This is a genomic window from Virgibacillus ndiopensis (assembly GCF_900187325.1).
Lineage (GTDB): Bacteria > Bacillota > Bacilli > Bacillales > Amphibacillaceae > Virgibacillus_E > Virgibacillus_E ndiopensis.
In genome coordinates this window covers 172659-230329 of record NZ_FZMZ01000003.1, presented here as the reverse complement: position 1 = coordinate 230329, position 57671 = coordinate 172659, and the positions used below count along the sequence as shown (strand labels likewise).

Annotated in this window: 60 protein-coding genes and 1 tRNA gene (2 of these 61 cut by a window edge); 34 read left to right on the top strand and 27 right to left on the bottom strand. The window is 36.5% G+C overall.

Annotation, left to right across the window (positions count from 1 at the left end; translation table 11 throughout):
* On the top strand, window positions 1-273 hold the 3' portion of the coding sequence (locus CS937_RS01290; RefSeq protein WP_176555705.1) for a GNAT family N-acetyltransferase. 222 nt of this gene lie to the left of the window's left edge; the window shows 273 of its 495 coding nt (coding positions 223-495); its start codon lies off the left edge, out of view; the stop codon is at window positions 271-273.
* A 49-nt stretch (window positions 274-322) separates the two neighbouring features.
* On the opposite strand, the gene CS937_RS01285 is transcribed toward CS937_RS01290, so the two are convergent.
* The 4 genes from CS937_RS01285 to CS937_RS01270 form a co-directional block, all read right to left on the bottom strand.
* Window positions 323-925: an alpha/beta hydrolase gene (locus CS937_RS01285; protein WP_099156679.1), complete on the bottom strand. Its 603-nt coding sequence runs from the start codon at window positions 923-925 to the stop codon at window positions 323-325.
* A complete protein-coding gene (locus CS937_RS01280; RefSeq protein ID WP_099156678.1) occupies window positions 922-1362 on the bottom strand; it encodes a MarR family winged helix-turn-helix transcriptional regulator in 441 nt (146 codons plus the stop codon). Before CS937_RS01280 ends, CS937_RS01285 begins: the two co-directional genes overlap by 4 nt.
* 567 nt (window positions 1363-1929) lie before the next feature.
* Window positions 1930-3063 carry a conserved virulence factor C family protein gene (locus CS937_RS01275; RefSeq protein WP_099156677.1) on the bottom strand — a complete coding sequence of 378 codons (1134 nt, stop codon included), beginning with the start codon at window positions 3061-3063 and terminating at the stop codon, window positions 1930-1932.
* 76 nt (window positions 3064-3139) lie between these two features.
* Window positions 3140-3724, bottom strand: coding sequence for a hypothetical protein (locus CS937_RS01270; RefSeq protein WP_099156676.1), 585 nt, complete (start codon window positions 3722-3724; stop codon window positions 3140-3142).
* A 668-nt stretch (window positions 3725-4392) separates the two neighbouring features.
* Between CS937_RS01270 and CS937_RS01265 the strand changes: the two genes are divergently transcribed.
* From CS937_RS01265 to CS937_RS01255, 3 genes are all read left to right on the top strand, one after another.
* Window positions 4393-4950 carry an isochorismatase family protein gene (locus CS937_RS01265; RefSeq protein ID WP_099156675.1) on the top strand — a complete coding sequence of 186 codons (558 nt, stop codon included), beginning with the start codon at window positions 4393-4395 and terminating at the stop codon, window positions 4948-4950.
* Between the two features lie 430 nt (window positions 4951-5380).
* Complete coding sequence (gene hflX, locus CS937_RS01260) at window positions 5381-6655, top strand: GTPase HflX (protein ID WP_099156674.1); 1275 nt, start codon at window positions 5381-5383, stop codon at window positions 6653-6655.
* A gap of 2 nt (window positions 6656-6657) precedes the next feature.
* A complete protein-coding gene (locus tag CS937_RS01255) occupies window positions 6658-7560 on the top strand; it encodes a macrolide 2'-phosphotransferase (RefSeq protein WP_099156673.1) in 903 nt (300 codons plus the stop codon).
* Window positions 7561-7871: 311 nt separating this feature from the next.
* Here CS937_RS01255 and CS937_RS01250 read toward each other — a convergent pair whose 3' ends face one another.
* The 4 genes from CS937_RS01250 to CS937_RS01235 form a co-directional block, all read right to left on the bottom strand.
* Complete coding sequence (locus tag CS937_RS01250; RefSeq protein ID WP_245835670.1) at window positions 7872-8378, bottom strand: hypothetical protein; 507 nt, start codon at window positions 8376-8378, stop codon at window positions 7872-7874.
* An 84-nt stretch (window positions 8379-8462) separates the two neighbouring features.
* Window positions 8463-8867 (bottom strand): DUF3021 domain-containing protein, encoded by a 405-nt coding sequence (locus CS937_RS01245; RefSeq protein WP_099156672.1) that lies wholly within the window; start codon window positions 8865-8867, stop codon window positions 8463-8465.
* Entirely contained in the window at window positions 8864-9325 is a 462-nt protein-coding gene (locus CS937_RS01240; RefSeq protein ID WP_099156671.1) for a LytTR family DNA-binding domain-containing protein, read from the bottom strand. Before CS937_RS01240 ends, CS937_RS01245 begins: the two co-directional genes overlap by 4 nt.
* Window positions 9326-10150: 825 nt before the next feature.
* Window positions 10151-11323 carry an MFS transporter gene (locus CS937_RS01235; protein ID WP_099156670.1) on the bottom strand — a complete coding sequence of 391 codons (1173 nt, stop codon included), beginning with the start codon at window positions 11321-11323 and terminating at the stop codon, window positions 10151-10153.
* 180 nt (window positions 11324-11503) lie between these two features.
* On the opposite strand from CS937_RS01235, the gene CS937_RS01230 reads away from it, so the two are divergent.
* The 4 genes from CS937_RS01230 (at window position 11504) to CS937_RS01210 (ending at window position 15219) form a co-directional block, all read left to right on the top strand.
* Window positions 11504-11890 carry a GntR family transcriptional regulator gene (locus CS937_RS01230; protein ID WP_099156669.1) on the top strand — a complete coding sequence of 129 codons (387 nt, stop codon included), beginning with the start codon at window positions 11504-11506 and terminating at the stop codon, window positions 11888-11890.
* Window positions 11891-13000: a DUF1648 domain-containing protein gene (locus CS937_RS01225; RefSeq protein ID WP_245835669.1), complete on the top strand. Its 1110-nt coding sequence runs from the start codon at window positions 11891-11893 to the stop codon at window positions 12998-13000. It abuts the gene before it with no gap.
* A gap of 65 nt (window positions 13001-13065) precedes the next feature.
* Complete coding sequence (locus CS937_RS01220; RefSeq protein ID WP_099156841.1) at window positions 13066-14262, top strand: class I SAM-dependent rRNA methyltransferase; 1197 nt, start codon at window positions 13066-13068, stop codon at window positions 14260-14262.
* A gap of 558 nt (window positions 14263-14820) precedes the next feature.
* Window positions 14821-15219, top strand: a complete 399-nt coding sequence (locus CS937_RS01210) for a DUF4064 domain-containing protein (protein WP_099156667.1) — start codon at window positions 14821-14823, stop codon at window positions 15217-15219.
* Window positions 15220-15237: 18 nt separating this feature from the next.
* On the opposite strand, the gene thrB is transcribed toward CS937_RS01210, so the two are convergent.
* From thrB to CS937_RS01195, 3 genes are read right to left on the bottom strand one after another with little or no spacing between them, the layout of a single operon-like run.
* The gene (gene thrB / locus CS937_RS01205; protein WP_099156666.1) at window positions 15238-16140 is read right to left on the bottom strand and encodes a homoserine kinase; all 903 of its coding nucleotides are present in this window, start codon (window positions 16138-16140) and stop codon (window positions 15238-15240) included.
* Window positions 16137-17198, bottom strand: coding sequence for a threonine synthase (gene thrC / locus CS937_RS01200; RefSeq protein WP_099156665.1), 1062 nt, complete (start codon window positions 17196-17198; stop codon window positions 16137-16139). Before thrC ends, thrB begins: the two co-directional genes overlap by 4 nt.
* Window positions 17195-18496 (bottom strand): homoserine dehydrogenase, encoded by a 1302-nt coding sequence (locus tag CS937_RS01195; RefSeq protein WP_099156664.1) that lies wholly within the window; start codon window positions 18494-18496, stop codon window positions 17195-17197. Before CS937_RS01195 ends, thrC begins: the two co-directional genes overlap by 4 nt.
* Window positions 18497-18785: 289 nt before the next feature.
* On the opposite strand from CS937_RS01195, the gene CS937_RS01190 reads away from it, so the two are divergent.
* On the top strand, window positions 18786-19292 hold the full coding sequence (locus CS937_RS01190; protein ID WP_176555704.1) for a DUF3900 domain-containing protein: 507 nt from the start codon (window positions 18786-18788) through the stop codon (window positions 19290-19292).
* Window positions 19282-20817 (top strand): methyl-accepting chemotaxis protein, encoded by a 1536-nt coding sequence (locus tag CS937_RS01185; RefSeq protein ID WP_176555703.1) that lies wholly within the window; start codon window positions 19282-19284, stop codon window positions 20815-20817. The genes CS937_RS01190 and CS937_RS01185 overlap by 11 nt, the downstream gene beginning before the upstream one ends.
* 100 nt (window positions 20818-20917) lie before the next feature.
* Here the strand turns inward: CS937_RS01185 and CS937_RS01180 are convergent, their stop codons facing one another.
* Window positions 20918-22090 (bottom strand): MFS transporter, encoded by a 1173-nt coding sequence (locus tag CS937_RS01180; RefSeq protein ID WP_099156661.1) that lies wholly within the window; start codon window positions 22088-22090, stop codon window positions 20918-20920.
* A 132-nt stretch (window positions 22091-22222) separates the two neighbouring features.
* On the opposite strand from CS937_RS01180, the gene CS937_RS01175 reads away from it, so the two are divergent.
* Window positions 22223-22981 (top strand): TrmB family transcriptional regulator, encoded by a 759-nt coding sequence (locus CS937_RS01175; protein WP_099156660.1) that lies wholly within the window; start codon window positions 22223-22225, stop codon window positions 22979-22981.
* A 95-nt stretch (window positions 22982-23076) separates the two neighbouring features.
* Here CS937_RS01175 and CS937_RS01170 read toward each other — a convergent pair whose 3' ends face one another.
* Window positions 23077-24222: an AI-2E family transporter gene (locus CS937_RS01170; protein WP_099156659.1), complete on the bottom strand. Its 1146-nt coding sequence runs from the start codon at window positions 24220-24222 to the stop codon at window positions 23077-23079.
* Between the two features lie 178 nt (window positions 24223-24400).
* On the opposite strand from CS937_RS01170, the gene CS937_RS01165 reads away from it, so the two are divergent.
* The 6 genes from CS937_RS01165 (at window position 24401) to CS937_RS01140 (ending at window position 28655) form a co-directional block, all read left to right on the top strand.
* Complete coding sequence (locus CS937_RS01165) at window positions 24401-25219, top strand: squalene/phytoene synthase family protein (RefSeq protein WP_099156658.1); 819 nt, start codon at window positions 24401-24403, stop codon at window positions 25217-25219.
* Between the two features lie 101 nt (window positions 25220-25320).
* Window positions 25321-25791 carry a DinB family protein gene (locus tag CS937_RS01160; RefSeq protein WP_099156657.1) on the top strand — a complete coding sequence of 157 codons (471 nt, stop codon included), beginning with the start codon at window positions 25321-25323 and terminating at the stop codon, window positions 25789-25791.
* A gap of 159 nt (window positions 25792-25950) precedes the next feature.
* The gene (locus CS937_RS01155) at window positions 25951-27051 is read left to right on the top strand and encodes a sensor histidine kinase (RefSeq protein WP_099156656.1); all 1101 of its coding nucleotides are present in this window, start codon (window positions 25951-25953) and stop codon (window positions 27049-27051) included.
* Window positions 27051-27737, top strand: a complete 687-nt coding sequence (locus CS937_RS01150) for a response regulator transcription factor (RefSeq protein WP_099156655.1) — start codon at window positions 27051-27053, stop codon at window positions 27735-27737. Before CS937_RS01155 ends, CS937_RS01150 begins: the two co-directional genes overlap by 1 nt.
* A 316-nt stretch (window positions 27738-28053) precedes the next feature.
* On the top strand, window positions 28054-28461 hold the full coding sequence (locus CS937_RS01145) for a DUF6220 domain-containing protein (RefSeq protein WP_099156654.1): 408 nt from the start codon (window positions 28054-28056) through the stop codon (window positions 28459-28461).
* A complete protein-coding gene (locus CS937_RS01140) occupies window positions 28461-28655 on the top strand; it encodes a DUF5957 family protein (RefSeq protein WP_099156653.1) in 195 nt (64 codons plus the stop codon). The genes CS937_RS01145 and CS937_RS01140 overlap by 1 nt, the downstream gene beginning before the upstream one ends.
* A gap of 56 nt (window positions 28656-28711) precedes the next feature.
* On the opposite strand, the gene CS937_RS01135 is transcribed toward CS937_RS01140, so the two are convergent.
* The gene (locus CS937_RS01135) at window positions 28712-28897 is read right to left on the bottom strand and encodes a hypothetical protein (RefSeq protein ID WP_099156652.1); all 186 of its coding nucleotides are present in this window, start codon (window positions 28895-28897) and stop codon (window positions 28712-28714) included.
* 171 nt (window positions 28898-29068) lie between these two features.
* Here CS937_RS01135 and CS937_RS01130 point away from each other — a divergent pair, with 171 nt between their 5' ends.
* The 4 genes from CS937_RS01130 to CS937_RS01115 are packed head-to-tail and all read left to right on the top strand — an operon-like array spanning window position 29069 to window position 31042.
* Window positions 29069-29398, top strand: coding sequence for a PadR family transcriptional regulator (locus tag CS937_RS01130; protein WP_099156651.1), 330 nt, complete (start codon window positions 29069-29071; stop codon window positions 29396-29398).
* Window positions 29395-29793: a permease prefix domain 1-containing protein gene (locus tag CS937_RS01125; RefSeq protein ID WP_099156650.1), complete on the top strand. Its 399-nt coding sequence runs from the start codon at window positions 29395-29397 to the stop codon at window positions 29791-29793. The genes CS937_RS01130 and CS937_RS01125 overlap by 4 nt, the downstream gene beginning before the upstream one ends.
* Window positions 29794-29805: 12 nt before the next feature.
* On the top strand, window positions 29806-30444 hold the full coding sequence (locus tag CS937_RS01120; protein WP_099156649.1) for a hypothetical protein: 639 nt from the start codon (window positions 29806-29808) through the stop codon (window positions 30442-30444).
* A gap of 22 nt (window positions 30445-30466) precedes the next feature.
* Window positions 30467-31042: a hypothetical protein gene (locus CS937_RS01115; RefSeq protein WP_099156648.1), complete on the top strand. Its 576-nt coding sequence runs from the start codon at window positions 30467-30469 to the stop codon at window positions 31040-31042.
* A gap of 69 nt (window positions 31043-31111) precedes the next feature.
* On the opposite strand, the gene CS937_RS01110 is transcribed toward CS937_RS01115, so the two are convergent.
* Window positions 31112-31555, bottom strand: coding sequence for a hypothetical protein (locus tag CS937_RS01110; RefSeq protein WP_099156647.1), 444 nt, complete (start codon window positions 31553-31555; stop codon window positions 31112-31114).
* Between the two features lie 142 nt (window positions 31556-31697).
* On the opposite strand from CS937_RS01110, the gene CS937_RS01105 reads away from it, so the two are divergent.
* The 3 genes from CS937_RS01105 (at window position 31698) to CS937_RS01090 (ending at window position 35143) form a co-directional block, all read left to right on the top strand.
* Window positions 31698-32120 carry a hypothetical protein gene (locus CS937_RS01105; protein WP_245835668.1) on the top strand — a complete coding sequence of 141 codons (423 nt, stop codon included), beginning with the start codon at window positions 31698-31700 and terminating at the stop codon, window positions 32118-32120.
* A 375-nt stretch (window positions 32121-32495) separates the two neighbouring features.
* On the top strand, window positions 32496-33974 hold the full coding sequence (locus CS937_RS01100) for an MDR family MFS transporter (RefSeq protein ID WP_099156645.1): 1479 nt from the start codon (window positions 32496-32498) through the stop codon (window positions 33972-33974).
* Between the two features lie 431 nt (window positions 33975-34405).
* Window positions 34406-35143, top strand: a complete 738-nt coding sequence (locus CS937_RS01090; protein ID WP_099156643.1) for a MerR family transcriptional regulator — start codon at window positions 34406-34408, stop codon at window positions 35141-35143.
* A 56-nt stretch (window positions 35144-35199) separates the two neighbouring features.
* Here the strand turns inward: CS937_RS01090 and CS937_RS01085 are convergent, their stop codons facing one another.
* The 4 genes from CS937_RS01085 to CS937_RS01070 all read right to left on the bottom strand — a co-directional run bounded on the left by CS937_RS01085 (window position 35200) and on the right by CS937_RS01070 (window position 38867).
* Window positions 35200-36687: a peptide MFS transporter gene (locus CS937_RS01085; RefSeq protein ID WP_099156642.1), complete on the bottom strand. Its 1488-nt coding sequence runs from the start codon at window positions 36685-36687 to the stop codon at window positions 35200-35202.
* 277 nt (window positions 36688-36964) lie between these two features.
* Complete coding sequence (locus CS937_RS01080) at window positions 36965-37966, bottom strand: DUF3137 domain-containing protein (RefSeq protein ID WP_099156641.1); 1002 nt, start codon at window positions 37964-37966, stop codon at window positions 36965-36967.
* Window positions 37967-37969: 3 nt separating this feature from the next.
* Window positions 37970-38536 (bottom strand): LemA family protein, encoded by a 567-nt coding sequence (locus tag CS937_RS01075; RefSeq protein ID WP_099156640.1) that lies wholly within the window; start codon window positions 38534-38536, stop codon window positions 37970-37972.
* 258 nt (window positions 38537-38794) lie between these two features.
* A tRNA-Ala gene (locus CS937_RS01070) sits at window positions 38795-38867 on the bottom strand.
* Between the two features lie 227 nt (window positions 38868-39094).
* Here CS937_RS01070 and CS937_RS19295 point away from each other — a divergent pair.
* The 4 genes from CS937_RS19295 to CS937_RS01055 all read left to right on the top strand — a co-directional run bounded on the left by CS937_RS19295 (window position 39095) and on the right by CS937_RS01055 (window position 45775).
* Entirely contained in the window at window positions 39095-39898 is an 804-nt protein-coding gene (locus CS937_RS19295; RefSeq protein WP_176555702.1) for an N-acetylmuramoyl-L-alanine amidase, read from the top strand.
* Between the two features lie 27 nt (window positions 39899-39925).
* Window positions 39926-40435: a glucosaminidase domain-containing protein gene (locus tag CS937_RS19290; protein ID WP_176555701.1), complete on the top strand. Its 510-nt coding sequence runs from the start codon at window positions 39926-39928 to the stop codon at window positions 40433-40435.
* Window positions 40436-40553: 118 nt separating this feature from the next.
* The gene (locus tag CS937_RS01060; RefSeq protein WP_099156639.1) at window positions 40554-41837 is read left to right on the top strand and encodes a S8 family peptidase; all 1284 of its coding nucleotides are present in this window, start codon (window positions 40554-40556) and stop codon (window positions 41835-41837) included.
* 251 nt (window positions 41838-42088) lie between these two features.
* The gene (locus CS937_RS01055; RefSeq protein WP_099156638.1) at window positions 42089-45775 is read left to right on the top strand and encodes a 5'-nucleotidase C-terminal domain-containing protein; all 3687 of its coding nucleotides are present in this window, start codon (window positions 42089-42091) and stop codon (window positions 45773-45775) included.
* 148 nt (window positions 45776-45923) lie between these two features.
* Here the strand turns inward: CS937_RS01055 and CS937_RS01050 are convergent, their stop codons facing one another.
* Window positions 45924-46871, bottom strand: coding sequence for a DMT family transporter (locus CS937_RS01050; protein ID WP_099156637.1), 948 nt, complete (start codon window positions 46869-46871; stop codon window positions 45924-45926).
* Window positions 46872-47167: 296 nt separating this feature from the next.
* Between CS937_RS01050 and CS937_RS19285 the strand changes: the two genes are divergently transcribed.
* Both CS937_RS19285 and CS937_RS01045 read left to right on the top strand, forming a co-directional pair.
* A complete protein-coding gene (locus tag CS937_RS19285) occupies window positions 47168-47317 on the top strand; it encodes a hypothetical protein (protein WP_176555700.1) in 150 nt (49 codons plus the stop codon).
* Window positions 47318-47360: 43 nt separating this feature from the next.
* Window positions 47361-48014: a reverse transcriptase-like protein gene (locus CS937_RS01045; RefSeq protein WP_245835667.1), complete on the top strand. Its 654-nt coding sequence runs from the start codon at window positions 47361-47363 to the stop codon at window positions 48012-48014.
* 176 nt (window positions 48015-48190) lie between these two features.
* Here CS937_RS01045 and CS937_RS01040 read toward each other — a convergent pair whose 3' ends face one another.
* Window positions 48191-49225: a YeiH family protein gene (locus CS937_RS01040; protein WP_099156635.1), complete on the bottom strand. Its 1035-nt coding sequence runs from the start codon at window positions 49223-49225 to the stop codon at window positions 48191-48193.
* A 144-nt stretch (window positions 49226-49369) separates the two neighbouring features.
* Between CS937_RS01040 and CS937_RS01035 the strand changes: the two genes are divergently transcribed.
* Window positions 49370-50278, top strand: coding sequence for a LysR family transcriptional regulator (locus CS937_RS01035; protein ID WP_099156634.1), 909 nt, complete (start codon window positions 49370-49372; stop codon window positions 50276-50278).
* Between the two features lie 45 nt (window positions 50279-50323).
* Here the strand turns inward: CS937_RS01035 and CS937_RS01030 are convergent, their stop codons facing one another.
* From CS937_RS01030 to CS937_RS01015, 4 genes are all read right to left on the bottom strand, one after another.
* Window positions 50324-52315 (bottom strand): acetoacetate--CoA ligase, encoded by a 1992-nt coding sequence (locus tag CS937_RS01030; protein WP_099156633.1) that lies wholly within the window; start codon window positions 52313-52315, stop codon window positions 50324-50326.
* A gap of 129 nt (window positions 52316-52444) precedes the next feature.
* Window positions 52445-52969, bottom strand: coding sequence for a type 1 glutamine amidotransferase domain-containing protein (locus CS937_RS01025; RefSeq protein ID WP_099156632.1), 525 nt, complete (start codon window positions 52967-52969; stop codon window positions 52445-52447).
* Window positions 52970-53039: 70 nt separating this feature from the next.
* Window positions 53040-53288: a DNA alkylation repair protein gene (locus CS937_RS01020; protein WP_099156631.1), complete on the bottom strand. Its 249-nt coding sequence runs from the start codon at window positions 53286-53288 to the stop codon at window positions 53040-53042.
* A gap of 254 nt (window positions 53289-53542) precedes the next feature.
* A complete protein-coding gene (locus CS937_RS01015; protein WP_099156630.1) occupies window positions 53543-53986 on the bottom strand; it encodes a YueI family protein in 444 nt (147 codons plus the stop codon).
* Window positions 53987-54115: 129 nt separating this feature from the next.
* Between CS937_RS01015 and CS937_RS01010 the strand changes: the two genes are divergently transcribed.
* A complete protein-coding gene (locus CS937_RS01010) occupies window positions 54116-54754 on the top strand; it encodes a lysoplasmalogenase (RefSeq protein ID WP_099156629.1) in 639 nt (212 codons plus the stop codon).
* Between the two features lie 52 nt (window positions 54755-54806).
* On the opposite strand, the gene CS937_RS01005 is transcribed toward CS937_RS01010, so the two are convergent.
* Window positions 54807-54986: a YfhD family protein gene (locus CS937_RS01005; RefSeq protein WP_099156628.1), complete on the bottom strand. Its 180-nt coding sequence runs from the start codon at window positions 54984-54986 to the stop codon at window positions 54807-54809.
* A 176-nt stretch (window positions 54987-55162) separates the two neighbouring features.
* On the opposite strand from CS937_RS01005, the gene CS937_RS01000 reads away from it, so the two are divergent.
* Window positions 55163-56032 carry a YitT family protein gene (locus CS937_RS01000; protein WP_099156627.1) on the top strand — a complete coding sequence of 290 codons (870 nt, stop codon included), beginning with the start codon at window positions 55163-55165 and terminating at the stop codon, window positions 56030-56032.
* Window positions 56033-56378: 346 nt separating this feature from the next.
* Here the strand turns inward: CS937_RS01000 and CS937_RS00995 are convergent, their stop codons facing one another.
* A complete protein-coding gene (locus CS937_RS00995; RefSeq protein WP_099156626.1) occupies window positions 56379-57287 on the bottom strand; it encodes a LysR family transcriptional regulator in 909 nt (302 codons plus the stop codon).
* 144 nt (window positions 57288-57431) lie between these two features.
* Here CS937_RS00995 and CS937_RS00990 point away from each other — a divergent pair, with 144 nt between their 5' ends.
* A protein-coding gene (locus CS937_RS00990) for an alpha/beta fold hydrolase (protein WP_099156625.1) crosses the window boundary here: on the top strand, window positions 57432-57671 show its beginning. It continues 780 nt past the right edge of the window; only the first 240 of its 1020 coding nucleotides appear in the window; the start codon lies at window positions 57432-57434; its stop codon lies off the right edge, out of view.

Sequence of the window (57671 nt, the reverse complement as noted above, 5' to 3'; positions counted from 1 at the left end):
GGTGTGGCAGAGGTAAGTATTTATATTAGTCAAAATAGTACTGGTAAAGGAATTGGAAGTAAATTACTCGAAGCATTAATCGAATCAAGTGAAGAGAACGGGTTCTGGACATTACGTTCAGGTATTTTTCCAGAAAACACCTTTAGTATTAAATTACATGAAAAATTTGGGTTTAAGCTAACTGGTCATCAAGAGCGGATTGGAAAATTGAATGGAGTTTGGCGTGATGTAGCAATCTTGGAAAGAAGAAGCGAAATTGTTGGTGTTGACTAAAAAGGAATCGTGAAGCAGGCATTAGTCACAGCTTCACGATTTTAAATAACTAGATATTTTGGTACCACTTTGAAGCGGCTTCTACTTCATTATAAGTTAACTGATGGCCCCTGTTTTCCCAGCGAAGTTCTACATTTGCATTTGCTTGTTCCAACAAAGAATAAAGGTCTTTAGACTCTTCAGGGGCACAAATTGGATCATTCGTACCTGCTGAAATAAATACATGCTTACCTGATAAATCTGGTAACGTAATGCCTCTTCTTGGAACCATTGGATGATGCAGAATTGCCCCCTTTAAAGCGTTTTGATAATGAAATAATAAACTTGCCGCGATGTTAGCACCATTTGAATATCCAATCGCTATAATGTTGTTACGGTCAAATCCATTCTCTTTGGCTGCCTGATTAAGAAATTCATTTAATTCTTTCGTACGGAAAATTAAATCATCTTCATCGAAGACACCTTCAGCTAATCGCTTGAAAAAGCGTGGCATGCCATTTTCAAGGACATTACCACGTACACTTAAAATAGTTGCATCTTTATCAATTTCACCAGCAAGTGGTAAGAGGTCGCGTTCAGTACCACCTGTACCGTGGAGCAATAGTAACGTTGGTTTCGATGGGTCATTTCCTTTCTGGAATAGGTGCTTCAATATTTATCCTCCTTCCCTTTTTTCAGACCAATTCTTTTTAATGTGTTGATTATTGCCTGCTTTTCATCAGTGTTTATATCTTCAAATATTTTTTCAATTACTTCTTGATGTTTTGGAAAAATTTCATCCATCAATTTCTTTCCCAGATCAGTTATTTGAACATAAACAACTCTTCTATCATTGCTACAAGCAGTACGTGCCAGTAAGTCTCTCTTTTGTAGCTTATCGATAACGTAGGTAATGGATCCGCTATTGATGAGAACTGCGTTGCATATCTGTTGAACAGTTAGGTTTCCTTTATGGTATAATGCCTCTAAAATGGCAAATTCTGTTGTACTCACACCGTAACTTTTAATATCCTTTTTAATTCTTTCTTCAACAGATTTAGCAGATTTCATTAAAATAACAAAAGCTTTTAACGATAAATTTTCACTCATATCATCATCTCCGTGAATTTATTATGAATTAAGGTATTTTGAATTAAAAACAATTTTAATGGTTATTTGATTAGTTGTCAACTTGTGGATTTTAATGAGGTTTGGGAATGCTTTTATAACGGCTCTTTTTGTATAGTTTGTTGCTGTTTATAGAAAATGTGCCATAACAAAAATCATATTGATACGCTGTGACTGCTACGGGAAAATACTACGCTTTCCACGGGCTCGCGCTGAGCCTCATCGCTCGTAAAGACCGCTCCCTGTGGGGTCTTTGCGTCTTCGCTTTCCCGTAGGAGTCACCGTGTTTTCCCTTCGCTTGGATTGAGCTTCTATAATTCCGTAACCTTCATCACTTAAGTTCAGCCACCCCCCCCTGGAAAGCGGAGTGTATACGGGTTGCGGTCAGAAAGTAATAAAGGGTGTTAAATCAACACAGCGTTATTACGTCGCATTTGATATCAACTATTAAGTAAGATAAGATTCAGCATGTGAAAAAGCTACAATCTTCCAAAAAACAGCCTTTATAAAAAACTACCATTTGATTTCTATATCAAATGGTAGTTCATTCTACTTTTGTTTAGTGGCCTCGGTCATTTGATGCCAAATAGATCCCTTTGCGCTTTCTCCGCCTTCAATTCGAGCTAATGCCATCTTCACCTGCATACGTACTTCAAATTCTGGATCTTCTATTGCTTGTTGCAATGCAGGGATAGCTGATTCATCGCCAACTTCATATAGATACATTGCAGCACGCCAGCGTACAAGCCGGTTTGAATCTGATAATGCATTTATCATTTCTGGTATCGCTTCTTTAAAACCAAGATCTGATAAACAATCGCCAGCAGTACGTCGTACATTTACTGCTTTATCTTTTAATGCCTTATATAGAAATGGGAGTACTTCAGGTTCTTCAATCATTCCAAGATAGGCAGTAGCGAGTCTCCGGATTGAAGCTTTTCCATCATCTAGTGCTATATCTAAAACTGGTAAGTCGTCTAACGTAGGGTCCATCCGATCTAAAACCGCATAGCGATCCTTCCAGTTTGGGTTATCAAGCATTTCGAGTGTAACCTTTTTCCCTGACTTTTGTTCTGTAGTAGATTCACCTGCAGAAGCAAGCTTCATTAGTTCGGTCAGTCGTTCTGAATCGTAACTTGCAGCTAACTCGTCAACTACCTCTTGACCTATTTCATCTACATCTCCATAACGCGGGTTTTGTTCCACCCATTTTCTTTCCATTAACATATTATCAGAAGCCTCAGACGCTTCCATTGTTGCATGCATGAATCTATCAGGTAGTCCGAAACGGTGTTCTTTTTCACCATCTTCCAACTTCACCTGTATGGGTATATTTCGAAACTTTTGGATGAAAACCTTAATTTCCCCAAAATGTTCGTCAGTTACTGTAGAGTTATCTATAAATTCATTCGAAACATCCTCTACAGAACCTAATACGTTACGAACTTCTGGAAGAATTTCCTCCCAAGTGATACGCGGATTGCGTTCAAGTGCGATAAAATCTATAACACGATAAATGCCTTTAACTCCATTTATATTAAATAACTCTTGTATATAATTAGGTGCGTTACTAAGATCATCGTTTACCTTATAATTTTCTGTTTTACCATCAGCTAATTGTTCGTCCAAATTGATTTTCATAGAATACGGACTTGGTGTTGGTTCGATTGAGACAATTTTCATTCTATCACCTCTTCATTAATGCTATGACCGATTTTATCAAAGTTAAGGATGATTATCCATTTTACAGTACCCTTATTTACACAGGAATTGCCTTTGAACCAGAACATGTAATGTCTGATGAACCTCTCCTCGTTTTTGCATGAATGTAATCTTCAAGTTTCCCATTATAAACTAATTGAAAGTCAGGTGATTTTTGCAAATCATGGGGGGTCATAAGTGATGGAGGTTTTGAGAACTTAATGGTTTCCGATTCTGTTAAAACTGTTGCAACAAATTGGGAACAAAAGAAGGCATTCTCTCTTATCAGTTGTTTGTTTAGGATGATGGCAAATAACCCCATTAAATTATAACGATAGAGATGAGCATTTTCCTCGACCTTTTGTATGAACTCATTCATTTTCTGTTTTTGGTGCTTTGTAACAGTACAACAAAAAACTGCACATGTCGCATCTTTAAATAGTTCTTCCTGAATATTTTCTTTAACGAATCCACCGATAAATGGGTTTTTAACATTTTTTCTTCCAAAACTGTAAACTTCATCTAAATTCGAATCAAAAGATATAGAGGCATGATTATATGGCCTTTTTGTATAGAATTTTATCATTCTAGTAAAAATCGTTCCTGTGTCAGTCAGGAGTATATATACTTTTTCATTTTCCATTTTAACCCACTCCCGAGTGTTGAATTTTCCTTATGTACCTAGTATATATTGTGAAACATAAGAAATGGTTAAGGGAATCTTAAGAAAACCTAAATTCTTCTTTAATAATAACGAGAGAACTTTAGCTAAATAAGCCCCCTTAGCAATATTTATCAGTAAGTCTTAAGTCTTATCTTTGGGTGCAAGTGACGGGATTTTTAAAATGGAGAAGTGAGAAAATAAAAAATAATCAACAAAATACTCTGTTATTGTGATAGTATCAAACTATAACTGAGGCGATTTTATATGACAATTAAAATAGATACGGTGCGAGTCGAATAGATCTAATTTAAAATTAAGGCTCTTTTCTGCTTGTGTGTTGCTATTTATAGAAACTATGATATAACTTAAAATCTTGTTTGGCGCCCTACCGACCCTACGGAAAAACACTACGCGCACCAAAGGCTCGCGATAAACTTTCCCGCAGGAGTTTTTGTGTTTTTCCTTCGCTAGACCCCAGAGTATGACAGCATGAGGAGGCTCACCAGCCAGCTCAAGTTGCGCGATTGCCCGGAGCGGAAATCACGTTGCTGTTATGTCGCGGTTTTATCAACTATTAGATAAGATTTAATGTGTGAAAAAGCAACAATCTTTATAGAAAGTAGCCAAAATTAAAGGAGTGTATTTTATTGAAACATGCTTTACTTGTTATTGATGCTCAGGCAGAGCTAATTACCGGGAACCAAGAAGAAAAAGGTGTTTTTAATCAACAGCAGCTACTTACGAATATTAACGAAGTCATAAAAAAAGCTTTACGTGATCAAGTTTTGCTTATTTTTGTTCGGGATCTTGACGTAAGTGAAGGGAAGGGAAAAGGATTTCAAATTCACGAGGATATCTATGTTCCTGACCATGCAAAACTATTTAATAAAGAAGCAACGAATTCTTTCCACGGTACAGGTTTGAAGAATTATTTAGAAGAAAATCAAATTGAACATCTTGTTATAATGGGATGCAAGACAGAACACTGTATAGATACGGCAGTAAGAACTGCCACTGTGAATGGATTTGACGTTACATTAGTTGGTGATGGTCATTCCACAGCAGACAACTCTATTTTAGATGCTAAACAAATTATTGACCATCATAATAAAACCCTTCATGGTCATTATAATGTTGAACATTTTTCTATTGTTAGAAATGCTGATGAGGATTTATTTAATCCAACCCATGATATGTATAGATAACAAAATTTTCAGTTGTTTTTCCAATTTTTTTGTGTTATGCTTTCGTTAATCTAAAGAGAACGGAGGGTTTCCAAGTGGCATCTATAAGACTTCGATTCCAAGCTTTGAACCGTTAATTAAATACGTTCAAACGCTCTGCCTGATGTTGCGGAGTAAACGGGATTGGTCTGCCCTTTTAAGGAAACCTTTTTATATTACGAAGCTATAAAAAGAGGGAGAGAAATCTACCCTTTTTTTGTTGTCTAAAAATACAAATGAAAAATTGGTAACATTACACTCCTTAACAAAGAGCTATTTCTTAAAAGGTCTTTTCTTGTAGTAGGCTTATTTGCTTATGAAAAAGCTCTTAATATAATTCTTTCTCATTTACTCGAACACAGGCAGGCAACCTGTGTTTTTTTATTATGTAAGATTACGGAGGGAAACAAATATGAGAAGAAGAGTAATATTAGTAGGAGTAAATCTTAGAAATCAAGAGGAATTCGAGTACTCCATGCAAGAATTAGAAAATTTAGCCGATGCATGTAATGTTGTAATTGAAGATTGGTTAACCCAGAATTTACAGCATATTAATCAAACACACTATATTGGAACAGGGAAAACAGGTGAACTTTTAGAGATGATTAATGTAACAGGGGCAGATACTATTATTTGTGACGACGAATTAACAGCATCACAAATAAGGAATTTAGAAACATTATTAGATTGTGAAGTTATGGACCGAACGATGCTGATACTAGAAATTTTTGCAAGACGTGCGAGAACGAGAGAATCTCAATTGCAAGTAGAAGTTGCTAGATTAAAATATATGCTTCCAAGACTGGTCGGCAGTCGTGAGTCCTTAGGCCGTCAAGGTGGGGGTTCTGGACTCAAGAATAGGGGGGCAGGTGAAACGAAATTAGAGCTTGATCGTCGAAAAATCGAGGAAAAGATAGCGCAGATGAATAAGGAACTTGAGAATTTAATTGATCAACGAAAGACGCAAAGAAAAAAGCGTAACAAGAACGGTTTACCTGTTGTTTCTCTAGTGGGCTATACAAACGCAGGGAAGTCAACCATTATGAATAGGGTGCTAGAATCTTCCCAAATGCAAACCGATAAGAAGGTGTTCGAAAAGGATATGGTATTTGCAACGTTGGAAACGTCGGTGAGAAAGGTACATCTAGAAACAAACCAAACTTTTTTGCTGACGGATACGGTAGGGTTTATCAATAAACTTCCACATCATTTAGTAAAAGCATTTCGTTCGACTCTTGAAGAAGTGGTGGAAGCAGACGTTCTAATTCATGTGGTTGACTTTTCAAACCCAAATCATGAAGAACAGATAAAGCTTACAAATGAAATTTTGCAGCGTATTGGGGTGACTAATATTCCTATTATTTATGCATACAACAAAGTGGATTTAACTAGCCACAAGTTTCCAAAGGTTAAGCAAAATAAAGTTTATTTATCTGCTAGAAACAGATTGGGGTTGGCTGAATTAATGCAAGAAATAAGTAAGGAAATTTTCCACGATTTTATTCAATGTGAATTGTTTATTCCTTTTACAGATGGGCAAATTGTTTCGTATTTTAATGAAAATGCACATGTTCTAGCAGAGGAATATGAGGCTGATGGAACAAAATTGACAGTTGAATGTAAAAAATCTGATGCTGAAAGATTTGAACAATTTTTAACAACCGAAATTAAACAAAAGGAAGTGTAATTATGACACTGACTAACGAACAAGTGATAAATATAGCTAAGCAACAGGGGATATTAGTTCAGGAAGACTCCTTGAAACGTAATGAATCAGGGCTTGACTTTCAAGTAGTATTTGCTCTAGGCATAAAAGGGGAACAGTGGGTGCTACGTTTTCCTAGGCGTGAAGACGTAATTCCTACAGCTAAGAAAGAAAAAGATATTTTGGATTTAATAGAGGGGAAACTTCCAGTACAAACACCAAATTGGACGACATTCTCTGATGAGTTGATTGCATATAAGCTTCTAAAAGGTATTCCTGCTGGAACAATCGATGTAGAAGCCAAAGCGTATGTATGGGAGATTGATGAAAAGAATGTTCCTAAAATATTTCATGAAACACTAGGAAGTACATTGGTTGCTCTACATCGTATTGACCATGATGCAGCAAAAAATACAGGGCTTTCTGTGCAAACACCTAGAGAAGCTAAAGCAGCTATGAAGGAAAGAATGGATAAAGTGAAGTCAGTGTTTGGTGTTAGTGAAAAATTGTGGGAACGCTGGCAAAAATGGATTGCTAATGATTCGCTTTGGCCAAGACAAACAGCACTAGTTCATGGTGATTTACACGCTGGTCATATTTTAATTGATGAAAGATCAAATGTCACAGGTTTAATTGATTGGACAGAAGCTTGTGTGACTGATCCAGCGAATGATTTTGTTGGACACTTAAATACTTTCGGTGAGGATGCCCTAAGGGAACTAATTAAGGAGTATCATCGGGCAGGAGGACGTGTTTGGTCAACTATGTTTGAGCATATTGTAGAATTAGCTGCTGCATATCCAGTGGGTATTGCAGAATTTGCGATAAAATCTGGTTTGAAAGATTATGAAGAAATGGCAAAGCAAACACTTGGTGTAGGAGAGTAAATAAAAAAAGCGGATGGCTGGCTATGTAAAAGTGTCTATTGCTTACGTCATTATTTAAAAAATGAGGTTGGGACATAAGTGTTTTATCAAAGAAAAATCCGATCAACTAGAAATTATAGTTGGTGCAACTAACTCGATTCGGAAATATACTTCGCTTTCCGCGGGCGGCTGGTGAGCCTCCTTGTACTAACGCACTTCGGGGTCTCACCGAAGCCTTCCTCCCGCTGGAGTCTACGTATATTTCCTCTGCTAAATTGTACATTGTTCGTATTTAGTATTGATTATTTTACTTTTGTCCCTGCCTCATTAATTTATGCTATTAAAAATCGAATTAACCCTATTATGGCAAAGCAAAACAGAACGGAACCAGCGCCAATGCCAGTTATAGCACTAGTAGCAACGTTTAATTTTTTGGAAAAAAATAATGAGATAAGGGAGATTCCAACCAATAGTGTTGCTAATACATATAAACTGAAGTCTTGATAGATAGTTTTTAACCAGATAAAATGAACACCTACTATAAAAGCAACCCAAGGGGAAATATAATCTTTTTGTTTATATTTTATTAATAAGATAGCTCCGATACCTGCTATAAGGAATTCAAGATAAACAAAAGTTAAGTAATTGTTGAATACACTTGAATCTGATAAGACGGTAGGTTTATTCCAATTAATCACACTTAGGTAGATTACTAGTACCCCCACTAATAGTGAAAGTCCCGAAGCAATCCCAATGTATTTCCTCCAGCTTTTTCGAGGGTTTTCTTGAGCCCAACCAAACCAGCTAAAACTAAATATACCAAAAATCGCCATGTACATAACATAATCTCTAATATATTCTATACTAATCCCTCCTAACATATTTAGGAAATGTGATAACTTAACGTAAGAATAGGTGTAGATTTATTTCAACTCTGCATTTAGTTTTTTTGCTTCATTTTTAAAATAAAGGTAAAAACATAACCACATAATTACATAACCCACGATAAACAATATGGCTGTAATCAGTATGCTTTTTATATGGAATGGTATCCATCCAATTCCTACAGATAAAATAAAAAATAGTATCGTAACAGTGATGAAGTGAAGTATTGTCTGTTGATGTAGTTTAAGAAAAGGTAGTTCAAAATAAAGAGGTGAAGTTGAAAAAAACCATCCACAAAATATAGAACCTAGTGAATTTCTGAAAAACATTCCACTGTCAATCGTTTCATACCTGCCAAAATAAATGAAAGCATATGTTATCACAACTGATACGAAAGCACCGAAAAAGATTCCAATCATACTCCTGAATAAAAATGTTTTCATTTACTAGTCCTCCTGTTGTTCATTTTTAAGGCTTCTTTAATTTGACGCACAAAATGCCTTGATACATACTCTTTTACGCCTGATTTGAAATATACGCAGAGTGTTCCATTAAATGAAGCTTCGAAACGACTTAGTTCATAAAGATTGTCGATAACTGACTTTGAAATTCGAATGAACTGTTTGGAAGGTAAAATGTTTTCAAGTTCATACAGTTTGTTTGTTAGTTTGAATTGTCCTTCTGAGGTGACTGCGAATACGATGTCTTCCCTGGAATAAATATAGTGAATGTCATTTGGTTGTAAAATGTGCTGCATGTCACCATTTCGCCCAACAATAAATTCCGTTTCTCTCCCTTTAAGGAAATCAAGAATTTCTTTAATAAAGTCATCCATTTCTTTACATTGAATCGTTACATGAGTTTGCTCATGATTATTGTCGATATCGAGTGATACTTTCATATATAACCTCCTCCATCTCCTTGTATTTGTATTGTATTTCTTTTTAAGCCCCTTGTCTTTATGAATTCGTTAAAACGTCGTTGAGGAAAAGTAACTTGCATTTTTCATTAGGTCAAATTCAATGATGAATGGATAGGAGCAATGGATGAGAGAACAAGTACAAATTTGTGTCAATCGTTGAATTTTACGAAACATAGTGTAATAGATGGATTTAAATTAAGGCTATTTTTCACATAGTTTGTTGCTATTTATAGTAAATGCGACATAACTAATGGAATACTTTCTATAATTACGCCCAATGCTCGACCTCCGTCCGGGATCGCTATGGGTGGATGCTTTCCATGGGCACGGCCTCAGCCTCCTCGAAAAGCACTCTGCGGGGTCTTCGGACACGCGCTATTCTGAGCAGGAGTCACCACCCTCCGCTCACCCGGACTAGTGATGTGGTATATTGCGATCTTATTTAGCAATTGTTATTTCATTGAATGGCCTGTAAACGTAAAGCGAAGTATATTTCTGGAAGTTGGCTAAGCGCAAAATTACGTCGCATTTTATATCAACTTTTTAATAAGATTCAGGATGTGAACAAGCAACATTCTTCAAGAAAATAGCCTAAATTAAAAACAGCACCCATTAGGTTTAGATTCTAATGGGCGCTTTCTGAATACATACTTTCCTTTTCATTTACAGTTGATTTACCTGAACAAAGCAACTATTTAGAAGTATATGTTTTGCTACCTGTAGTACCAATTTATCCTTTGAAAGGTTCGCGTTGGTATGTACTATGCTTGATATCAATTGATGCACAATAAAAAAGGCATTGTACTATATTCGACTTTTTCCATATCTTTTTGTAGCGGATTTAACCCTATACATTGATACAAGTGCTGTACCAAGAGAGATAATTACCAGCAATCCACCAACAGTTACATTTTGTTCGATGGAGGCTTGTTCGATAACTGCTCCACCAATTAATGAACCAATCGCTATCCCTAAATGAAGTGAAGAATTATTAAGGCTTTGCTGAATAGCGGAGGTTTCGGGGGAAGCTTCAATAAGATAGCTTTGCATTGCTGGTGATATTGCCCAGCTCATCATACCCCAAATAACCAATACAACTAAAAATACAGCTAATACGGAAGTTATGTATGGGATTGTAAAGATTGCCACAGCAAAAACAATGATAGATGTAAGAATAGTTCGCTTGGTACCAAAGAGATCTGCAAATGTACCACCAATTCCTCCGCCACTCACCGCAGCAATACCGAAAATAAGGTAGATAATGCTTACCCAATTTCCTTCAAGTCCTAATACGGTTTTTAAATAAGGTGTTAAATATGCATATAGTGTTGTATGTCCTGCTATAAATAGAAACGTTGTTGCTTGAGCGAAAAGTATTTTTCGGTCTTTTAATGTTGCCAGTTGTTTCTTGATTGGAATGGATGGTATTGGTTCGACTCTATCCATTAAAAAATACACGCCGATAATGGAGAGCATCGTTAACAATGTGATAAGTACAAAGGGAGCTCTCCAGCTGAAGGCATTACCTAATGTTAACCCAATTGGAACCCCTAATACGAGTGATGCACTAACACCCATGGAGACGATTCCGATAGCCCGTCCACGATATTTGTGATCCACAATAGTTGGGGCTATTGTCAAACATAAAATAATTAGGAGTGCGCCACTCAAGGCAGAGATGACACGTCCGGTAAACAGTATGCTGTAAGTAGGGCTGAAAACCGTTACGATGTTCCCCAGTAAAAATATGAGTAAAGAAATTAAAGTCAATCGCTTCCGTTCTACGTTAGCAGTTAGAATTAATAAAATTGGTGAAGCAATTGCAAAAATAAATGAAAAAATCGTTATTAAAAGGCCAACCTGACCAAGGCTGACATGCAAATCTTTCGCTATTAAATCTAATAATCCACCTATAATCAATTCGACCATCCCGACCACAAACGAGACAATCATTAAAAAATATACGCGTTTATCCATTCTATGACGCCTTTCATCTGAAGTTACGAATACAATAGTACTACCATATAGAAGGATATACAAGTGAACGAGCGGGTACTTAATTATTTATTGTGTATGATTTGGTTGACAATATGTAATAACTGTTATACTATAAATATAACAGTTATTACATGACTGTGCAGAAAGGATGGCGTCGATGTGTATATAAATCTAGACTTTGAATCCAAGGAACCAATTTATACACAATTAAAACATCAAGTTATTGCTGGTATTGCCAAAAGAGAGTTAAAACCTGGCGAAGGTTTGCCTTCAGTAAGATCAATGGCAGCAGATATTGGAATTAATCTTCACACTGTAAATAAGGCATATCAGCAACTAAAGCAAGAAGGATTTATTTTAATTCACAGGCAAAAGGGTGTGGTAGTTAATCCGGAAGGTGTACCTCAAGCTGACAAAAGTTATCGATTGCAGTTGAAAAATACGTTACATCCGTTAATTGCTGAATCTGTATGTCGTGGAGTTAGTGAAGAGGAATTTGTTGGGCTCTGTAGTCAATTATTTCAAGAATTCAAGGAGGAGAAATAAATGGGTTCGTTGAATATTCTTTTGTTAATTGCAATTATGGTTCCAGTCTTCATTTCATTAATGTTTATTCCTTATTTGACTAGAAGGACAGAAAGCTTTGGAGTCACCATTCCAGAGGAAGTCTACATTAGTCCGGAACTAAAAGGAATGCGTAAGCAGTATGTTTTAGTTACAGGGATTCTGAGTCTTTTAGTGATTGTGGTCTTTTTTTTACTGTCTTCATCCTTTAGGAATGATGAAGAAATGATGAGTATCCAGTTTGGGATATTGATTGGCGCATATATTATTTTTAGTTTTATTGTATATATAGTGTTTCACCGTAACATGAAAAAAATAAAACAAGAAAAGAATTGGTCTGAACAAAAATCACAGCTTGTTGTCATTAATACGAGCTTTCGTGATCAAAAATTGAATCATTCCAATCTGTGGTTTATTGTACCGTTTGTTGTTGCAATCGTGACAATGGTAATTACATTTCTAAATTATAATCAAATCCCTAAAAGAATACCGATGCAATATGATTTTGATGGTAATGTTACAAACTGGACGGATAAGTCATACCAGACCGTTTTAATGATGCCAATTATGCAAGTCTATTTAACGTTACTATTCCTGTTTATTAATACAATGATTGCAAAGGCAAAGCAACAGGTGAGCGCTGAAAACCCTAAAGAATCAATGCGTAAGAATGTGATTTTCAGAAGAAGATGGTCTGCGTATATTATTGTTACAGGCATTGCAGTTACTTTGCTTTTCTCATTCATTCAACTGTCCTATATTTATCCGATAAATCAACAATTATTAACGACTTTTCCACTAATCCTTAGTATCGGATTAACAATTGGAGCTATTATTCTTTCCTTCACAACTGGGCAAGGGGGAAGCAGGTTAAAGACAAGTGCGGGGGAAAACGGAACTATCATTGACCGTGACGATGATCGCTATTGGAAGCTAGGGCAGTTTTATTTTAATAAAAATGATCCTGCGTTATTTTTGGAAAAACGTTTTGGGATTGGTTGGACAATTAATTTAGCCCGACCGTTAGCGTGGATTATGTTTCTAGTCATTATTGGATTGGCGGTTGGAATTCCACTATTGTTAGGGGCATGACCATAACCTTTCACTTTTTCCATAAGCATGCGATAATGGGGAAAATGGTAGATAAGGATGAAATTATGACGAACGTAATCGGCTTACATGTAAACACGAATGAGATAAAAAACTATAAGCATGGGTATCCATTGATCAATAAGGATTCAATTAAAAACACGAATGTGTTAATAAATGAGGGCGCTATCGTTCATTTAATGGACAATAACCTTCAATTTATTGCAAAAGGATACTACGGAAAGCAAAATAAAGGAATTGGCTGGGTGTTGACACACAAGAAAGACGAACCAATTGATTTTGGGTTTTTTAAAGAGAAGATTGAAGTGGCTTTGAAGAAGAGAAAATCTTTCTATACAGATCCAAATACGAATGCCTTTCGCATTTTTAATGGTGAAGGGGATGGAATCGGTGGTCTTACGATTGATTACTTCGACGGTTTTTATTTAATTAACTGGTATAGTGAAGGTATTTATTCATTCAAAGAACATATCATTCGTGCCTTGGATGAGCTAGGTGAATATAAGGGGATTTATCAAAAGAAGCGTTTTAATATAAAAGGCAAGTACATTGATGACGATGATTTTGTAAAAGGTGGGCGTGGTGAATTCCCTATTATCGTAAAGGAAAATGGAATGAAGTATGCTGTTTACTTAAATGATGGAGCAATGGTGGGGATTTTTCTTGATCAACGTGATGTAAGAAAGGCGATTCGGGACAAATATGCGAATGGGAAAAACGTATTAAATACTTTTTCTTATACTGGTGCATTTTCAATAGCTGCAGCTGTTGGTGGTGCAACAAAAACGACAAGTGTTGACCTTGCCAAACGAAGTAAGGCTAAGACAATCGAACAGTTTAGTGTAAATGGTATTGATTTTGAACAACAGGATATTATTGTGATGGATGTTTTTGACTACTTCAAATATGCCAAACGTAAGAACTTAAAGTTTGATTTGGTTGTTCTTGACCCACCAAGCTTCGCACGTTCGAAAAAGCATATATTTAGTACGGCTAAAGATTATCCGGCACTGTTAAAAAATACAATTGAAATCACAGAGAAGAATGGTGTTATTGTTGCCTCTACAAATAATGCAACTTTTGGAATGAAGAAGTTTAAGGGGTTTGTTAACAAGGCATTTCGCGAGATGAATGTACCATATAAAGTGCTAGAGGAATACACGTTGCCAGTAGATTTTCGCACGCAACCTAACTTTCCTCAAGGTGACTATCTGAAGGTTGTAATTGTGAAGAAATTTAAATAACTCTAGGATGTTTTTAAGAAGATTGTTGCTTTTTGTTATTAAAAAGTTGATATAAATGAGACGTAAATGCTGTGTTGATTTAGCATTCTTTATTACTTTCTGACTCGTAGCCCGTATACACTCCCGCTTTCCGGGGGACGACTGGAGAGCCTCCTCGTGCTATGCACTCGGGGGTCTCACCGATGCCACTCATCCTCCAAGAGTCTAGGTGTATACGGGCTACTTGTAAGAAAATATATGGTATTCTATTTCTCATCAATGCAATTGTATTAAAAAAGCACAACACCAGCGATGGAAATATACAACAGAGACACCTACGGGAAAGCTCAGTGCAATTCCGTGGAAAGCGTAGTATTTTTCCCGTAGCGGTCGCAGCGTATCAAATATGATTTTGTGCTACGTCGCAGTTCCTATAATAAACAGCAACAAACTATGTAATAAGAGCTTAAATGTAGAAAGAGAGTTTCCGTTTTTTGGTGCTTACCTAAAGTGGATTTTTTCAATATTGTATGTGATAAATCATATAATAGAAATAAATAAAATATAGGAGGATAAGGAATGAACCGTACCGTTGAAAGGGTCTTAGGTATTATCGGAATAGCCATGGATGCATTAATAGCAATATTTGCATTAGTTTTATTGGTAATCGTTACGAGCAGTATTGATTGGATTATAGATCCTATCTCGACACAATTCGAATTTATAAATAATTTCTTATTTGTATTTGCACAATTACTGTGGATTCCGATTATTAGTTCCTTGGTTACATTTATTTTCGGTTTAATTGCTGTTGTTAAAGTTAAAAAGAATGCAAAATTAGCTGGATTCTTATTCATTGCTGCTGGGGTAATAAGTAGTTGGTTCTTATTTACGATAGGCGCGTTTCAATCTTTGCTATATTTGGTTGCTGGCATTATGTGTTTTGTGAAAAAGACGGAAAGGGATGTCCAGTTTTGAAAAGAACATAGCTGCCGTTCATTCGGCAGCTAATTTAACCTGAATACCTTTAAAATCAATCAATAATGCTTCGACCTGATAAGCAGGGAGCAGTGTTTTCATTTGGTTAGCAATATTTTCCCCATCTCCTTTAGGTACAAAGGAAATCATTGTTGGTCCAGCTCCACTAATCACCGTACCATATGCTCCGGATTTTTTTGCTGTTTGTTTAATGAGATGGTAATTCGGTATAAGCTCTGCCCTATAAGGCTCATGAAATAAATCTCGTTCCATCATCTTTCCTGCTAAATCAAAATCTCCTGAAATAAGGGAAGCCATGACAAGATTACTTATCCCGCTGGCAGTGGCTGCATCTTTACGCGGGAAACTTTTTGGAAGTACTTTTCGAGCATCCTCTGTCTTTAGTTCAAACGTAGGTATGTACACGACAACATCTAGATTTAATGCGGGTAATCGAAAATAGTCAATATCCTCATCAAGTGTTTTAACAGTGATGACAAATCCCCCGAATAGAACGGCTGCTACATTATCAGGATGCCCCTCGATATCGGTACCGTAGTTAAGTTTTTCTTCGGGAGATAAAGAAAGATTACATAACTGATTTGCTAGTTCAATTCCAGCCATAACTGCTGAAGCACTACTGCCAAGTCCCCGTGCTAACGGAATCTCGCTATCAATTTTCACCTTACATGTTGGGAGTGACTTATTGTGCTTTTTTGCAACACGCCTAGCAATTTGATAAATAAAATGGTCTTTAAAATCGGAGAAAGATGGTAGTAAATAGGAGTGGTGCTCAAACTCCCATTTATTATTCTTAGTTACTTCCAATGTTAAATAACGATTCAAGGCTATTCCTACCGAATCAAAGCCTGGCCCAATGTTTGCGGAGCTAGCTGGAAGGGATAGGCTAAAAGCTTTCATGCCCTCACCACATCTTCAATATAGGTAGTTACTGCATCAATGTCATTTGGCAGGGAGACAGGGTCAATATTTAGTTGTTCAATTGCTGTCTGCGGATCTTTTAAGCCATTACCGGTTAACACGGCCACAACCTTACTGCCAGGTTTAATAGTTCCGTTCTTACATTGCTGTAGAACACCTGCGATCGAGGCGCATGACCCAGGTTCAGCAAAAATACCTTCTTTTCGTGCTAAAAGTTTAAAGGCATAGATGATCTTATCGTCTGTTACAGCATCAATTTTTCCATTAGATTCATCTCTTGCGTTAATGGCAAGTTTCCAGCTTGCTGGATTTCCGATACGAATAGCAGTAGCAATTGTTTCAGGATCAGAAATTACTTTATTTTGTACTATGGCTGACGCTCCTTCAGCTTCAAATCCGAACATTTTCGGAAGTCCTGTTTGTCTATTGGTATGATATTCTTTGAAACCCTTCCAGTATGCACTAATATTTCCTGCGTTACCTACTGGGATGGCAAGGATGTCTGGAGCTTCACCTAATTGTTCACAAACCTCGAATGCTGCAGTTTTTTGTCCTTCTAATCGAAATGGATTTACTGAATTAACAAGTGTAACAGATGTATTTTCACTTACACGTTTCACCATTTTTAGCGCATCATCAAAGTTTCCATCGATTTCGACAATCTCCGCTCCATACATCATGGCTTGTGCAAGTTTTCCTAACGCCACCTTTCCTTTGGGAATGACAATTATCGCCCGCATGTTAGCTTTTGCTGCATATGCTGCAGCCGAAGCGGATGTATTACCAGTTGAAGCGCAAATAACTGAGGTACTTCCTTCTTCAGCTGCCTTAGCCACGGCCATTACCATCCCTCTGTCTTTAAACGAACCAGTTGGGTTAACACCCTCCACTTTTCCATATAGTTCAACACCTAATTGCTTTGATAAATATGGAAAAGGTATAAGCGGTGTATTCCCTTCATGAAGCGTAAGGGCAGGAGTCTTTTCAGTTACCGGTAAAAATTCCTTATATTGTTTTAATAGTCCAGGCCAATTCATTCTTCGACACCTCCTTCTACTCGATAAGAGCTATTTACACTTTCCACTACATCCAATTTTTCAAGCTTAAACATTGCCTTTTCAAAATTATCAAGTGATGTTTGATGTGTTACAAAGATTATTTCGGCTAGGTTGCTTTTACTACTTGGTATTTGTAAAACTCGTTCAAAACTTATATCCATTTCATTGAATAGATGTGATATTGCAGACAAAGCACCAGCCTCATCCCTAACATCTAAGCGTAAATAATGTTGCCCAAAACGCTGGTCAGAAGGGGTTATAACACTCTTAAAACGAGGCTTAATAAATTGTCTTCCGTTAACACCTAATCGCATATTTTTGATAACGTTGATGACATCTGACATTACAGCTGTTGCCGTTGGTAAACTGCCTGCACCAGGTCCATAGAACATTGTTTCTCCAACAGCTTCCCCGTTTACATAGACAGCATTGTATTCATTTTTGACCGCTGCCAATGGGTGTTCATTTGCGAGAAATGTTGGTTGTACACTCACTTCTACATTTTTATTATGGCAATTAGCAAAACCTATTAATTTCATCGTGTAACCAAGCTGTTTCCCATATTGCAAATCACTTAACGAAAGATTGGATATCCCATTAACTTCCACATCCTCTAGTTCTATATCTGTTGAAAAAGCTAACCGCGAAAGAATAGCCATTTTTCTTGCGGCGTCTAGCCCTTCTACATCCGCAGTAGGATCAGCTTCTGCGAATCCAAGATCTTGAGCTTCTTTTAGGGCGTCGTCGTATGTAACGCCTTCTTCATTCATTTTAGTTAGTATATAATTAGTCGTTCCGTTTACAATTCCCATTACTTGTTGGATTCGATCTGAAACAAGCCCATCTGTTAGACCACGTAAAATCGGAATTCCTCCCGCAACACTAGCCTCATAAAATAAGTCACACTGGTTCCTGCACGCTGCCTCTTGCAGTTCTGGACCATGCAGGGCAATTAAATCTTTATTCGCAGTTATGACGTGTTTTTTTGCTTTAAATGCTTCTAATATGTAATGACGTGCTTCCTCAGTTCCACCCATAACTTCAACAATAACATCAATTTCTGGATTTTTAACTACATCATCTGAATCAGTGGTGAGAAGGGTTTGATCTATTTGGACATGACGTGTTTTCTCCAAATCACGAACCAACACACGTTTTATGTCTACATCACAGCCTACCTGATGAATAAGTTCTTCTTGATTGTTCTCAATGAGCTTAATAACCCCGGAACCAACTACTCCTAATCCTAATAAACCAATTGAAACATTGTTTTTCACATTCCCACCTCATTATTGTCCATTTTAAATATACATTTGTATTGTGTTAATAGACATTATAAACACGAAAAGTGAATAATAACAATAGTTTTGTGAGGAATTTTTAGAATTATTTGATGTAAGGGTTTGCAAAAGAGATGAATTTTTCAGAAAATATTAAACAAGGCTATGGAACTTTTACCCTCTTAAATCGTATTTCACATTTATCATGTATGGAAATAAACGTTAGGGATAGAGAAATAAACCTTGATGGGGGAGGTCTTATATTTGTAGGCTTAACATACAGTATTTGTCTTTTTATCTTATTCAAGTAGATGGAAACGGACAAAGTAAAGATAAACGGTATAAACATCTTCAAACCCTTGATAATACAAGCTATGAAGATAGCCCTTTAAAAACATTTTTGGTTGGCGAATTAACGAAAATCGTAAAGAGAAACATGCGAAGTCAGAAGGTGGTCCTACGAAAATTGGCTGATTTATTGTCGGACCGGGTAATGGGCTCAAATCCTAATTACAATTTATTTCAAAAGGTACGATTTGCAGAGTCAACGCAAGATTTTCAGAAGGTAGTAGAAGAAATTGTTCAGCTGTACATGGATACAAGCGCTATACGTGGTGGAGCATTATTAGTAGCATCAACCAAGTTAACCAAATTTTTTGAAGATCTTTGCTTTTTGAAGATCTTTGCTTTTTTATTTGGGCACATATATTTAAAAATTTTGCATTTTTTGCCGATAAAAAATGATAAAAGACCCAATTTTATGTTAGGAGATGAAATGTTCGGTGAAAAGTAAAAAGAATAAAATTATGCTTTACATGGCTGGTGCAGTGATACTATTAGCTATCCTAGTCAACATATTAGGAAGACATTTTCATTTATTTAATTATTCACATGGTGGAGGGAACTTTGTTACATCCTATGAAATCGAAGCACAGTTTGGGCAAGCGCTATATATTTTATTACTAATACCCACTTTATTTTTCGTATTAAGCATGGTTTTGTATGCAAAAAATAAAACTAACAAATATATCCCCCTTCTACTTACTTTAGCATTTACTTTTGGTAGTATTGCCATCATATCTGGTGGAAGTGGTCGAATAGAATTTCATTTTAGTATTTTTATGGTTGTGGCTGCATTAGGTTTTTATCAGGAGATAAAGCTATTAATGTTAATGACGGTTATGTTTGCTGTACAACATATAGTGGGATTGCTATTCTTCCCGGAGCTAGTGTTTGGGGTAGAGAATTACATGTTCTCAATGTTTGTGTGGCACGCTATATTTTTGGTCCTTACATCAGGTGCTGTAAGCTGGCAAGTGTATAGTGGTAAAAGAATTGAAGCATATTATCAAAAAAAGCAAGAAGAACAAAGAAAGGACATTATAGAAGATATTGTAGGTCGTTTAGCTTCTACATCTGGACAGATCTTAAATGTATCAGAAACGCTTTCAACAAATGCTAAACAATCCTACGATTCTAGTGCGCAATTAGCAACGTCAATCGAGGAAGTTGCGAGTGGTACAGAGCATCAGTTAGGAATTATTCAGGAAAATAAGGAAGTTATATCAAAAATAGACGAAGGAATTCAAAATATCAATGAAACAGCCCAAACGGTGGCGAAGAACTCCACTGCATCTGCAGAGGATGCTCATCAAGGTAGTGAATTAATTGAAAGTTTGTTAACACAGATGAAGGAGATTCATAAGGATGTTGATCAATCTTATGCTGCAGTGAAAGAACTTAATCAACGTTCTCAATCTATCGAGGGAATTATTGGCGTTATTTCTGATATAGCGGATCAAACGAATTTACTAGCGTTGAATGCATCTATTGAATCGGCAAGAGCAGGAGAATATGGAAAAGGATTCGCAGTTGTGGCTAATGAAGTGAAAAAGCTAGCTGAGCAGTCCTTAGAGTCCTCAAAAAATATTTCAGAGATTATTCAGCAGATCTTAATAGAGTCAGATCAATCAGTAGCATCAATGAAAAATGTAAAAAAATCGACTACTAGTGGGTTGGAAATTGCTCAAAATTCCAATAAAGTATTCCATCATATTTCCGTAACATCTAATGAAGTAGCAGACCAAGTTAAAGGGGTTTCGTCATTAACGGAAGATTTAACTACCTCTTCAGTAAAAATTAATGAAGCAATGAAAAGCATTTCAGTATCTGTACAGAAGTCTGTTTCTGGAACGAAAGAAGGTATTGTCTCAACTGATCAGCAATATCAACTTACAGAAAAAACACTTGAGGTTTCTAAGGAATTAAATGATTTAACGAAGGAATTGGAGGGTGTAATTAATGCACTTAAAAATTAATAAGGAAGCTTGCATCTTATTATGAACGTTGAATAGGATAAAAAGTGGATGGAATAATTGTCGCAATTATCATGTAGAAGCCTTAATAGAAGACACGAGCTCATACTCGTGTCTTTCCATATTTCTTTAGCAATGTACCTTCACTAGTCATAGAGAAGAGAGCTGTTCCAAGTGCTACAATAATAAACAAACCGCCTACAGTTGGATTTAATTCAACGGTTGCATGTTCAATAACAATCCCACCTATTAAAGATCCAAATGCAATACCAAAATGAAGTGCAGAGTTATTTAGGCTTTGCTGAATATCAGATGTTTCAGGGGATGCTTCAATAAGATAGCTTTGCATGGCCGGTGTAATTGCCCAACTCATCATACTCCATACAATCATCACGAATAGGAATAAAGGAAAGATAGCTGTTGTATGCGGAATAGTAAAGATAGATAATCCAAATACAACAGTAACTGATAGTATTGTGGATTTTGAACCAAACCGGTCAGCCAACGTACCTCCGATTCCACCTCCAAATACTGCCGCAACACCAAAGATTAAATAGACAATACTTACCCAAGTCCCGTCTAACCCTAAAGTTGTTTTTAAGAAAGGTGTTAGATACCCATATAATGTTAAATGCCCTGCTAGAAAAAGAAATGCTGTTAATTGGGCAAATAATATTTTACGATTTTTCAGTGTTGCTAATTGTCTTTTAAGAGGAATAGCTGGTTTCGGATCAATTTTACCCATGAAAAAGTAGACACCGGCTATAGAAAGCACAGTTAAAAATGTAATTAGAATAAAAGGAGCACGCCAACCAAATGCGTTTCCTAACATCAATCCAATCGGTACGCCCAACACAAGTGAACCACTTACTCCCATAAAGACAATTCCGATAGCACGACCGCGATATTCTTGAGATACGATATTTGACGCCATCGTAACACATAAAACGACTAATAAGGATCCACTCGCAGCTGCGATAATACGTGCAATTAATAGAATGCTATAAGACGGACTAATTACAGCCAACACATTACCTAGTAAAAATACTAGAAGAGCTAGCAATGTTAATCGTTTACGTTCCACAGCCGAAGTTAAGACTAGTAAAATGGGTGCTGAAATGGCATACACAAGTGAAAATATTGTTATCAGTAGTCCGGCCTGCCCGATACTAACCTCTAAATCTTTTGCTACTATATCTAAAATTCCACCTATAATTAATTCCACCATCCCAACTATAAATGAGACAATTGTTAATAAGTAAACCCGTTTATCCATAATTTGAAATCCTTTCTAATAAAGTTACCACTATAATAGTAACTTTATTATTGATAGAAAACAAGGGGGAACAATAAAAGGAATGAATTATGCTATGATGGAACAAAGATTGATAAACAAGGAGTCAAGACAATGCTTCAACAATTCGGATTTACACAGTACGAAAGTCAAGTATACCAATCATTGATAACAGTAGATCAACCACTGGATGCGACTGGAATTGTTAAACGATCTGGAGTACCTCGTTCCAAAGTGTATGAAGTCCTTCATCGTATGATTGAAAAAGGTATCATTCTAGAATCTACCATTGAGAAGAAACGTCTATACACTGCGCTACCTATTGATTCGATGATTGAAAAGCTAAAAGCTGATTTTGAAATGAATGTAGAGGAATTAAGAAATACGAAAGTAAAAGAAACACCGGTAGATGATCGTGTTTGGATGTTAAAGGATGATCATTCCATCCGAGTTATCATGAAGGATTTGTTGCAACAAGCTGATGAATCCATTTTTATGTCTGGATGGTCAGATGATTTAGCGACCTATCTTCCTATATTAGAGGCAAAGCATGCGTCTGGGAAAATTGTTAACATCCATTCTGTAGGAGGAATTGAAACAAGTATACCTACTGTTTCCACGCTAGTACCAGATAGTGAACATGCAATGCTGGAGCGAAGTAGGATTCTTATTGTGGATGAGATGGAGATGTTATTTGCGGGAATAGAGGAAATGAAATGGCAGTCTATTCGAACACAGTCACGTCCATTGGTGAAATTTTTTACAGAGTTTTTCTATCATGATGTTGCCTTGACCGAAATAACACAGAAATATAGGGATACAATCATGAAAGATAAAGATATACGAGAAGTATTACTCAAATTGAGGTACTAGCGGGACAGAGGAACAGGAACCTCGTCCCCTTGTCCCGGAAAAGGTCATTGTTCCTCTGTCCTATGACTACCACTTAAAAGGACAGCCATAATACTTTAACTTTTATCATACGATCCATATTCCTCGCCATAATAGCGGTTATATCGTGATTTAAATTTGCCAAATATATATACAACGATTACTTTCAGAATAGCATATCCTGGAATACCTAGAATAACGCCGACAATTCCAAATAAATTACCTGCTGACAGTAATACGATAATAATGGTCAGTGGATGAATTTTCATCGTTCTTCCCATAATATTTGGTGAGATAAAGTGACCCTCCAAAAATTGAACAACTGCCCATACAATAGCTAGTTTTAAAAGCATAAAGGGAGAATCAACTATCGCTATAATAATAGCTGGAGATATCGCAATCATTGGTCCAAGATAAGGCACAACACTTGTCACAGCTGCAATAATCGCAAGTGTAATCGCATATTCCAATCCAATAATCAGATATCCGATATATAAAAGAACACCGATACAGGAAGCAACAATGATTTGCCCTTGAATATAGGAACCAACTTGAACGTCCATATTTTTTAGGATGTGATTAACATCGTCTCTGTATTTAGGTGGTAGTAATTTCAAACAATAGCGTTTAAATTTGTCGCCATCCTTCAGCAGGAAAAACAGTATAAATGGAAATGTAAATATGGCAACTACTACATTTGTAAGTGTACTAGCTACATTACGTAATCCTTCAACAGCACCGCCTAAATAATTGCCGATTTTGCTAGATAAATCGCTTAAATTGGTTGAGAGCCAAGTATAGCCTTGTTCATAGTAGGGGGCTAAAAAGGAATGTTGAATCCAAGATTTGATTCCGTCTCCCATTTGTTTTAAATAGTTTGGAAAATTGTTCACTAAATCTTTGACTTGAGCTTCAACTGCTGGGGCAGAAAGAAGAATGATGCCAGTCAATAATCCACTAATACCCAAGATAATGATGATAATGCCCCATACACGTTTAATATGCAATCTTTCTAAAAAATGCACAATTGGATTTAATAAATAATACGCTATAAAAGCGAGAATAACTGGTGGAACAACGGTTGAAAAAATGATTATAACAGGATTAAATATAAACGAAATTTTGTCATATATGTATATCATAATCCCAATTAGTATTAGTATAATTAATCCAAAAAGCAAATCACGACCGCCAATAAATTTCATAAATCGACTTGTTTTCATCTTTGATCCCCCTAGATTAACTAAATTATAGTCGAAATGAAGAAAAAATTCTATTTAAAAGAAAGTAATTAATTGGACTATAATTATGTTAAACCTTCTACACTTATTTCGTATTAATAAATAGAATTTTTTGTTATACTTATTAGTACCTCAGTAGTTATAAAAGGAGGAACAACCGTTGAGTCAAGGTGCTAAATTGCAAAAAGAAGCTATGCATATGCTGAAGCTTACTAGTAGAACCTTTTACATACCGATAAGTTTATTGAAACCTACATTAAAGAAAACAGTTGCCTCAGCATATTTATGTATGCGAGCGATAGATGAAATTGAAGATCATGAGGAGTTAGAATCTGAAACAAAGCAACAATTGCTCAGATCAACTAGTGAACTTTTAAAAACTAAATTTGACAATGAGGCTTATCGTAAGTTATTGAAGCCATACGAATCACTCCTGCCAGAAGTGACGTTACGACTTGGTGATTGGATTACTGTTTGTCCCATAGATATAGTTGAAAAAATAAAGGAATCAACCAGTGTTATGGCTACAGGAATGGCTGATTGGGTTGAGAAAGAATGGTATATCCAAAATAAGCAAGACCTGGATGATTACACATATTATGTTGCTGGATTAGTTGGTGTGATGCTTTCAGATATATGGGAGTGGTATGACGGTACATCAACAGATCGTGAGCTAGCAATTGCCTATGGACGAGGATTACAAGCAGTTAACATTTTGCGAAATCAACAAGAAGATAGCGAACGAGGCGTAAAATTTGTTCCGGATGGATGGACTAGGGTCGATTTGTTTGCGTATACGGAAAAGAATCTAGCCCTGGCAGATGAATACATGAATGCTATTACTACTAAAAATATTCTTTTGTTCTGTAAAATTCCGTTAGCACTAGCTAAGCGAACGCTTAAAGCATTAAAAAGCGGGAAAGAAAAGATGTCCCGTACTGAAGTGGAAGAGGTTGTTGAGCAGATTACAAACGAATAAGAATGAGGGACCACTATTCATTGGAATGGTGGTTTTTTCGTTTAGAGGAATTTTGTTATTTCCGTAGAATTAATAGTATACGAGAAAATTTTTAAAAGAAGGTGCCGAATATTACACCACAAAAGGAAATAATAATTAATCACCATAAAAATATGATTGACTGGGTTGAGTCGTTTCGAAAGCTTTCAGATGAAAGATGGTTAATGCCAATAGAGGTGAATAAATGGAGTATTGCCGAGATTGTGAGTCATTTTGTGCCGTGGGAGGAATTTGTATTAGAAAATAGGATCCCCTATCTCACAACAGATAACCCTTTACCAAAACCTCCCGATGTTGAAACGCTTAATCAACAGTCAGCAGTTGAAGGCAGAAATAATCCTAAAGAAATAACTATACAAAAGTTTATTGATTCAAGAAAGCGAATGATCGATAGTATTACATCCATTTCAGATCGATTATGGGATATGGATATAGAAATAGGCACAACGAAGCTTAGCTTGTTTAAGTACTTTGATGGATTGGTTCAACATGATGAACATCATAAGAGGCAGATTGAAAATGCTTTAAAATAACAAGTGATGACGTTTAAATTTCGGACGGTTATGTTATGAACATAACCGTTTTTTCCTCTCTGCAGCATTAGGTTTAATAAAAATTTAAGAATTTTAATAGACTCTATTAAGATTTACCGTTCATAATAAAATACAAATAGTGAGCTAGCAGGTGATAACTTGTCTATTAAGAAGCGGTTAGTTATATCAAATATTGCAATGATTATTATTCCGATCGTTTTTTTCTTTCTTATAGAAATTATTTTAGGGTATTTTATCTTTTATATATTTGACGGAGATCCGGAGGGAGAACATTTAAGTACGTTTATAATGTTCCGGTTTATTGGGTTGTTGCTTATTTTGATCATTACGAACGGGATGTTGACTTATTTTGTTTCAAAAAGCATTATCAAGCCCATTAGGGAACTTTCCAAGGCGGCAACGGAAATAAGTGAGGGAAATCTGGATTTTAGTATTGAATCGATGAAAAATGATGAACTAGGGCAGCTTTCCAACACCTTTGAAGCGATGCGTCTAAGGCTTAAAGAGGCGGAAGCACTTCAGGCACATTATGAGGAAAGCCGTAAAGAATTGATTGCTAGTATTTCACATGACCTTAAGACCCCTATGACGTCTATTAAAGGTTATGTGAAAGGGGTTCGTGATGGAGTAGCAGATACACCTGAAAAAATGGAACGCTATATGGATACTATCTATACAAAAGCAAATGATATGGACCAATTAATTGATGAACTATTTTTATATTCTAAATTGGACCTTAAGCGTATATCTTTTGAGTTTGAAGAAATTGATCTTCATATGTATTTTACAGATTTTGTTGAAGAATTAAGGTTCGATATGGAGCAAGATGGGGGTTCAGTTTTATTTACCATAAACCCTGACGATTCCTATATTGTAAAGGCAGACAGAGAAAAATTAAAACGTGTAGTAACGAATATCATTCAAAACAGCCTGAAGTATATGGATAAAGAAACGAAAAAAATTCAAGTTAGCTTACAATCTGAAACAGACCAGGTTGTTGTTAAGATAAAAGATAATGGAAGCGGAATGGATGAGCAGGCAATTCCATTCATCTTTGATAGTTTTTATCGGATAGATTCATCGAGAAACTCCACAACTGGTGGTAGTGGTCTTGGATTAGCCATTGTAAAAAGAATTGTGGAAGAACATGGCGGAGCTATATGGGCGGAAAGTGAACTAGGAGAAGGCACAAGCATTTACTTTACCCTAAAAAAACCTTTTAATGAGAAGGTGAGATAATGCAGAAAGTTTTAATTATTGAAGATGAACAGAGTATTGCTGAATTGGAGAGAGATTATTTAGAAGTAAATGGGTTTTCTAGTGATATTGCAATGTCGGGTGAGGAAGGACTTAGAAAAGCATTGGCTGAATCATATGATTTAATTTTATTGGATCTAATGCTTCCGGGAATAGATGGATTTGAGCTTTGTAGAAAAATAAGAATATCAGTCGATATTCCTATTTTAATGGTAACAGCGAGAAAAGAAGATATTGACAAAATTAGAGGATTTGATCGAGGTGCTGACGACTATGTCGTAAAGCCATTTAATCCTAATGAATTGGTTGCACGGGTGAAAGCTCATATTGCGAGATATAATCGTTTGACCAATCGTGAAAATAAGCAAGAGGACATTCAGATTAAAGATTTATTTATTGACCGTAATTCGCGAAGGGTGTTGGTCAACGAAGAAGAGAAACTATTTACTGCAAAGGAGTTTGATCTATTGACCTTTCTAGCAATGAATCCAAACCAAGTGTTCAGTAAAGATCATCTGTTTGAGCGGATATGGGGTATTGATTCTATGGGTGAAATTTCAACGGTAACAGTACACATTCGGAAGATTAGAGAGAAGATTGAGGCTGATCCATCTAAACCAGAATACATTGAAACAATATGGGGCGTGGGGTATCGTTTTAAAAAATAATGCTCTTTTTCCATAGTTTGTCGCTATTCGGAAAATATGGCATAACTTAAAATCATGTTTGGCGTCCTGCGACCACCCGGGAAAATACTACATTTTCCACGGGCTCGCGCAATAAGTTAACAAACGCGGAGGTTCTATATGAACATTCGCGTTTTTTTAATGAATGCCTGAAAATCATCGATTAAAAGTTACCACCCGTTATTCTTAATAAATATTTAATAAATTACTAAGGGCTATTTTAGAAACGATTAGTAAGATGTAATTAGCGTCACAAGCAAGTTGTCATCATAATCATTTTTTAGGAGGAACAAAAATTATGAAAAAAACCGCAAGAATTCGTTTCGGAAGAATTATCTACTTTATACTAGCGGCACTGTTTACATTTTGTGTTGCTACACAGCTCTTTTTAGCAGGTGCGGCTACTTTTGTAAGTCCTGTAAACTGGATGCATCACATCACTTTTGTTCACTTGTTCGGATTCAACCTTCCTATTTTTATGCTTTTGTTTGCATTTATAGGCGCGATGCCAAAATGGGCATATTGGCAATTAGCTGGATTATTTGTATTAATTTTTTCGATGTATTTTACTGCGAATATGACTGCTAATCTCCCATGGATAGGTGCAATTCATCCAGTTCTTGCTGCCTTATTACTCATCTTTTCTTGTGTAATGATTACAAAGACTTTTAAATTTATTTTCAACAAAGAAGAAGGTGAGAACTAATGAGATCATTTCTAACTATAATTGTTGGATTAGTTGGAGGCTTTATACTAGGAATCGCATTATCAAGTTTTATCGGCATTATTGGTTTAACCTTATTGGATTCACCAGTAGGTATTAAATTTTTGCCTTATTACACTGCAATTATTTGTGCTGTTTTAGTACCAGTTATTGATAAGAAAAACAGAAGAAATTAGCGTACATCAGTAAAAGAGACCGAGGGAATAAATTCTCAGTCTCTTTTTACGTTGGCTTACTGTTTAAACAGTATCTTTATCCCGAGTAATAATAGGGCGGCGGCAAAGACAACCATTGCAAGTCCGCCTATTAATCCAAGAAAAGTAGCAATACCTGGAGTTATAACAGCTGAAGTTGGAACATTGGCTAGTGCAAATCCTGCTACAATACATGCTAAATAGATTAAAGCCAATTGAGACATAACAATCCCTCCTTCTCTCTATAATTTATGAGCAGACTTAATTTTGTGTTTGTGTTCTCCTATTTCAGCCTTCAGCGATCACAATTATTTTAAAATTACTTTGACAGGTAGAGTAATATAGGGTATTATTACTCTATCAGATAGAATAGTGGAGGATAAGGAAGTGTCAATATGATTAGAAGTGATATTATTCGCGGGCATTTAGATTCGATTATTTTGCGCTTGATCTTAGAAAAGGATAGATATGGCTATGAAATATCTAAAGAAATAAGTAGCCGAACTGATAATCGATTTCAAATTAAAGAAGCAACATTATATGCGGTATTTCAGAGATTGGAAAAAAAGGAATTAATTGAGTCTTATTTTGGAAAAGTTTCTAAAGGTGGAAAGCGAAAATATTACGGAATCACCTCACTTGGTAAGGCGTACTTAAAAGAAACCGTAGCAGAATGGGAAGAAACCAAAGAAATTATCGATTTATTTATGGAGGGATTAAATTGAAGAAGTTAAAGAATCATGTGAATGAGTTATTTAAAGATGTTCCAGAAAGTGAGCAAAAAAATGCAGTTATACAGGAAGTAATACAAAACCTGGAAGAAAAAGTTTGGGACTTAATGGAACAAGGAAAGGCTGAAGAGGATGCAATCAATAAAGCAATTGTTGATTTTGGTGATATTGGTGATTTGAAAAAAGAGCTTGGGATCAATCCATCTGTAAAAAAGGATAATACAAAATTAAATCTTGGTTATTCCATATGGGGAAGTCTTTTAATTATCTCGCTGTTCGTTTTTATAAATTTTTATTATACACCTGATGTTATATGGTTTGTATATCCAACTTTTGCGGTATTATGGTGGCCGTTAACAATGTATTTTAAATGGTTGCGTAACAAGTAAGGAGGGGTCTTAATGAGGAAACTTGATATAGGTTTTGCGGTTGCAGGAAGTATAATGACTATTATCTTTTTAGTGCTTGTTAATTTTTTGACAGGTTCAGATGATTGGTGGTTCATTTATCCTTCCACAGCTTTATTGCTATGGCCGATTGGAATGTATTGTGTTAAGAAGAAGAAGCAAAAGTTGCTATCCGTTTGCTATAGTGCACTGATAATTATGTATTTGATTTTCGAAAATTATACAAGTACACCTAATCATCCATGGTTCTTATATGCTGTTTATCCCATTATATGGTGGCCAATTCTTATGATTTTGGGAAAACGTGCAAAGGAGATGTCTGTTGCATTAGTAGGAAGTATAAGTATTATTCTTTACTATGTTGTCTTAAATATTAATTTGTCACCATATTATCCGTGGGCAATATATCCAACATTTGTTATATTATGGTGGCCAATTTCTTTATATCATGCTAAAAGGAGATCTGATGTTATGTTCTCCATTCATGCAACTATATTAATTAGTGTATTTTTTATTAGTGTGAATGCTGTTTCGACTCCAGATACTATTTGGGCAGTTTATCCAATATTTGGTGTGCTTTGGTGGCCTTTGAGTATGTATTATTTCGTTTATAAAAGAAAATTTAAAAGTTAATTTAGAAGAGGGAGGTTGTATAATGGCTTGTGAAAAAAAGGTTTATATAATTTTCACAGATACAGGGACATTATTTACAAGACTGATAAAATTGTACACCAAGCAATCATACAATCATGTATCGATCTCATTTGGTAATAATTTAAAAGAAATATACAGTTTTGGTCGTTTAAACCCTTCCAATCCTTTTGTTGGTGGATTTATTCGAGAAAGAATAAATGTAGGATTGTTTGAAAAAGCTAAATGTAAGATATATAGCTGTACAGTTTCAGAATTAGAATATGAAAAAATGCGAAATAAGGTTAGTCAAATAAAATCAAGAAAAGATATGTATAAATATAATTTATTCGGTCTTTTTGCTATCATTCTCAATTTAAACTTCAGCAGAAATAATGCCTTTTTTTGTTCTCAATTTGTTGCAACTATATTGAAGGAAAAGATAGGGTTACTTAACAAATCACCAAATTTAATTAAACCCGGAGACTTGATGAAATTGAAAGATCTCCGTTTAGTTTATCAAGGAAATCTTAGTTTGTACCCTATTGAATCGAATGAAGCGTTAATAGAAAATAATTTAGCATTAAATATTAAAGCATGACAGAAAATGAGTGTGTATTCAATTATAAAATACACACTCGGAATCTTTATCCATTACCATTAATAAAGATTAATAGCATTGGAATGCTTCAATTCTGTTTAAATTAATTCCAAAGAAAACCCACCTAAAACCGGTCCACCTAAAGCCTGCAATTGAGTTTCTGCCAACAAAAACAGGATAAAACCAAAATGCATCTCGTCTTAACCAAATATATGTGAAGCGAAAAAGGCATCTTCTAATCCCGCCTGGGTCGACTGCAAAGGTTTGAAATTGCGGTTGTACCGGGGTAAAGGATGGCGGTGGAGAAGTAGGAGCGTTAGTAGACTGTCCTCCGCCTGGAAAACCTCCTCCGCCTGGAAAGCTTGGAAATCCACCGGGTCCACCACCAGGAAATCCAGGCGGACCACCGGGGAATCCTGATTGTCCCCCGCCTGGAAACAAGCTATTTAGAAAACCAGGGACATTAAACTGTTGCCTTTCGTCTTCATTATATAAGTGTTGATAATAATTCATTTCAAAAACTTCCTCCCTCGAAAAGTCTTTCTCTTCACTATATGGTTATCAGTCTATTGTGGTATGGGCTCGAGACTGAATAATTTTCTAGGAACTCGGGATAGTAAATCTATGGAGGTGAGAATTCCTGAAAAAACTACTGATGTTAGTAATCATACTTTCTGCTATTTCGTTCCATATAAATGAAGTTAGTGCACAGTCATCCATTCAATGTCCAAAACCAAGTGATCTCGTAAAAGTCTCGGATAAAGCTAAAAAAGAATTTCTTAAAGCATTACAGACGCTAGTTCCCGAGACCTATGAGCAAGGTGAATATTCAGAAATGTACACCGAATGGGAAGTGAAAACAGCCATTCCTTTTCCGGAGACAATTAATAACAATAAAGACGAGGTATATTATGAAATGGCCAAGAATTTTTGTGGAAAAGAGGTTGCGGATAAATCATGGTTAGCAAGGCTGCATTTTCCTAAATGGGAAGGAAAAAGTGCAAGTGCGTCAGAAGGACAAATTTTCGTTGCTAAAAGCAAGGATAAAGGCTGGTTTGTTTGGTTTAGGTATCATTAACAAATGATCTGAATGTAGGTAAAAAAAGCACTTGCTATTATAATCAAGGCGTGTTAATATTGTGCTACAATTTTCGAACGGAGGTTTTTCAAAATGGCATTCATTAAATCTCGATTAACTACTTTGCTTGGCTAATTGAATAGCGCAAAGGCTCTGCTTGATTGCGGAGTATTCGGGATTGGTCTGCCTTTTTTTAGAAAACCATATAAAAGATATGTTGAGGGAGAGCTGAATCTTCCTCTTTTTATTGTTTAAGGTAAATGGAATATTTATCCTTCAATAATTAGTGAAAGTTATCCGGTATCCCTATACTCTCACAAGCTCGGGCCGGGGCTTGTTTTTTACTATTAAAACTTATTTAAGGGGAACGAACGTATGACGAATGATAATCAGAAGAAATATGAATATTTAGCAGAAGATCCGAATGTAAAAGTTATGCCGATTATGCTTTCATTAATGATTGGTGCATTCTTTGCGATTTTAAATGAAACGTTATTAAATATTGCCCTAACAACATTAATGGAACAATTCAGTATTTCTGTTACTACTGTTCAGTGGATGGCAACGGGTTTCATGTTAGTGATGGGGATTGTAATTCCAGCATCGGCTTTGTTATTACAATGGTTTACAACAAGACAATTATTTCTAGGAACAATGGCTGTATTTACAGTTGGAACAACAATTTGTGCTATTGCACCCACATTTTCCGTTTTACTAGCAGGTCGATTAATTCAAGCAATTGGTACGGGATTATTAATTCCAATTATCTTTAATGTGTTTTTACTTATTTTCCCACCACATAGGCGTGGTAAGGTGATGGGGCTTGTTGGTCTTGTTATTATGTTTGCCCCTGCAATTGGACCGACGCTTTCAGGTATTATTGTAGAGCATTTGGGATGGCGTTTTTTATTTATTACGGTAATCCCATTTGCTGTATTTTCAATCGCATTTGCTTATAAGTATTTAATCAATGTATCAGAGGTCACAAAACCTACAATAGACATTCTTTCACTCGTATATTCTACAATAGGATTCGGTAGCATTGTATATGGATTCAGTTCAGCAGGACAAAGTGAAGCAGGATTTCTCAATCCGAATTCGTATATACCAATAATTGTAGGGGTAATTGGAATTCTCGTATTTTCATTAAGGCAACTAAGGCTGGCAGAACCTGTGATGGATCTGAGAGTATTCAAATTTCCAATGTATACACATGCGGTGATTATGTTCTTAATTATTATCATGACCATGTTTGCATCGGAAATTATTTTACCAATTTATATGCAAGGACCACTAGCATTAACAGCTGCAGCTGCGGGATTAACTCTACTTCCTGGAAGTATTTTAAACGGACTTATGTCACCAGTAATGGGATCACTTTTTGATAAATATGGACCCAAGGTAATGATGGTTCCTGCAACAATTGTGTTAAGTGGCACCATGTTCATGATGAGTAGATTAGATATGGATACTCCTTTTTGGGTGGTCGTTATTGGTTATATTTTATTGATGCTATCTGTTTCGGCTATCATGATGCCTGCTGAGACCAATGGTTTAAATCAATTACCCAAACATCTGTATCCGCATGGAACTGCTGTTATGACAACCTTGCAGCCTGTTGCCGGGGCTATTGGCGTATCGGTATTCATTAGCATCATGAGCGCAAAACAAAAGAGCTTTTTGGATAAAGCAGCTACTCCGACTGATCCGACAACAATTAGTGAGGCACTTGTGTCAGGAGTAGAGCTAGTCTATTTTATCACTTTTGGTATATCGGTTATTGCATTTATCATGTCACTTTTTGTATATCGTGCTGTGGCTAAGGAAAAAGAGGTATCAACTGAGGATCAATAACTGTTTTGCTAAAGCCGCTATTCAGATGAATGGTGGCTTTATTTATGTTTTGTTTAGAAAATAAATCGGCTGTTTTCAAAAAGATTGTTGTTTTGTATTACATAAAATGCGACGAAGATTGAAAGCTATGCCGCCGTTCCGGAAATACATTCCGCTTTCCTCGGGCTCGCGATGAGCCTCCTCGGAAGAACCCCACTTCCTACGGGGTCTCATCGTCTTCGCTTTCCCGCAGGAGTCTCCATGTATTTCCTCCACTTGTATTTACGTTTACGGGCAATTAAGTGGAATAAGAATTGTTATATAAGTCCGCATTTTACTGAAACTACGAGGTTAGAAGACAACAGAAAAGAGCCAATAAATAAATTTGAAATTTATGTTGACTCTAACGTTACGTGATACTTTATAGTAATCATTGAAGGGAGGTTACAACAATGAAAGTAAAAGAGGTTGCGGATTTAGTTGGAATTAGTGTGCGCACACTACATCATTACGATGAAATTGGGTTGTTAATCCCGAAAAATACGACTGAATCTGGATATCGTCTATACTCTAATAGTGAACTTGAAACATTACAACAGATATTGTTTTTTAAAGAACTTGGCTTCCCTTTGAAGAAAATAAAGGAAATTATCAGTAGTCCATCATTTGACCGGGGAGAGGCATTAGCATTGCATCGAAAAATGCTAGTTGAAAAACGGATACGCCTCGATAAAATGATCTCTACAATTGATAAAACGATTCAACATGCGAAAGGAGAAATTGAAATGTCAAATAATGAAAAATTTGAAGGATTTGATTTTAGCCACAATCCGTATGAACAAGAAGCACGTGAACGTTGGGGGGATAAGGCTGTTGATGAGTCAAATGCCAAAATAAACAATATGTCAAAAGGTGAGAGGAAGGACTTTGAAGATGAGTTTAACGGTATCTATAGAAATTTGGCAGCGATTCGTCATGAGTCACCAGAATCTGATGTAGCACAAGAGGGGATTAAAGAATGGTATGACTTCCTGAACAGAATGGGTAACTATTCGCTTGATGCATTTAAAGGGCTTGGTCAAATGTACGTTGACGATAAACGCTTTACAAAAAACATCGATCAGTTCGGTGAAGGTCTGGCTGTATTTATGCGTGATGCGATGGCAGTATATGCTGATAGGAATAAATAAAGTAAAAAACCAGCTCTTGTCCGACAAGAGCTGGTTTTTAATAGAGTAAGGACTTCTTAATTAATCCCTCTCATAAATGTATGAATTTTTTTCGATGTAGCAAATAGAATTAAACCAAGTAAGATTGATATTCCACCGATAACTCCGAAATAAATGATTTCTGTATCTGGAGAATATAGTTTTACAATTTGTGCGTTAATTGCTTGTGCTGATGCATTTGATAAGAACCATAGACTCATAGTTTGAGCTGAGAATGCAGCAGGTGCTAGCTTAGTAGTTGCTGATAATCCAACTGGTGATAAGCATAATTCACCAAGTACCACTAAAAAGAAGCTAAGCACTAACCATAATGGATTAACAAGTGTGTCAGTTCCGTTAATGGCAGCAGGCAGGATCATAACGATAAAGGAAAGACCTGCGAATAACAATCCTAATGAGAACTTTTTCGGTGTTGATGGTTGGGTTTTACCTAATTTAATCCAAAGCCATGCAAAGACTGGCGCCAAAAATACAATAAACAACGGATTTAATGATTGGAACCATGAAGATCGCAGGTCAAATCCTGCAAGACTAAGCTCGGTACGTTCGTTTGCATACAGTGCTAATATAATGGAACCTTGTTCTTGGATAGCCCAGAACATAATAGCTGCGATAAACATTGGTATATAAGCAAGTAGGCGAGAACGTTCAACCTCTGTCGTCTTTTTACTACGATACATAACAATGAAGTAAGCAGTTGGAATAATAATACCAAGTATACTAATAATCATCGTAAATACATTTATTGTCATGATTCCAGTTGGTATGGTAATAGCGCCAATAATAATGATAATAATAGCGCCAATTCCAAAACGGGTGAAAACCGTTTTTCTTTCTGATTTAGTAAGTGGATTTGGAACAGTTGAACCTGCAGAACCAAGATATTTTCCCTTCGTAAACATAAATACGATTAGTCCAAGGAACATTCCAATTGCCGCTAAACTAAATCCTAAGTGGAAGTTGTATTCTTGTCCAACAGTTCCGACAATTAATGGCGCAATAAGAGCACCTAAGTTTATTCCCATATAGAAGATACTAAAACCTGAATCTCTTCGTGGATCTTCCTTACTATATAAATCTCCAACAACGTTAGATACGTTTGGTTTTAATAATCCAGTACCAAGAACAATTAAAGCCATCGATATAAATAAGCCTGTTATACTTCCAGGGAATGCTAGTACAATATGCCCGAACATGATTAATACTCCGCCATAAAAAACAGTACGAGTACCACCTAATAGTCTGTCGGAAATCCATCCGCCAATAATTCCGGACATGTATACAAGAGAACCGTATATTGCCATGATTGACATTGCTGTGCCTTTATCCATTCCAAGGCCGCCATCTGACAACTCATAATACATATAGAATAATAGAATTGCCCGCATTCCGTAGTAAGAAAAGCGCTCCCAAAATTCTGTGAAAAAGAGTGTGAATAACCCTTTAGGATGTCCAAAGAATCCCTTCTGTGGAATACTCTGAAAATTCTGATTGCTATTTTTCATGTTGTTCCCTCCTTGAGTCACAAAAAAGAGTATACTAAATTATGAGCGATTTGAAAAGTTATTTATTACTTCAAATAGCGCTAATAGAAGAAATATTTTGTTTTTTGGTTTACTAGATTAAACAGATACTTTATCATTCTATATAGGACAGGTATTATAGAGATAATTGTATTGAGATGAAAAAGGTGATAGCGTGTTGTGAGCATATGTGAAAAATGTATGTTCATAGTCAAAAAATAACCTCGCATTTAATAATCAATGTGAGGTTATTTTATATTCAAGATTTATTCCATAATCGTGTGTTTAAATCAAATTCTTCAATAATGTTGAAGAAAAAAACTAAATCATTGTATACTCTCCTTGCTTGTGAACGTTTCATTGATTCAAAGATATTTGGTTCAAAATAATCTCTTTTGTTTGGAATAGCAATACTGATTAAGCTTCGTTTGAATGAAATATCAATTGGATTTCGATGTCTTTTGCGAAAGTTTATTAATTGTTCCATAAAGTTTGGTGACAGTATGTATCTTGCCTCTATTTCATTTGATGTTCTTACTTTGAAATAGCTATTAAATTCTTTACTTTCTAGTTTAATTGCGCTTAATTTTTTCCCACTCCATATGCGTTGGAACCAATAACGAAAATACCGCCTAAGATGTCCAATACTCGTAAAATGTTTATCTCGAAGCAATGTATGTCCTTTGAAATCCTTGTTAAAATCTGCAACGAACACTACCCCATTGTATATTTTTTTAAGTCTATTGTTGCGATCTCGATTTTTTTTGTCTATAAATAGATTTAATTCCGAGAGATAAAAATCTGTTAAGCCGAGTGTACCATATATTAAGTCCTCACCGGAAAGTCTGTCATACTGAACAAACAGACCTGTTTTCCGTACAAGGAAGTCATCAATACGTCCAAGTTTACGGTATCCCCACTTCAACTCATCATCAGGATTCACTTCTGGTAATTGACATGTTTCGATTAATAGCTTTACCATATTTAACACAACTTTATTTTTGAAGGTCATCCGGTACGTTCCAAGCGTTTTGAAGAAACTAATAATACTAAAGATAACACCGAAAAAGAACGCAAAAGCTGAAAGCCAAAGAATAGCTTCGTTTCCAGTCGTTGTTCCAAAGTAGACTGGAAAAATAATACTGGAGATAAGGGCAATCCACCCTAAAACATACTTCAAAATCGTTAATAGTTTAACCCTCATCATTGCTTTTAATTCCGATTCTAAACGGTCTTTAATTTCTTCATAAGAAAGAAACATTGATTAACCCCTCAAAATGGAACGAATGTTGACGTCTTGTTTTTTTGCTTCTTCAATTTGTAGTAATTCTTTTTTCTCTAAGTTCATCATGCTAGCCATTATTTTCATAGGGAAACTTTGCGTCCAGTTATTATATTGATTCACTCTGGCGTTATAGGTTCTTCTACTTGCCGATATCTTTTCTTCAAGATCGTAAATCGTTTTTTGTAAATGGAGGTAATTTTCACTGGCCTTTAATTCAGGATAGTTCTCAACCTGGATTTGTAAGCCGCTAATAAGCCTTGAAGCTTCATTTACTGTTTTAATCTTTTCATTGTTGGATTCTGTATCATACCGTTGGCGTAATTTTGTAACCTCCATGAAAACCTCTTTTTCATGATCGGTGTATGCTGCAACAGACTCGGCTATGTTGGTTAATGCATCAAATCGTTGTGCTAGGAAAATATCAATTGCGTTGAATGTTTCTGCAACCTTATTTTTTAGAAAAATAAAGCGGTTGTATAGGAGGATAATGACGATGACAGCAAGAATGATGACAGTTGTCCATATCATCCATGGTTCTATGTCCATAGGGAACAACTCCTTTTATATAATTTTACTTATGATTTATAGAATTATCCTTTGTATTCTAATCAATTAGAATAACAAGGATAATTCCTTGAATACCTTTGCATACTATTATATAGCTTGATGCTTATATAATGCTAGAAATTTCCAAAATTCAGTGAAAAGTGAGTAGAAATACCTACTTTAGTGGGTGGTTTAAACGAATAAAATAATAAACAAGGTGTTCAAAAGCATAACTTGTTGAACACCTTGTTTAATAGATGGAGCATAGCGGGATCGAACCGCTGACCTCTTCGCTGCCAGCGAAGCGCTCTCCCAGCTGAGCTAATGCCCCTTGAAGTTGATAATTATTATATTATTTCTTACGGTTTTTTTCAAGAAATAATTGCACCAATTAATCGTTCTAAAGAAGTGATTGTGGGCGATACATTCATTTTTATATAGTAAATCAATCTATTTTTTCGCCTAAATTTCAATAAAAGAAACGTTTGTCTATTTCGATATCAATATTTTTCATACTATATTAATGTATTACCAATTTAATAGAATGGAGGGTATTGGATGAAACTATATTTAGATCCAGGTCATGGCGGTTCTGACCCAGGTGCCGGAGGATATGGGTTGCAGGAAAAAGATATTACGTTAGATATTGCACTTAGAATACGTAATATTTTAACAAACGATTATGAAAATGCAGATGTAAGGATGAGTCGTACCAGCGATGTCTATAAAAGTTTAAATCAAAGAACAAATGATGCGAATGCGTGGGGTGCAGACTATTTTTTATCTATCCATTGTAACGCTTTTAACGGCTCTGCCCAAGGATACGAGGACTATATTTATAGTGGGTTATCCGATTCGTCTACGACAGCTAATTACCAAAATATAATTCATGCGGAAGTTATTAAAGTTAACCAACTAAGTAATCGTGGAAAGAAAAAAGCAAACTTTCATGTATTACGAGAATCTACGATGCCTGCTTTACTAACTGAAAATGGGTTTATTGATAACGCACATGACAGTTCTTTGATGAAAAATTCTTCATGGCGTCAAAAAGTTGCGCAGGGTCATGTTAACGGGCTAGCAAAAGCGTTTAATTTGCAACGTAAACAGGAGGATTCTGGAACAATTTACAAAATAATAGCGGGTTCCTTTAAGTCGAAGGATAATGCCGATCAACGAGTATCCTATTTACAATCTAAGGGGATTGAAGCTTTTGTATATGCAACGACTATTTCTGGTGAACAATGGTATCGTGTTCAAGCAGGAGCCTTTTCTGACCGGGAAAATGCCGAACAACGTTTAGAAAAAGTTCAAAATGCAGGGATAGAGGATGCTTATATAGCGGCTGAAAATGGACCTTGAAATGAGGGAACAGACAGTAATTTAATAGTGGGACCGACATTTTTATCTTCAGAGCAGATGAATCAGTATGTCAAGGAAATAAACCCTAATGCTCTTGAGTTAGGAAATGATTATGTCGCTTTTGGTGAATATTATGGAGTTAGAGGAGATATTGCTTTTGCTCAAGCAATGCATGAAACAGATTTTCTCAGGTTTACAGGTGTTGTACAGCCTAATCAGAACAATTTCTGTGGGTTAGGTGCAACAGGACCAGACAATCCGGGTGCAAGCTTTGAGACACCAAGAGAAGGTATAATCGCCCACATACAGCATCTTTTTGCATATGCGTCTACTAATCCATTACCAGATGAATACCCAAAAATCGATCCTCGTTTTTATTTAGTTAGTAGAGGATCTGCTACCACATGGGTTGGTTTAAACGGAAAGTGGGCTGTTCCTGGTGATAATTACGGACAATCTATTTTGAATCTTTATGAAAGAATGCTTGAATCTACTAGGCAAAAATTAGAGCAAATCTTGCAAGATATACAAGTATAACCTACTAAATCTCTAGTTTTTCAGCCTTTTTTATCTCTATTTGCACCAATTCATTATTCCTCTTTTAGAAATTTACGTACGATATCTTGTACGTAAATTCTAAGAGAGGAAGGAAAATATGCTAGGTTTTTCTATAATTCAATTGGTACGACGAATGGGGAATAAACTAGACAAAAATGTACGTCGAGAGCTTGTTCACTTTTATCACCCTTTTCGTTCCGTACCATGCTTTTTGCATCGGCCGTTAGAGTATATAAGGAAAAAAGTAACGAGGTTACCGCTAATTATTGAATTCGAGAAGGACTCCTTTGAATATGGACTAAATGATGTAAAGAATACGAAACGACGAAACATTCAACAATATTCATCTATCGCCTCTTGTTCTGCCAAACTATCAGTTAAAAAAATAGAATATTTACTAGATAACTGTTCCCACATCAAAAAGGTTTATTTTGATAGAAAAGTTACTACGTTGCTAGACGCTGCTACTCCAGCTGTTAAATCTGATCAGTTAAAACAAGCCGGACTAACCGGTAAAGATGTAACCATTGCCGTTGTCGATACAGGGATATATCCACACAATGATGTAGCTAGTCGTATTATTGCCTTTAAAGATTTTGTTAAAAACAAGGCAGAGCCTTACGATGATAATGGACATGGTACCCATTGTGCAGGTGATGCAGCGGGTGATGGTTCCGCTTCTGGTGGAAAATATCAAGGACCAGCAAGCGAGGCTAACTTAGTAGGGGTTAAAGTACTCAATAAAATGGGGTCTGGTTCACTCTCAACAGTTATTGCTGGTGTTGACTGGTGTATTCAGAATCAGGTAAAACACAATATTAACGTCTTGTCACTATCGCTCGGGTCTGAAGCGCAGCAACCTGCTGAAGATGACCCCGTCGTAAGAGCTGTTGAAGAAGCTTGGAATAGGGGAATCGTTGTTTGTGTTGCTGCAGGGAATTCGGGACCATCCCCGTCAACGATTGCAAGCCCCGGCATAAGTCCTAAAGTTATTACAGTAGGTGCTGCCAATGATAACAATACCGCCGATCGCTCTGATGATGTTGTAGCTGATTTTTCGAGTCGAGGTCCTACAATAGATGGTTTAACAAAACCAGATCTTTTAACACCGGGTGTGAATATTATTTCGTTACGATCTCCAGGGTCTTTTCTCGACAAAACAAATGCAGGAGCACGCGTTGATACAAACTATTTCTCTTTATCCGGAACCTCAATGGCTACACCAATCTGTGCAGGTGTAGTTGCACAACTCCTTCAATATCAATCAAATTTATCTCCAGACCAAGTAAAAGAAAAGCTCATTAATGCCTGTGAGGATATAGGACAACCTCCTAATGTCCAAGGGCAGGGCTATTTAAATGCAGCCAATTTAGTAGAATAACCACTAAAAAACATCAAGCGTGTCAACCGTTTGATGTTTTTTATAATTCGACGTGTTGAGAATTCCAATTACCTAACTTTACATGAGTCTTTTTTACCGTTTTGTCATAATCACTATTACAATAGTACCAATTTACAAAATGTTTACAAAAAATCAATTGTGCCAATTATTTCAGTGTGCCATATTAATAGTGTGTCATATTTAGAATATGTCACATTACTTTTTAAAACTATAAAAAACGGAGGGTACCAATGAAAAAATCGACTGTAAAGAAAATGCTGAATCTATTTCTTATTTTCACGCTTGTGTTTATGAACTATTCTATGATTCTAGTAAATGCGGAAAGTAATGAAGTAGTTGCTGAGGATTTATTCATCTCAGAGTACGTGGAAGGTAGTTCGTACAATAAGGCAATCGAAATTTATAATGGTACTGGCGATTCGGTGGATTTATCGAATTACACATTAGAATTGTATAGTAATGATGCAACCGAATCGAGTCAATCGGTAACACTATCAGGGACATTAGAGCATAACGATTTATATGTTATTGCTCATAAAAGTGCTAGCACAGAAATATTGTCTACTGCTGATTTAGAAAACTCTGCTATAGCTAATTTTAATGGTGATGATGTAGTAGTCTTAAAAAAGAATGATAGTGCGATTGATGTATTAGGTGTAATTGGTACGGATGGTGATTTCGCTAAAGACATTACATTAGTAAGAGATGCATCTGTTACAGGCGCTAGTGGGATCTATGATGATACTGAATGGGTTAATTATGTAAAAGACACATTCGCGTATCTTGGAAGCCATACGATGGAAGGTGCAGGTGGTGAGGATCCACCAGATGAACCAGGTGATCCAGGTGAAGAATATGTAATCGGTGATGCTCGTGATTTAAGTGATGGTACAGCTGTAACTGTTGAAGGGATTGTTACTGTAAATAACAATGCAATTAGTAATGGAGCGCAATTCACGACATACATACAAGACGAGACAGGCGGCATTAATCTTTTTGCATTTGAACAAGGCGAGTTACCTGATCTTGAAAAAGGGGATAAGGTAAGGGTATCAGGTGAACTAGATTCCTATAATGGTTTAAAGGAAATTGTTCCGTCTTCAATTGAGATAGTAGAGGAAGGTCAAGCATTACCTGAAGTACAAACGATTTCGCTTCAAGACCTTCAAGACCCTGCCGTTGCGGAGTCATATGAAGGTGAATTGGTACAGGTTAATGGTTTTGTCAACGATATCCCCGGAAGCCCTTCTGGTGGTGGGTATAACGTTTCGTTAATTGATTCAGACTATAATGGCACAACATTACGAGTCATGGAAAATGCGCTTGATATTTCGTTGATTGAACCAGATAAATGGTATGATGTTACGGCTATTGTTAGTCAGTATAATTCATATCAGCTAATCCCAACAGAACAAGCCGACATTCAATTAGCTGAAGAACAGCCAGAACCACCATCTGCTGCTGGTGTCTATGAATCTACTGTTAAAAGTGTAACAGACGGAGATACGATTCATTTAGAAACCCCGGTTCTTGGTGGTACGAAGGTACGTTTTCTAAATATGGATACTGCTGAAACATATACAGCACACAATGATGATCCGGCAAGAGATGAAATAAACGCGAACCAAAAGGCTTTTGGCGAAGAAGCGAAGGCATATATGAATGAGCTTCTTCAACCAGGGGATGAAGTTTTGGTGAAAATTGGTGAAGAACCTACGGATGATTATGGCAGACTTCTAGCTGAAGTTATTCGTAAAGATGATGGGTTAAACGTAAACCTTGAAATGGTTAGGCAAGGGCTTGCCGTAACTTATTTTATTGCGCCGTTCGATGAAGAAGTTTATCCGACTTATCAGGACGCGGTAAAACGAGCGAAGGATGCAGGACTTGGAATTTGGAATCCGGAAAATCCGTTACGCGAGCTTCCATTTGAATTTCGGGCAAACGATGACCAAAAAGGATTTTCAAAATATGTAGGAAATTCCGATACGATGAAATATGTATTGCCAGATGATTGGGCTGACGTGCCAGTAGAGAAAAGAGCATTTTTCTGGGATGAACAAACAGCGCAAGATTATGGTTATACTTATGTTGGTAATGATGGTGATTCAGATAAGGGTAACTTGCAAGTCCAACTATTAAGCATGAACGATTTACATGGAAAAATCGACCAACAATACGAGCTTGATCCCGATGGTGATGGTACGTCGAGTACGTATGGAAAAATGGATTATGTTGCCGGTGCAATTGAAGCGCGTGAGCAAACAAATCCAAACACATTAATTGTGAATGCTGGTGACATGATAGGTGGAAGTTCGCCTGTGTCAGGATTACTACAAGACGAACCAACTGTTGAAATCATGGAAGAGATTGGTTTTGATGTTGGTACTGTAGGAAATCATGAATTTGATGAAGGTACGGATGAATTGTTACGCATGATAAACGGTGGAGAACATCCAGAGGGCTTAGGAACTGATGGCTATGACGGAATGGATTTCCCGGTGTTATGTGCAAATTGTGTATATAAAGACACAGGTGACACGTTCTTGCCTCCATATTATGTAGAAGAAGTAGATGGTGTGGATATTGGCTTTGTTGGTGTTATTACACAAGAAGCCGCTGGAATGGTTATGCCTGCTGGAATTCAAGATATTGAGTTCACGAATGCTGCTGATGCGGTTAATGAATCTGTTGCAGAGCTTAAGTCACAAGGTGTTGAAGCGATTGTACTATTGTCTCATATTCCAGGCGAACAGGATGCAGGTACTGTAACAGGGGAAGTAGCTAACTTGGCAAATGAAGTTGACGATGAAGTAGATGTCATCCTTTCTGCCCATAATCATGTGGTTAATGATGGAATCGTTGACAATAAGCTAATCGTCCAGGCCACCGAATATGGAAAGGCATTCGCGGATATTGATTTAGAAATTGATCGTACAAATGGAGATATTGTGAAAAAAGAAGCTGAGGTCGTGTTTGTTGATCAAGCGCAGGTCACTCCAGATCCAGCGGTAACTGCTATTTTAGATAAATATGCTGAACAAATTGCACCAATCATGAATGAAGTTATAGGCTACAATGCTACAGATTTAACTGGTGATTATTCAAACGATGGTGACCATGGACTTGGCAATTTACTTGCAGATGGCATGAAGTATGCTATGGATAGTGATTTCGCAATGATGAACGGTGGCGGAATTCGAGACGACTTACTTGCTGGAGAAGTAACATGGGGCGACTTATATAACATTCAGCCTTTTGGAAATACATTAATGATGTTTGAAATTAAAGGCGCAGACCTTTACCCGATAATCGAAGCACAACTATCCCCGATATACGGACCGGATTACAGTATTAGTGGTTTTCATTATAAGTGGGATCCGGAAACAAGTAAGGTTGTTGACGTGACATTACCGGATGGATCACCAATTGATATGGATAAAACATATACACTTACGGTGAATAACTATATGGGTACATCAACTGGTGAAAAATATGCACCGATTGGGGAACTGGGTAAAAATCCTGTAATGGGACCATCCGATTTGGATGCCACTGTAGACTTTGTGGAAAGTTTGAACAGTTCTGAAGCGAATCCAATTGAATATGGACCAGAAGGACGTATTACAGAAGGAAAAGCCGAAGAGGAGCAGCCAGTAGTTGAAGTTGAACCGAAGAAGAATAATGGTAGAGCAACGGTTCATACGAAGGATTTAGAAGCACTCGAAGATGGTGTGCGTGTTGTAATTAATATTTACAATGAGAAGAAACCGAGATCGTTGCTGCTTAATAAAAAACAGGTAGATATTTTGAAAGAGAAAGTAGTAACGTTAGTTGTTACAAATGGTGAGAATTCTAAAACGTTTGAGATGAGAGATGTTAAGGTGAAAGTGTTGAAGGTCAGTTTGGAAGATTAGCTTATTAATAAGGATTCAGTCGATGTGACTGAATCCTTTAAATTACCAAAATGAAAAAGCAGGAACGAGAAATAGTTGAAAATCTTAATATATTGCGGATTACGAGAGGGGTATAATCAATGACGGCATCATTATTACTTACATCAACCTATTTCACCGACTTTTCATGTGAGATAAAGCTATGCAAAAATATGCCTCCAACTATAAGCATTAATCCTACTAAGGAATAGCCAGACGGGATATTGATCGATAACAGGATCATTTCTCCAATCACCGTAAAAAAAACAGCTCCTGACTGTGTGGCTTCAACAGCTGCCAGTTTTTTAGGATGATCTTTTACCATGTCCGTTGCTAGAAAAAATAAAACTGTTGCAATAACACCCGCAGTTAGTGCCACGATTAATGTTTGGATGATTTGTTGGACAGCTGGTGGTTCTTCAAAGATTGCCCCATAAATACACAAAAGTAACCAAAAAGGTAAGCTTACTAGGGTCATCCCGAAAACGCGTTGGAAAGTATCCAATCTTCCACCGCAGATGACCATCATCTTTCTGTTTCCAAGAGGATAAGCAAATGTCGCGATAAGAACAGGAATAACGATTGGAATGATCGAATTTATGGAAAGGTTATTTGCATGCTGTATTTGTATGAGCGCTACACCGGTTAAAATAATACACGAGGTGAATAGTGATCTTATTGGCACTTTTTGTCTCTGTTTAATAAATCCGGTCGGTGTTTCTACCTTTTCATAAAAAAACGGGGACAACAGCAGGCCGGAAACAACAACAATTTGCCAAGTCCCAGCAATCAACCACCCGGGACCGTATGCAGCAGCATAAGTAATCGGTACATAAAAAAGGACAAAACATACAAAACTCCAAGCAACCCAACTCCATGGTTGAAGGCGGATTTCTTTAAAAAGTGGTTGTAGATTCCCTCGTACCATAACGATAACAAATAAAAAAGGAACCATAAAAATATAACGTAGTGAAGCACTCCAGACCCAGCTTCCACCAGAAAGTTCCATTGAGCGATTTAAAATGAAGGTAAAGGCAAAAAAGAAAGAAGCTACAACACCTAATAATATAGCCTTCAAGATAACTCCTCCCGTTGCAGATTTGGTGGTATTTGCGATTGCAAACATCTTCTATCCGAATTAAGAGATACCAGTAGTCTCGTTAATTAATAATCAAATCGGACTTTGACTTTATATCTTATTAAGTGGGACTTTGTAAAGTTCCTTTGTTTTGTTTAGCTTTGCAAATACATACGAAGCATTGGTTTTATTAAATGCGATGGGGACTGTTGCTGCAGCAATGATGAATCCTTGTATCGTTACAATTAGGTAAACGTTGACTCCGGGTCATCTGTGTACAAGCTACTAGCCAATTTATGACTGGTACACTGCTGCCATTAGCTGCATTCTTAGCTGGCATAACTGCTGTGGTATTTGGAACTGGTTTTACTATTTTAATTGGCGGAGTGATCGCATGTATAGCATCTTTTGGGTATTTACATATTTCCCTGACACGTGTTGAATAATATGATTCGACGATGTAGAAGTCTACGGAAGGGATCGAGTAGAGTGAAGGTTAAATTGAAATGGATTTATAAAGGTAAGAAAACAGAAGCATTGGAATTTGAGTCAGCATGGGCAGCACAGGAGTCGATGGAAATTGTGATAGCTGACATTGAAAAAACAGGCCGTGTAAAAGAGTTAGTTGTTATTGATGAAATGGGTAATGAATGGACTCAGAAGGAATTTAGTAAACTGAAGGAAACGATTGAACAAGAGCCCCATGATATTGTTGTGTATTTTGATGGTGGGTTTGACTGGCACACTGGGACTGCGGGGTTAGGTGTAGTTATCTATTATCAAAAAAGTAATAAGAAATACCGCTTAAGGGTTAATCAGCAGATTAAAGAAATGGAGACGAATAACGAAGCGGAGTACGCGGCATTACACTTTGCGGTAATAAAATTGGAGGAAATGGGTGTGCATCATCTTCCTTGTACATTTAGAGGAGACGCACAAGGGGTATTAAAACAGTTAGAAGGTGTCTGGCCGTGTTATGAAGAAAATTTAAATGCTTGGCTTGACCGTATTGAAGATAAATTAGGTGATTTAGGAATCAAACCTACATACGAAGCCATTGGTCGAAATGAGAATAAGGAAGCTGATCGGCTTGCAACTCAAGCTTTAAATCGGGTGGAAATTTTTAGTGAAAAGGAAGTGTAAGGGGGGTTATCTGTACTATCAGGACAAAAGCTGGAATATTGGTGTGAATGCTGAAATAAGGCTGGGATTACCGAAAAGACAAAACGAATGCTGAAATATCAGCATAAATACCGAAATATCAACGTGAATGCTGAATACCATACTTATTTGCCAAATGATACAGGCCCCTTCTACATCTAAATAATTAAATAAACAATAACAGAAAGACAAACGGAAGTAATTCCCATTGCTATAAGTGGTCTTAGTGCTTTTGTTCTTAAATCGCTTAGACTTACATTAAGTCCGAGTCCTACCATTGCAGCTGTTAATAGCCATGTTGTAATTACGGATACCACATTCATAACACTATCAGACACTGGAATAGAATGACCAAGTACATAGCTACCTAAAATACTTAAAGCAATAAATCCTATTAAAAACCATGGAAATTCAATTTTAGCTTCAGGTTGCTCGGAATTTTTATTTTTACGCTTCATGATGTAAATAAAGACAAAGCATAATGGAACGAGTAAGAATACACGACCTAATTTTGCTAGTAGAGCAATTGCAAGTGCATCTTCACCTCCAGGGGCTGCTGCTAAAGCCACATGGGCAACTTCGTGTAAACTGCTTCCTGACCATACACCATAATCTACTGCTGAAATTGGTAAAAATGGCCGCAAAACCGTATAACCAATGGCGAATATTGTTCCCATCATTGCAATGATTCCGACCCCGATAGCAGTATCTTCATCCTTTGATTTTACAATCGGGGCAACAGCTGCAATTGCAGCGGCACCACATACTCCTGTCCCAACTCCTAATAAGAGGGAAATCATTTTGTCTGCTTTTAAAATCTTAGCAAGCCACAGTGTCAACCCAATAGCAAATATAATGACACCGGCATCTCGAACTAGTAAGTCTAATCCATCCTGAAGAACAATATCAATATTTAACTTAAGACCGTATAAAATAATTGCTGCTCGTAATAATCTTTTGGATGAAAATGTTATCCCTGACCGAATGACCTCAGGATAGCCAAAAATTTGCCGGTAAACAATCGCTATAATAATAGCACATGCTAATTGTCCAACATGATCAAATCCTGGTACCAGTGCTAATAAGAAACCTAGTAATGCAATGAAAAAAGTAAAAGCTACTCCACCAATCCATTTTTGAAAAGAAGCGGATTGCTGAGGGAGCTTTCCTTGTTTTTTGTTCTCTAAAGCCATTGAAACACCTCCTATATATAGGATAATAGATTATTTTTCATAAGGAAAATAAATCATTATAATAGTTATAATAAGTAAAATGATATAATGGCACAGAGGGACAATGGACCTGTCCCTCTGTCCCAAAAGGTAGGTGAATAGGTATTGGATCAACATTTACAAGTGTTTATAGCCGTGGCAGAAAAGCAAAACTTTTCTCGAGCAGCTGTGGAGCTTCATATGACACAACCGGCCGTGAGCCAATATATTCGTACGTTTGAAGATAACATTGGTGTAAGATTGCTTGAGCGAACTAATAAATATGTCCGACTTAATAAAGCAGGGGAAATTGTTTATCATCATGCTAAGGAAATAGTAGGACTTTATACGAAAATGCAAAATCTTGTCGATGATTTAGCAAATAAGGCAAGTGGTCCGCTTTCTATTGGTGCCAGCTATACGTTTGGTGAATATGTACTCCCACGAATAATCGCTAATTTGGTAAAAAATTATCCTGATATTCAACCTACTGTAACGATTGGGAATACAAATGATATAGCGGGTTTAGTGTCAATGCATCAAATAGACGTCGGAATTGTTGAAGGTCATTTTAAAGAAAAGCAATTAAGCGTGGAGGAATTTGCTGAGGATTCTATGGTGGTTGTTGCATCTTCAAATCACGCTTTGGCACAAAAGAAAGATAATGTAAACTTGAGAAATTTAGAGCAGGAAACATGGATCGTTCGAGAAAAAGGTTCTGGTACAAGGGAAGCTACTGAAAAAATGTTTCATCGTATTGGAATTTCACCTGTTAAATTAATGAATTTTGGCAGTACTCAGCCTATAAAAGAAGTGGTTGAAGCGGGCTTAGGGATTACTTTATTATCACAATGGGCTGTACAAAAGGAATTAAGGAATGGAGATTTAAAAATACTGGACATTAAAGCTCTCCCATTCACTCGTCAATTCTCGATTTTAACGAAAACTCCTTTTCAGACAAAAGCTTTGGAGGTTTTTATTGATCTATTACGTAATAATAAGATGTTGACGACTATAAAAAGTGTGAAAAGGTAATATAAAGCAAAACCACAGCCATATTACAAAGCTGTGGTATTGTGACTATACTTCAGATTTTAACTGTTCATTAGTAAACTTTACAAAATAATCCAGCGATTCAGGATTTCCTAATGAACCTTTATTGACTACTTTATCAACTGATTTACCCATTAGAATCTTCTTAATCGGAATCTCAAGCTTTTTCCCGTTTAATGTTTTTGGTATATCTGTTACTTGATAGATAGCTGTTGGGACATGTCTTGGTGAGCAGTGATCTCTAATTTGTTTCTTGATTTTCTTTTGGATTTCGTCTGATAGTTTTTCGTCATCTTTCATTACGACAAACAATGGAACAAACGAGTCTCCATTACTGCCTGGAATATCGACGATTAAACTATCAGATACTTGTTTAACTTGATCTACAGCACTATAGATTTCACTTGTACCAATACGAACGCCACCACGATTGATTGTTGCATCTGAACGTCCGTAAATAACACATGTATGACGATCTGTTACTTTTAAATAATCTCCATGTCGCCATACCCCTGGAAAGTCATCAAAATAGCTTTCATGTAAACGACTACCATCATCATCGTTCCAGAAATAGATTGGCATTGATGGGAATGGCTCAGTTAATACAAGTTCACCAACTTTTTCTATTTCAGGTTGTGCATTGTCATTGAAGCTCTCAATTTTGGCCCCAAGTCCTCGGCATTGGAGTTCTCCTGCATAAACAGGCAATATTGGTGAGCCTAAAATAAACGCGGTACAAACATCGGTTCCACCGCTTGCCGATGCGATCCAAAGATCTTTTTTCACATTTTCATAGCACCATAGAAACCCTTCTGGAGGTAATGGTGATCCTGTTGAACTGATATTTTTTAGATACTTGAGATCAAATTCATCTTTTGGTTTAATATCATCTTTCATACAACCAGTAATAAAGCTTGCACTTGTACCAAAGACAGTCATTTTCGTTTGTTCTGCAAACTTCCAGAGCATTTTTTTGTCAGGAAATCCAGGATTTCCGTCGTACAATATAATTGTACTGCCAGTAAGTAGACCACCAACAAGGAAATTCCACATCATCCAACCAGTTGTTGTAAACCAGAAAAAGCGATCATCTTCATTCAAATCAGCGTGGAAGGTTAATGCTTTTAGATGTTCAAGCAAAATGCCACCTTGACTCTGGACAATCGGCTTTGGTTTCCCAGTCGTACCTGAAGAGAATAACACCCAAAGTGGATCGTTAAATGGAACATGATTAAAAGTAAGATTTAGTTGCTCTGTACTAGCGGTAGCATCACTCCAAAGCGTTACATTCTTTAACCGGTCGCAGTCAGGGTTTTCATTCAAATAGGGTACAACAACCGTTGCTTCGAGTGTTGGGAGTTCAGCTTGAATATTTTCAATCACAGTTATACGATCAAAGTCTTTCCCTCCGAAACGATAGCCATCTACTGTAACCATCACTTTTGGCTCAATTTGTTTGAAGCGGTCAATCACACTTTGCGTTCCGAACTCAGGTGAAGCACTTGACCAAATCGCTCCAAGACTAGCAGTTGCCAGAAACGCTACGATAGATTCATAGACATTAGATACATAGGCAACGACACGATCGCCTTTTTTGACACCAAGCTGCTTTAATGTTTGTTGAAAAGCGGCAGTCTCTTGATATAGCTGTTCCCAAGTGATTTCGGACGTTTCTCTTATTTCTGAAGCATGAATGATAGCAGGTTTATTATTGTCTCGGTTTCTGAAGATGTGCTGTGTATAATTGATTGTTGCCTCTGGGAACCATCTTGCACCTGGCATCTTATGTGATGTTAGGACAGTTTTATATGGTTGTTTCGATTGGATATCGAAATATTCCCATATGGATTGCCAGAATGGTTCTATTTCATCTACAGACCATTTCCAGAGTGAATGATATTCTGTAAAGTGCAGGTTTTTATGCTGTTTTAACCAATTCATATAGTTATAGATATTTGATTTTTGTTTCCATTTTTCATTTGGTTCCCATAATAAAGTTCCTTCTTTTGTCTGACTCATCGTATCCCTCCTGAAATGGTAACTAGTTACTACTATTATATGAAACCGCTTTCGCTGTGTAAAGTTAATACAATGTCGTTGATACAATAGAAAACAGGCCCCGGTCCTACTTATTGCTGGGGCCTGTTTTCACGATTCAGCTAGTTTATCAGCAAATGCCTTAACATAAGGTGGTAGATCTGGAGGTCGACGGCTTGAAATGATATTTCCATCAACAACTACCGCTTCATCAATCCAAGTCGCACCCGCATTTACCATGTCATCTTTAATTCCAGGTGTACTTGTTACTTGTTTTCCATTTAAAATATCAGCTGATATGAGAACCCATCCAGCGTGGCAAATTTGTCCAATTGGTTTGTTGGCATCATTCATTACTTGGATGAACTCTAACACCTCTGGATATCTTCTTAATTTATCAGGTGCCCAACCACCAGGGACAAGAATTGCATCATAGTCCGAAACTTGAATATCTGAAAAAGCGTATGTAGATTCTGCCGGGACACCGTATTTGCCTACATATTTCTTCTTTGCTTCTATACCAACTAAATGGACTTCAGCACCTTCTTCTTGCAGGCGCAATACTGGATACCAAAGTTCAAGGTCTTCAAAATCATTCTCAATGAGAGCAATTACTTTTTTATCTTTCAATCGCATGTATATCCCTCCGTACTTCGATATACTTAGTTTATCATAGTAAATTTGTGATTGAAAAAAATTTGGCGACCTATTCCCCTTTGTATTCAGCGAATTTGACAAACGTATTTTCATCTTCAACTAGACCACAAACGCCACATTGTATCTTGTAGTCCGGTCCATTGTAGGCGATATGAAAAACTTCAATAGGATCATTCGTATAGTCGTTAATAATTTCACCTGACTGAGAATCTAATTTTACTGGTTTTGCCACCTGTTCAATAATATTAAATCTTGAACGATTTGTTTTGCAATTTGGACACCGATATGCATGGCTCATTATAAACACCTCCAATACTATTATTTCCTGTATTGGTTTTCTTTATGAATATTGATGTGAAAATAAGAAGTATGTGACAATAACCACTATTTTTTATATTGGGGGGTGAGGTGAATCGGTGTAGAATGTCACGATTGTTTTTGAATCGACTTATTATTTGCGCTGCAATTGTAACATGTTATCGTTTTGCATACTCAGGTATAGGCAGAGGGAATAAATATTTAAGTATATTAACGTGGGTATTGCGGTACTTTTTATCCGTTAAGTTGAAACCATTTTTTTACTTTGGAAAATAACGAACTAGTTTCTTCAATTGTATCCTTGACTACTTCTTCTTCCATAAAAATATTTTCTTTATCGATTGCATGATCATATGTCAATACGGCACCTATATCGGTTTTGCTGTCTTCGTTTGTAATAATTGTATAAGGGACATTGTATTTGTTTGCTAATGCTTTTTCTTCGTTTATAAATTTATAAGCAATGTGTCCATTAAATAATAATTTGGCATCCCTGTTTTCTTTCATTGCTTCTTCTAACACGTTTAATCCTTTATCTGACATTACTTGTCCTTTTGTGAGAGCAATTACAATTCGCTCCCTTAGCGTTCCTAAAAATGTATTTCGTTCATTTTGTTTTGGTAGACGTTTTCCATATATTCCTTCGTTTAAATAATCTTCGGTATTTTTCCCTGCCATCTAGAACACCTCAATTTATTGGTTCCTTCAATTGTATGTAGTTATATCGATATGTGCAATTAAAAGAGGGTTATTTGTCTTAAAAGCGAAATACTTATTAAGCTAAAAAACGAAGTGGAGTGTTAGGTTTTGATTGTTTATTTATGCTGGTTAACCATTTGTTCCGCCGTTTTATACCATTGGTTGGCAATTTATCTTAAGATAAAAGTTGCTAAATTTATTTTAAAGCCCGGTACTATGGTGCTGATTATTATATTGGCTATTTATGGATCCGCATTTGACTCAACGTTTAGCAGGTGGGTTGTTTTAGGATTGGTATTATCGTTATTTGGAGACGTGTTTTTAATGATGAAGGAAAAATGGTTTGTATATGGATTAGCAAGTTTCTTGATTGCTCATTTATTTTATATTGTTGGGTTTTGGCGTGTTTTTGAAATGGATATTACCACTTTAACATCTATGCTTACAGGTAGTGTGCTATTTGTTTTTGGTATTTGTTTTTTCTTATTTTTATCTAAGCCAATTAAGAAAAACGGAGGTACTAAATTATCGATTGCAGTAGCTTTTTATATAGCTGTAATTTCAACAATGGTTTGGAGTGCGTGTTTAGTTGGAATTGATATTCTTATTTTTGCATCGCTTTTATTTTATATTTCTGATGCTGTCCTGGCGTTAAATCGATTTAAAAAACCATTTTCAAATGCGGAAAACATTGTCATGTCTACTTATTTTACGTCCCAACTATTATTCGCATGGAGTATTATCTAAAATAGGTGGCTGTCAAAAAGGCAGGTATTAGCCATTTTGACAGCCGTTTAAATTATTTTCGTTTTGCTCGTTTATCTGCTGACTGACTTCTCATTTGTGCTTCTTTATCGTCATGGTCAGCAAACTCCTCGGAAAATTCAATGTCTCTTCCGTCAGACTGTATTTCATATTTTGGCGTTTGCGCAAGTCGACTTCTTTTACCTTTTGAATGGTTGTGTTCATCTCTTCCCATGTTATCCACCACCTTATGGTCATAGTTATCACAAGAATAGTATGTGAAATTTACTATATTTCATGTGTCAAAACCGGCTATTTGCTTTTCGGAAAATTGACAGGTTACAGGTACAAATTTACAATCAATAAGGATACGCTTTTTTTTGAATGTGGATTAGGAAAGGATAAAGAGAAATGAGCAAAGAACGAGATGTTAAACAGGTTTTAGTCGAATATTTACTAATTATTGTGGGTGCTACCCTTGTAGCTTTATCTTATAATATATTTTTATTACCATCGAAACTTGCAGCAGGAGGCCTTTCGGGTATCAGTACAATTCTATATGAAATGTATGATTTAAGTCCTGCTTACACACAATTTTTAATGAATATACCAATATTTATAATTGGTTGGCTTACGTTGGGTAAGGATTTTAGTGGAAAAACGTTAGTCGGAACTTTTTGGGTTCCGTTTATGATTTGGGTTACAGCGGATGTGCCGTACACCATTACAAATCCTCTCTTAGGTGCACTTTACGGCGGGATAGTTCTTGGTGTGGGCCTTGGTGTTGTATATAAAGGAAATGGTTCCACAGGTGGAACTGCAGCAATCGCACAGATTGTGAAAAAGTTTACTGGTATATCTAGTGGGTATTCACAATTAATAGTAGATGGTTTTGTTGTAATTTCATCTATTATTGTATTTAATTTGGAGCTTACATTATTCGCCTTAATGTGTATCTATGTTACAAGTAAAGTGATTGATATTGTTCAATTACGTACATCGTCAACAAAGCTGATTCTAATCATCACAGAGGAAGAAGAAAGGATCCAATCCTTAATTAAAAATGGAATTGATCGAGGTTTAACGAAGGTACGATCAGTTGGAGGTTATTCAAATAAGGATAAAACAATGATTTTATGTGTAGCTGAACAGTCCGAAGCGGTTTATTTAAAGCGCGTTCTTCAACAGGAAGAGCCCTCTACCTTTGTAATATTCATTAACGCATCAGAAATTTTGGGAAGAGGATTCTCGTTGGATAAATATTATGGACAAAAGCTGTAAGTAAGATAAAAAACGCCTCTGTTAAGTGGGCGTTTTTTATAAACCCCATAAAAACATCAACCCCAAATCAGATACCACTTTCTCCGAATTAAAATGGTATTCTCCTAGTAAATTAATTAATATGTTCCCAGCCTAAAGGTGACATATGGTACTTAGTGAATGGGTGTTAGCATCTTTTATTAAAATAAAACTGAAAAAAATACATCACTATTTAAAGAAAAGCATAAGTAAGGCAACCTTATTTATCACACCAAGATGCCTTACTACTGTATACAAATATTAAATTTACTAAAAGAAAGTACCAATTAGATAACCAACAGAAATTAGGAAAATATCGCTGAATAGGCTAAACCGTTTTATTATCCTCCTCTATAGCTATAACTTCCCTTGCTGCTTCTATGAAAGATAATATGATTGGTGAAAGCCACTTGTCTTTATGCCATGCCATATGTGTATATACGTGCAAGTCCGGAATTTGCCATGGAAGAGCAACAAGTTCACCCCGTTCAACTTCGGCTTCCACTGTTATTTCGGGAAGAAAGGCAATGCCGATTTTCGTAATTGCACATTGTTTAATGGCTTCGGCATTTTGAAACTCTAAATAAGTAATATCATCAATGCCCTTTTTCTCAAATGACCGGTCAAACATGGTTCGATAGGTACAACCTTTTTCATTGACCAGGAACACTTCTCCGTGAAAATCTTCCAGCTGTAGAACAGTTAGTTTAGCGAGAGGATGGTCTGGAGCGACGAAAAAGCGGAAAGTTTCTTCTAGTAACAGTTCCACTGTAAGCCTCGTTGAGAGAATGGTTTCGTCTAGCATAAAAACGACATCCGCGGTTCCCTCAAAGAGCGTTTGCTTGAGTTCCTGATTTGGAACAGAGCGGAAGATGAGACGAACTCCTGGATAGCGTGAACGAAATAGCTGGAAGACAGTTGGAAGACGATAGGCGCAAAGAACCTCGTTGGCACTTATCGTTAGGGTGCCGCTTAGATTTTCATCGTCATGAACGGCACTGCGAGCCTCGTCCAATTTGTCTAAAATACTTTGGACATGAGTTAAAAAGCGCTTACCCGCAGTTGTGAGCATGAGTTGTTTGCCCAATCGGTCAAAGAGGCGAACACCAAGCTCATCCTCCAATGCTTTTATTTGCATCGTGACGTTGGAGGGAACGTAATTCAAAACCTCCGCAGCCCGACTAAAATTTAAAGTTGAAGCAACCGTGCGGAACGTATTTAATTGGCGCAATTCCATCATACAACCCCCATTTTAGTTTCAATATTATTGAATACTACTTTGAATTTTATTCACTTTTATTGAGGTTACCACAGGTTTATACTAACAACAAGAAATGCATTTAAAATTTTTAGGTTTCATTTTGAAGGGGGCAGTAATACAATGGATTACGAAATTTTTGATTTGGGTGACGTTACCTTGGAATCAGGAGGGATACTACCGAACGCTTTTCTTGCTTATAAGACTTATGGGAAATTGAATGAAGAGAAAGATAATGTTATCGTCTATCCAACAGCTTTTGGTGACCAACATGTTCAAAATGAATGGTTAATTGGAAACGGCATGGCACTAGATCCGCAGAAATATTTTATTATTATTCCAAATCTAGTGGGAAACGGATTA

What these genes read in the sequence shown, in the direction of transcription:
- CS937_RS01030 (WP_099156633.1), bottom strand. Translation starts at nt 52,315, where the DNA reads ATGAGTCAGACAAAAGAAGGAACTTTATTATGGGAACCAAATGAAAAA.
- CS937_RS01055 (WP_099156638.1), top strand. Translation starts at nt 42,089, where the DNA reads ATGAAAAAATCGACTGTAAAGAAAATGCTGAATCTATTTCTTATTTTC.
- hflX (WP_099156674.1), top strand. Translation starts at nt 5,381, where the DNA reads ATGAGAAGAAGAGTAATATTAGTAGGAGTAAATCTTAGAAATCAAGAG.
- CS937_RS01225 (WP_245835669.1), top strand. Translation starts at nt 11,891, where the DNA reads ATGGGTTCGTTGAATATTCTTTTGTTAATTGCAATTATGGTTCCAGTC.
- CS937_RS01220 (WP_099156841.1), top strand. Translation starts at nt 13,066, where the DNA reads ATGACGAACGTAATCGGCTTACATGTAAACACGAATGAGATAAAAAAC.
- CS937_RS01080 (WP_099156641.1), bottom strand. Translation starts at nt 37,966, where the DNA reads ATGTTTCTTTCTTATGAAGAAATTAAAGACCGTTTAGAATCGGAATTA.
- CS937_RS01005 (WP_099156628.1), bottom strand. Translation starts at nt 54,986, where the DNA reads ATGGGAAGAGATGAACACAACCATTCAAAAGGTAAAAGAAGTCGACTT.
- CS937_RS01270 (WP_099156676.1), bottom strand. Translation starts at nt 3,724, where the DNA reads ATGGAAAATGAAAAAGTATATATACTCCTGACTGACACAGGAACGATT.
- CS937_RS00995 (WP_099156626.1), bottom strand. Translation starts at nt 57,287, where the DNA reads ATGGAATTGCGCCAATTAAATACGTTCCGCACGGTTGCTTCAACTTTA.
- CS937_RS01275 (WP_099156677.1), bottom strand. Translation starts at nt 3,063, where the DNA reads ATGAAAATTGTCTCAATCGAACCAACACCAAGTCCGTATTCTATGAAA.
- CS937_RS01040 (WP_099156635.1), bottom strand. Translation starts at nt 49,225, where the DNA reads ATGGCTTTAGAGAACAAAAAACAAGGAAAGCTCCCTCAGCAATCCGCT.
- CS937_RS01150 (WP_099156655.1), top strand. Translation starts at nt 27,051, where the DNA reads ATGCAGAAAGTTTTAATTATTGAAGATGAACAGAGTATTGCTGAATTG.
- CS937_RS01240 (WP_099156671.1), bottom strand. Translation starts at nt 9,325, where the DNA reads ATGAAAGTATCACTCGATATCGACAATAATCATGAGCAAACTCATGTA.
- CS937_RS01075 (WP_099156640.1), bottom strand. Translation starts at nt 38,536, where the DNA reads ATGGACATAGAACCATGGATGATATGGACAACTGTCATCATTCTTGCT.
- CS937_RS01085 (WP_099156642.1), bottom strand. Translation starts at nt 36,687, where the DNA reads ATGAAAAATAGCAATCAGAATTTTCAGAGTATTCCACAGAAGGGATTC.
- CS937_RS01120 (WP_099156649.1), top strand. Translation starts at nt 29,806, where the DNA reads ATGAGGAAACTTGATATAGGTTTTGCGGTTGCAGGAAGTATAATGACT.
- CS937_RS01170 (WP_099156659.1), bottom strand. Translation starts at nt 24,222, where the DNA reads ATGAAAACAAGTCGATTTATGAAATTTATTGGCGGTCGTGATTTGCTT.
- CS937_RS01210 (WP_099156667.1), top strand. Translation starts at nt 14,821, where the DNA reads ATGAACCGTACCGTTGAAAGGGTCTTAGGTATTATCGGAATAGCCATG.
- CS937_RS01020 (WP_099156631.1), bottom strand. Translation starts at nt 53,288, where the DNA reads ATGAGCCATGCATATCGGTGTCCAAATTGCAAAACAAATCGTTCAAGA.
- CS937_RS19295 (WP_176555702.1), top strand. Translation starts at nt 39,095, where the DNA reads ATGAAACTATATTTAGATCCAGGTCATGGCGGTTCTGACCCAGGTGCC.
- CS937_RS01280 (WP_099156678.1), bottom strand. Translation starts at nt 1,362, where the DNA reads ATGAGTGAAAATTTATCGTTAAAAGCTTTTGTTATTTTAATGAAATCT.
- CS937_RS01000 (WP_099156627.1), top strand. Translation starts at nt 55,163, where the DNA reads ATGAGCAAAGAACGAGATGTTAAACAGGTTTTAGTCGAATATTTACTA.
- CS937_RS01255 (WP_099156673.1), top strand. Translation starts at nt 6,658, where the DNA reads ATGACACTGACTAACGAACAAGTGATAAATATAGCTAAGCAACAGGGG.
- CS937_RS01180 (WP_099156661.1), bottom strand. Translation starts at nt 22,090, where the DNA reads ATGGATAAACGGGTTTACTTATTAACAATTGTCTCATTTATAGTTGGG.
- CS937_RS01015 (WP_099156630.1), bottom strand. Translation starts at nt 53,986, where the DNA reads ATGGCAGGGAAAAATACCGAAGATTATTTAAACGAAGGAATATATGGA.
- CS937_RS01060 (WP_099156639.1), top strand. Translation starts at nt 40,554, where the DNA reads ATGCTAGGTTTTTCTATAATTCAATTGGTACGACGAATGGGGAATAAA.
- CS937_RS01110 (WP_099156647.1), bottom strand. Translation starts at nt 31,555, where the DNA reads ATGAATTATTATCAACACTTATATAATGAAGACGAAAGGCAACAGTTT.
- CS937_RS01175 (WP_099156660.1), top strand. Translation starts at nt 22,223, where the DNA reads ATGCTTCAACAATTCGGATTTACACAGTACGAAAGTCAAGTATACCAA.
- CS937_RS01245 (WP_099156672.1), bottom strand. Translation starts at nt 8,867, where the DNA reads ATGAAAACATTTTTATTCAGGAGTATGATTGGAATCTTTTTCGGTGCT.
- thrB (WP_099156666.1), bottom strand. Translation starts at nt 16,140, where the DNA reads ATGAAAGCTTTTAGCCTATCCCTTCCAGCTAGCTCCGCAAACATTGGG.
- CS937_RS01145 (WP_099156654.1), top strand. Translation starts at nt 28,054, where the DNA reads ATGAAAAAAACCGCAAGAATTCGTTTCGGAAGAATTATCTACTTTATA.
- CS937_RS01090 (WP_099156643.1), top strand. Translation starts at nt 34,406, where the DNA reads ATGAAAGTAAAAGAGGTTGCGGATTTAGTTGGAATTAGTGTGCGCACA.
- CS937_RS01235 (WP_099156670.1), bottom strand. Translation starts at nt 11,323, where the DNA reads ATGGATAAACGCGTATATTTTTTAATGATTGTCTCGTTTGTGGTCGGG.
- CS937_RS01140 (WP_099156653.1), top strand. Translation starts at nt 28,461, where the DNA reads ATGAGATCATTTCTAACTATAATTGTTGGATTAGTTGGAGGCTTTATA.
- CS937_RS01025 (WP_099156632.1), bottom strand. Translation starts at nt 52,969, where the DNA reads ATGCGATTGAAAGATAAAAAAGTAATTGCTCTCATTGAGAATGATTTT.
- CS937_RS19285 (WP_176555700.1), top strand. Translation starts at nt 47,168, where the DNA reads ATGACTGGTACACTGCTGCCATTAGCTGCATTCTTAGCTGGCATAACT.
- CS937_RS01115 (WP_099156648.1), top strand. Translation starts at nt 30,467, where the DNA reads ATGGCTTGTGAAAAAAAGGTTTATATAATTTTCACAGATACAGGGACA.
- CS937_RS01135 (WP_099156652.1), bottom strand. Translation starts at nt 28,897, where the DNA reads ATGTCTCAATTGGCTTTAATCTATTTAGCATGTATTGTAGCAGGATTT.
- CS937_RS01130 (WP_099156651.1), top strand. Translation starts at nt 29,069, where the DNA reads ATGATTAGAAGTGATATTATTCGCGGGCATTTAGATTCGATTATTTTG.
- CS937_RS01250 (WP_245835670.1), bottom strand. Translation starts at nt 8,378, where the DNA reads ATGTACATGGCGATTTTTGGTATATTTAGTTTTAGCTGGTTTGGTTGG.
- CS937_RS01105 (WP_245835668.1), top strand. Translation starts at nt 31,698, where the DNA reads ATGTTAGTAATCATACTTTCTGCTATTTCGTTCCATATAAATGAAGTT.
- thrC (WP_099156665.1), bottom strand. Translation starts at nt 17,198, where the DNA reads ATGAATTGGCCTGGACTATTAAAACAATATAAGGAATTTTTACCGGTA.
- CS937_RS01100 (WP_099156645.1), top strand. Translation starts at nt 32,496, where the DNA reads ATGACGAATGATAATCAGAAGAAATATGAATATTTAGCAGAAGATCCG.